The organism is Geotalea toluenoxydans JCM 15764, from assembly GCF_001311985.1.
Classification (GTDB): domain Bacteria; phylum Desulfobacterota; class Desulfuromonadia; order Geobacterales; family Geobacteraceae; genus Geotalea; species Geotalea toluenoxydans.
The window spans coordinates 112,488-159,689 of sequence record NZ_BBCJ01000007.1 but is presented as its reverse complement, the minus strand read 5'-3'; the positions used below and the strand labels follow the sequence as shown (position 1 = coordinate 159,689).

38 protein-coding genes and 12 pseudogenes (1 of these 50 cut by a window edge) are annotated in these 47,202 nt (G+C 50.4%); 9 read left to right on the top strand and 41 right to left on the bottom strand.

All coding sequences use genetic code 11. From position 1 onward, the window contains the following. Positions 1–42 precede the first annotated feature (42 nt). Entirely contained in the window at positions 43–540 is a 498-nt protein-coding gene (locus tag JCM15764_RS06365; RefSeq protein ID WP_054693734.1) for a bifunctional nuclease family protein, read from the bottom strand. A 43-nt stretch (positions 541–583) separates the two neighbouring features. Further along, entirely contained in the window at positions 584–1,906 is a 1,323-nt protein-coding gene (miaB, locus tag JCM15764_RS06360; protein WP_054693731.1) for a tRNA (N6-isopentenyl adenosine(37)-C2)-methylthiotransferase MiaB, read from the bottom strand. Positions 1,907–2,208: 302 nt separating this feature from the next. Between miaB and JCM15764_RS06355 the strand changes: the two are divergent. The 4 genes and pseudogenes from JCM15764_RS06355 to rpsT all read left to right on the top strand — a co-directional run bounded on the left by JCM15764_RS06355 (position 2,209) and on the right by rpsT (position 6,037). Further along, positions 2,209–3,679, top strand: a pseudogene (locus tag JCM15764_RS06355) (DUF3373 domain-containing protein). A 119-nt stretch (positions 3,680–3,798) separates the two neighbouring features. After that, entirely contained in the window at positions 3,799–4,125 is a 327-nt protein-coding gene (locus tag JCM15764_RS06350; RefSeq protein ID WP_054693728.1) for a hypothetical protein, read from the top strand. Positions 4,126–4,307: 182 nt separating this feature from the next. Then, positions 4,308–5,620, top strand: a pseudogene (locus tag JCM15764_RS06345) (cytochrome C). Positions 5,621–5,773: 153 nt separating this feature from the next. After that, on the top strand, positions 5,774–6,037 hold the full coding sequence (gene rpsT / locus JCM15764_RS06340; protein ID WP_054693725.1) for a 30S ribosomal protein S20: 264 nt from the start codon (positions 5,774–5,776) through the stop codon (positions 6,035–6,037). A 75-nt stretch (positions 6,038–6,112) separates the two neighbouring features. Here rpsT and holA read toward each other — a convergent pair whose 3' ends face one another. The 25 genes and pseudogenes from holA to rnc all read right to left on the bottom strand — a co-directional run bounded on the left by holA (position 6,113) and on the right by rnc (position 29,724). Then, a complete protein-coding gene (holA, locus tag JCM15764_RS06335) occupies positions 6,113–6,988 on the bottom strand; it encodes a DNA polymerase III subunit delta (RefSeq protein WP_279384307.1) in 876 nt (291 codons plus the stop codon). Positions 6,989–7,113: 125 nt separating this feature from the next. Beyond that, positions 7,114–7,626 (bottom strand): LptE family protein, encoded by a 513-nt coding sequence (locus tag JCM15764_RS06330; RefSeq protein WP_054693723.1) that lies wholly within the window; start codon positions 7,624–7,626, stop codon positions 7,114–7,116. Positions 7,627–7,636: 10 nt separating this feature from the next. Then, positions 7,637–10,103 (bottom strand): annotated as a pseudogene (gene leuS / locus JCM15764_RS26215) (leucine--tRNA ligase). 138 nt (positions 10,104–10,241) lie between these two features. Beyond that, a complete protein-coding gene (locus tag JCM15764_RS22120; protein ID WP_243688484.1) occupies positions 10,242–11,594 on the bottom strand; it encodes a cytochrome c3 family protein in 1,353 nt (450 codons plus the stop codon). Further along, entirely contained in the window at positions 11,507–12,397 is an 891-nt protein-coding gene (locus tag JCM15764_RS22115; RefSeq protein WP_243688475.1) for a cytochrome c3 family protein, read from the bottom strand. The genes JCM15764_RS22120 and JCM15764_RS22115 overlap by 88 nt, the downstream gene beginning before the upstream one ends. 53 nt (positions 12,398–12,450) lie before the next feature. Next, complete coding sequence (locus tag JCM15764_RS06315; protein WP_012647252.1) at positions 12,451–12,828, bottom strand: response regulator; 378 nt, start codon at positions 12,826–12,828, stop codon at positions 12,451–12,453. A gap of 100 nt (positions 12,829–12,928) precedes the next feature. Continuing rightward, positions 12,929–13,750, bottom strand: coding sequence for a GAF domain-containing protein (locus JCM15764_RS06310; protein WP_012647251.1), 822 nt, complete (start codon positions 13,748–13,750; stop codon positions 12,929–12,931). 27 nt (positions 13,751–13,777) lie between these two features. Next, positions 13,778–14,839 (bottom strand): protein-glutamate methylesterase/protein-glutamine glutaminase, encoded by a 1,062-nt coding sequence (locus tag JCM15764_RS06305; protein ID WP_054693719.1) that lies wholly within the window; start codon positions 14,837–14,839, stop codon positions 13,778–13,780. Further along, positions 14,836–15,711 carry a CheR family methyltransferase gene (locus tag JCM15764_RS06300; RefSeq protein WP_054693716.1) on the bottom strand — a complete coding sequence of 292 codons (876 nt, stop codon included), beginning with the start codon at positions 15,709–15,711 and terminating at the stop codon, positions 14,836–14,838. Before JCM15764_RS06300 ends, JCM15764_RS06305 begins: the two co-directional genes overlap by 4 nt. Further along, positions 15,711–16,115, bottom strand: a complete 405-nt coding sequence (locus JCM15764_RS22110; protein ID WP_243688474.1) for a HEAT repeat domain-containing protein — start codon at positions 16,113–16,115, stop codon at positions 15,711–15,713. The genes JCM15764_RS06300 and JCM15764_RS22110 overlap by 1 nt, the downstream gene beginning before the upstream one ends. Next, complete coding sequence (locus JCM15764_RS06295; protein WP_243688473.1) at positions 16,109–17,722, bottom strand: HEAT repeat domain-containing protein; 1,614 nt, start codon at positions 17,720–17,722, stop codon at positions 16,109–16,111. Before JCM15764_RS06295 ends, JCM15764_RS22110 begins: the two co-directional genes overlap by 7 nt. A gap of 31 nt (positions 17,723–17,753) precedes the next feature. After that, complete coding sequence (locus JCM15764_RS06290) at positions 17,754–18,620, bottom strand: response regulator (protein ID WP_243688472.1); 867 nt, start codon at positions 18,618–18,620, stop codon at positions 17,754–17,756. Positions 18,621–18,655: 35 nt separating this feature from the next. Continuing rightward, positions 18,656–18,727 carry a zinc-ribbon domain-containing protein gene (locus tag JCM15764_RS22105; RefSeq protein WP_243688483.1) on the bottom strand — a complete coding sequence of 24 codons (72 nt, stop codon included), beginning with the start codon at positions 18,725–18,727 and terminating at the stop codon, positions 18,656–18,658. A gap of 52 nt (positions 18,728–18,779) precedes the next feature. After that, complete coding sequence (locus tag JCM15764_RS06285; RefSeq protein WP_054693710.1) at positions 18,780–19,235, bottom strand: chemotaxis protein CheW; 456 nt, start codon at positions 19,233–19,235, stop codon at positions 18,780–18,782. A 45-nt stretch (positions 19,236–19,280) separates the two neighbouring features. Continuing rightward, on the bottom strand, positions 19,281–19,655 hold the full coding sequence (locus JCM15764_RS06280; protein ID WP_054693707.1) for a response regulator transcription factor: 375 nt from the start codon (positions 19,653–19,655) through the stop codon (positions 19,281–19,283). 16 nt (positions 19,656–19,671) lie between these two features. After that, positions 19,672–20,044, bottom strand: a pseudogene (locus tag JCM15764_RS22100) (chemotaxis protein CheW). 573 nt (positions 20,045–20,617) lie between these two features. Continuing rightward, positions 20,618–21,418, bottom strand: coding sequence for an ExeA family protein (locus JCM15764_RS06270; RefSeq protein ID WP_054693704.1), 801 nt, complete (start codon positions 21,416–21,418; stop codon positions 20,618–20,620). Next, positions 21,418–23,460 (bottom strand): annotated as a pseudogene (locus tag JCM15764_RS06265) (chemotaxis protein CheA). The gene JCM15764_RS06270 and the pseudogene JCM15764_RS06265 overlap by 1 nt, the downstream one beginning before the upstream one ends. A gap of 43 nt (positions 23,461–23,503) precedes the next feature. Beyond that, positions 23,504–23,869 carry a response regulator gene (locus JCM15764_RS06260; RefSeq protein WP_012647241.1) on the bottom strand — a complete coding sequence of 122 codons (366 nt, stop codon included), beginning with the start codon at positions 23,867–23,869 and terminating at the stop codon, positions 23,504–23,506. Further along, on the bottom strand, positions 23,866–24,045 hold the full coding sequence (locus JCM15764_RS22095; protein WP_243688471.1) for a GAF domain-containing protein: 180 nt from the start codon (positions 24,043–24,045) through the stop codon (positions 23,866–23,868). Before JCM15764_RS22095 ends, JCM15764_RS06260 begins: the two co-directional genes overlap by 4 nt. Beyond that, positions 24,026–25,582 carry a response regulator gene (locus JCM15764_RS06255; RefSeq protein ID WP_243688470.1) on the bottom strand — a complete coding sequence of 519 codons (1,557 nt, stop codon included), beginning with the start codon at positions 25,580–25,582 and terminating at the stop codon, positions 24,026–24,028. Before JCM15764_RS06255 ends, JCM15764_RS22095 begins: the two co-directional genes overlap by 20 nt. A 77-nt stretch (positions 25,583–25,659) precedes the next feature. After that, positions 25,660–26,984: pseudogene (gene der, locus JCM15764_RS06250) on the bottom strand (ribosome biogenesis GTPase Der). After that, complete coding sequence (gene era / locus JCM15764_RS06245) at positions 26,981–27,874, bottom strand: GTPase Era (RefSeq protein WP_012647238.1); 894 nt, start codon at positions 27,872–27,874, stop codon at positions 26,981–26,983. The pseudogene der and the gene era overlap by 4 nt, the downstream one beginning before the upstream one ends. A 57-nt stretch (positions 27,875–27,931) precedes the next feature. Then, positions 27,932–29,008, bottom strand: a complete 1,077-nt coding sequence (locus JCM15764_RS06240) for an elongator complex protein 3 (RefSeq protein ID WP_054693701.1) — start codon at positions 29,006–29,008, stop codon at positions 27,932–27,934. Next, a pseudogene (rnc, locus tag JCM15764_RS06235) lies at positions 29,009–29,724 on the bottom strand (ribonuclease III). It lies immediately after the preceding gene. A gap of 158 nt (positions 29,725–29,882) precedes the next feature. Between rnc and tmk the strand changes: the two are divergent. The 4 genes and pseudogenes from tmk to metG all read left to right on the top strand — a co-directional run bounded on the left by tmk (position 29,883) and on the right by metG (position 34,030). Then, a pseudogene (gene tmk / locus JCM15764_RS06230) lies at positions 29,883–30,526 on the top strand (dTMP kinase). 3 nt (positions 30,527–30,529) lie between these two features. Next, positions 30,530–31,492, top strand: coding sequence for a DNA polymerase III subunit delta' (gene holB / locus JCM15764_RS06225; RefSeq protein WP_054693698.1), 963 nt, complete (start codon positions 30,530–30,532; stop codon positions 31,490–31,492). Between the two features lie 62 nt (positions 31,493–31,554). Continuing rightward, positions 31,555–32,505, top strand: coding sequence for a PSP1 domain-containing protein (locus JCM15764_RS06220; RefSeq protein WP_012647233.1), 951 nt, complete (start codon positions 31,555–31,557; stop codon positions 32,503–32,505). Further along, positions 32,502–34,030 (top strand): annotated as a pseudogene (gene metG, locus JCM15764_RS06215) (methionine--tRNA ligase). The gene JCM15764_RS06220 and the pseudogene metG overlap by 4 nt, the downstream one beginning before the upstream one ends. Before the next feature lie 32 nt (positions 34,031–34,062). Here the strand turns inward: metG and JCM15764_RS06210 are convergent. Beyond that, complete coding sequence (locus JCM15764_RS06210) at positions 34,063–34,659, bottom strand: YdcF family protein (protein WP_054693695.1); 597 nt, start codon at positions 34,657–34,659, stop codon at positions 34,063–34,065. A 99-nt stretch (positions 34,660–34,758) separates the two neighbouring features. Between JCM15764_RS06210 and rpmB the strand changes: the two genes are divergently transcribed. Further along, on the top strand, positions 34,759–34,950 hold the full coding sequence (gene rpmB, locus JCM15764_RS06205; protein ID WP_054693692.1) for a 50S ribosomal protein L28: 192 nt from the start codon (positions 34,759–34,761) through the stop codon (positions 34,948–34,950). A gap of 248 nt (positions 34,951–35,198) precedes the next feature. Here rpmB and JCM15764_RS06200 read toward each other — a convergent pair. The 13 genes and pseudogenes from JCM15764_RS06200 to JCM15764_RS06145 form a co-directional block, all read right to left on the bottom strand. Further along, positions 35,199–35,581: pseudogene (locus JCM15764_RS06200) on the bottom strand (RidA family protein). Positions 35,582–35,711: 130 nt separating this feature from the next. Then, positions 35,712–37,862 carry a RelA/SpoT family protein gene (locus JCM15764_RS06195; RefSeq protein ID WP_054693688.1) on the bottom strand — a complete coding sequence of 717 codons (2,151 nt, stop codon included), beginning with the start codon at positions 37,860–37,862 and terminating at the stop codon, positions 35,712–35,714. 164 nt (positions 37,863–38,026) lie between these two features. Continuing rightward, positions 38,027–38,236: a DNA-directed RNA polymerase subunit omega gene (gene rpoZ, locus JCM15764_RS06190; RefSeq protein WP_054693686.1), complete on the bottom strand. Its 210-nt coding sequence runs from the start codon at positions 38,234–38,236 to the stop codon at positions 38,027–38,029. Positions 38,237–38,394: 158 nt separating this feature from the next. Continuing rightward, on the bottom strand, positions 38,395–39,003 hold the full coding sequence (gene gmk, locus JCM15764_RS06185) for a guanylate kinase (protein ID WP_054693757.1): 609 nt from the start codon (positions 39,001–39,003) through the stop codon (positions 38,395–38,397). Between the two features lie 67 nt (positions 39,004–39,070). After that, positions 39,071–39,970 (bottom strand): YicC/YloC family endoribonuclease, encoded by a 900-nt coding sequence (locus JCM15764_RS06180; protein WP_439645264.1) that lies wholly within the window; start codon positions 39,968–39,970, stop codon positions 39,071–39,073. A gap of 73 nt (positions 39,971–40,043) precedes the next feature. Then, a complete protein-coding gene (locus tag JCM15764_RS06175) occupies positions 40,044–40,319 on the bottom strand; it encodes a type II toxin-antitoxin system RelE/ParE family toxin (protein ID WP_054693683.1) in 276 nt (91 codons plus the stop codon). Continuing rightward, positions 40,316–40,576 carry a hypothetical protein gene (locus tag JCM15764_RS06170; protein WP_054693679.1) on the bottom strand — a complete coding sequence of 87 codons (261 nt, stop codon included), beginning with the start codon at positions 40,574–40,576 and terminating at the stop codon, positions 40,316–40,318. The genes JCM15764_RS06175 and JCM15764_RS06170 overlap by 4 nt, the downstream gene beginning before the upstream one ends. A gap of 162 nt (positions 40,577–40,738) precedes the next feature. Then, positions 40,739–42,399 (bottom strand): annotated as a pseudogene (locus JCM15764_RS06165) (capsule assembly Wzi family protein). A gap of 37 nt (positions 42,400–42,436) precedes the next feature. Then, a complete protein-coding gene (locus tag JCM15764_RS22090) occupies positions 42,437–42,709 on the bottom strand; it encodes a hypothetical protein (protein ID WP_243688486.1) in 273 nt (90 codons plus the stop codon). Positions 42,710–42,718: 9 nt separating this feature from the next. After that, positions 42,719–44,070: pseudogene (locus tag JCM15764_RS06160) on the bottom strand (polysaccharide biosynthesis protein); the annotation flags it as partial. A 371-nt stretch (positions 44,071–44,441) separates the two neighbouring features. After that, positions 44,442–45,074 (bottom strand): sugar transferase, encoded by a 633-nt coding sequence (locus JCM15764_RS06155; RefSeq protein WP_243688469.1) that lies wholly within the window; start codon positions 45,072–45,074, stop codon positions 44,442–44,444. Positions 45,075–45,080: 6 nt separating this feature from the next. Continuing rightward, the gene (locus JCM15764_RS06150) at positions 45,081–46,583 is read right to left on the bottom strand and encodes a sulfatase-like hydrolase/transferase (RefSeq protein ID WP_054693676.1); all 1,503 of its coding nucleotides are present in this window, start codon (positions 46,581–46,583) and stop codon (positions 45,081–45,083) included. Positions 46,584–46,841: 258 nt separating this feature from the next. Then, positions 46,842–47,202 carry the final stretch of a class I SAM-dependent methyltransferase gene (locus JCM15764_RS06145; protein WP_243688468.1) on the bottom strand. 758 nt of this gene lie beyond the right edge of the window, so 361 of the gene's 1,119 nt are visible here — the last part of the coding sequence; its start codon lies off the right edge, out of view — the gene reads right to left on this strand; it ends in the stop codon at positions 46,842–46,844.

The following is a 47,202-nucleotide window of genomic DNA, read 5'->3' as shown; positions in this document are numbered from 1 at the left end:
CCGACCGCCGACCGCCGACCGCCGACCACCGACCGCTTCTCCCTACATGGGATATTTTCCCAATGTGGCGGGGTCAAGCTTTTCCAGGAAATCGACGAAGCGTCGGGCGTCATTTCCCCCTGAGAACTTCCCTTCCTTCAGATCAAGCAGCGGCGCTTCCCTGACCACATCTTCGTGGACCATAACCGGAATCTTATATTTCAGTGCAGTCAGCAACGCTTCCGTCACCCTGACTTCAACCCGGATTTTCTTTCTTTTGCCGCTGAACTTGACACATGCGTTGAAAACACCGTCACGAAGGCTTTCGACGGCGATCGATTCTATTTTCAGTTCAAGCTGCTGCATCAGCGCGGTCAACAGATCTCCACTCCCGGCACGGATCAGGTCCCGGTTGATCAGTTCAAGGGCAACGGGGACCGATTCCTGCTGGCCTATCCAGATCGGAAGGGAATTTTCCCCTGCATCGTCCTTGAGAATTATTACCGGCATCTGGGCAATGGCGTCCAATGCAAATCCGTATATTTTCATTTTATAGTACATGCGTCTCCTTGGCACATCTTTGACCGATTTCGGCCCATTAAATTCAGTTGCACAATTCACCCTGCAGCGAGTTCTGCTCTCCCCTGGTAATCGTTACCTTTACCATTTGTCCTACAAGGGCAGGATTTGCCGTAATATTGACAATCCGGTTGCCCGAGATCCGCCCGTAGATTTGCCCTCCCCGCCGGCTTTCTCCCTCCACGAGCACCTCCTGCACACTTCCCTCAAAACTTCTGTTGTTCTCCAGGGTAATCTTTCGCTGCATTGCCAGCAGCCGGTCGAGCCGCATCTGTTTTTCCTTCTGGCTGATATGGTCGGAATATCCTGCCGCCTTGGTTTCCGGTCTTTTCGAATAGATAAAGGAAAAAACATCGGTATAGCGAACCTCCTCCAAAAGAGACAGGGTTTCCTGGAAGTCGGTCTCTGTTTCACCGGGGAATCCGACGATAATGTCACCGGTAATCTGGATGCCCGGAGATACGGCTTTGAGCTGTCCGATCAGCGACAGATATTCTTCGCGGCTATAGCCCCTGTTCATGGCCGAAAGGACGGCATTACTGCCTGCCTGGGCAGGGAGATGAACGTGTTTACATAATTTGGGCATTTCGCCAAAGCAGTCAATGAGCTGCCGTGAGAAATCCTTGGGATGTGATGTGGTGAAGCGTAGCCGTTCAATGCCTGGAATTTCGGAGACTTGACGCAGCAGGGTGACGAAATCCAGCTCCCCATTGCTTTTCAGACCATAGGAATTGACGTTCTGACCCAGAAGGGTTACTTCCTTGACCCCTTTAGCGGCCAACTGGGAGATTTCTTCGAGAATATCGGCTGATCGGCGGCTTATTTCCCGGCCTCGCACATAGGGGACGATGCAGTAGGAACAAAAATTATCACATCCCTGCATCACGGTGACAAAACGTGAAACGCCATTGGTGCTGTTATCTACAGGAAAGAGATCAAGGCGTGAGTCATTGTCGATGAAATCCGTCTCTGACTGACGCTCCCCCTTTTCGGCGGAAAGGACCAGCTCCGGCAGCAGATGCAGGTTGTGGGTACCGAAGACAAAATCCAGATGAGGAATATTCAACAGCAGCCGTTCCCCTTCCTGCTGGGCGACACAACCGCCGACGCCAATCAGTATTTTTGGCCTCTTCCGCTTTAGCCCCTTGTACTGGACAAGGTGGTTATAAACCTTCTCTTCCGCCCGTGCCCTTACACTGCAGGTATTGAGGATAATCAGATCAGCCAGGGAAGAATCATTGGTGGGGCGATAACCTATATCTTTCAGCAAGCCTGCAATTTTTTCCGAATCACTGACATTCATCTGGCAGCCGAATGTTTGCAGGTAAAGCAGTTTTTCTTTAATCACGTTAATCCTTTAGCGCCTGATTTGCCGTTGATATTACGCAACTATCCGCTAAGTCGTCAATCTATTTTCCCGTACATGTCTTTCAACAGGATGGCGTAGCATTAAACCACTTGCAAAATAGGCATTGCCGTACCACAAACATATAACATTTTGAATATAAAGAAGTATCTATGGTTGGGCTTGGGAATTGCATCTGTGAAATTACATATATGGTTAAATGAATTTTAAGCTAAAGTTAATCGAAAGTCTGCCGATGAGGTCATATAAGGTCTCGCCGGATAAAAAAAAGTAAAGGAGAAAACATGAAACCCATTTTGAAGAAAACCTTGCTAAGCTCGTTGCTGTTGGCATTTACCCTGCCGATGCCTGCAATGGGGGCAGACCAGGACCTGCAGCAGAAGTTGGACGCCCTGTCCAAGGAAGTCGAAGCACTGAAGCAGCAGACGAAGAAAACCGATGAGAAATCCATTGGCCGCTGGCTTACCATCGGGGGGGATTACCGCTTTCGGATCGATTCGTTACGGGGAGAAGTTCCCAGCTACTACCAGTTCATGGGCCCTGCTGCCATGCCGGTACTGATGCCTGAATACAAACCCAAGAACGATGCGCTTATGACCAACCGTTTCGGACTCAATCTGAAGGCAAAGGCCACCAAAGATGTTACCGTCACCACCCGTCTGCTCATGTACAAGACATCAGGCAACCAGACCGCCGATGCAACCAATGCCGGTTTTTTCGCCGATCGTAGCCAGATTCTCGACGGCACCATCGGTCATGTCCCCAGCGACAACACCCTGCGCGTCGACCAGGTCTTCGCCACCTGGAGCAATATTGCCGACCAGCCGATATGGTTCTCCGTCGGACGTCGGCCCTCAACCGCCGGGTCCCCTACCCATGTTCGGCAAAACAGCGAAAGACCGGGTAATGGCGGCGTTCCGGGGCTGCTTGTCGATTATGCCTTTGACGGCATGACCCTGGGTTATGCTCCCGACATTGATGGCCTCTCTGGTGCTTACGCAAAGCTATGCTACGGCCGCGGCTTCGAAGCCGGGTACAGCAGCCAGAACAACCTCCGCGACACGGACATGATGGGCATTCAGATCGTGCCGATTGACACCGACCCACTTCGGCTTGATTTCCAGTGGAACCGCGGTTTCAACATCTTCGATAATCCCAACAATGTCGGTAATGAGCTGGGTGATATCGACTGGTACGGCCTTGGCGCCCTCAGCACTCTCAAGAGCGTCGGCCCAGGCAGCCTTACCCTGTTCGCCAGCACCGGCATGAGCATCACCCATCCCAACGGCAATCACGCATTGCTTGCAGGTGCAGGCTCACCCGATTCCGGCGCAGGACTGCTTATAAACGGCGCCGATGTGAAGGATAACACCGGCTACTCCGCCTACGTCGGTCTCCGCTATGATCTGCCTACCGGCACCAAGCTCGGCGCTGAATACAACTATGGTTCCAAGTACTGGATGCCTTTCGATCCGGCAGCTGATGATATGTGGACCAGCAAGTTGGGTACCCGCGGCAATGTCTATGAAGCCTATATAATTCAGGAACTGAAGCTGCAACCAATATCTTCATACCTGAGCAAGGTCTTCTTCCGGCTCGGCTATCAGTACTATGATTTCGAATACACCGGCAGCAACAACTGTGGGTGCTCCGGTTAAAATTGCAGATCTGACCGCCAGCCCCATGAATGCGCAGATGTTTGCACCTCTGAAGTCTGCTCAGAATATCTATGCTACCTTTGAGGTTAAATTTTAAATCTTGTCATGTGGAAAAGAGCGAGGGGTTGCCCCCTCGCTTTCTCACGAAGTAAAGTTTTTCGGCCTGGCGCCGGATATAAAACAGAACGAAAGTTCAACGTAAAAAGGAGCAACAAAATGAAAAAGCTGGTTTCACTAATGATCTTGTTCGCCATCTTCGGCATTACCTGCCTGTCTTTCACCTCTACAGCCAGCGCCGAAGAAATCAAGATGGTCGGTGTCATCACAAAGATCGACATAGCGGGCAAGGACGCCAAAACAGCCACTGCCACGTTAAAGGACAACAAGAGTGGCGACCTGATTGAAATCACAGTAAATGATGACCTTACCCTGGATAAATTCAAAGATCACCGCATTGTGGATGGTGATGAGATCCGCTGCAAATATGAGGTTGTCAACGGCAAAAATGTCAGCAAGCTTTTCAGGAAAACTGCAGGATGCTGACTTGATCAACAACTGATTTTCTCTTGAAATCGCTGTAGTTACCAGATTGCAGCGTTTTTCTTTATAACAGAAATTGTAATATCAATATATATGATATATATATCAACATATGTTTATAAGGAGTCAGTCATGAAAAAATTTTTGCGACGGTTCTATGCCTGTTGCTCGGCGTGGTTCAAGTCATGGCCGCGGATCATCCAGGCAAAGAAAGTATTGAGAAAAACGGCTATAAGGGTCCTGAAACCTGCGAAGAATGCCATCCCGGTACAACCAAAGGCTTCCTTCAATCGGTACATTGGAAACATGCTTCAAAGGTAAACAATGTTGAAGGGCTTGACCCGAAAAAAGAGTACGGCATGAAAAACCGCATCTACACCATGTGCAACGGCAACGATATCGTCAACAACCTCAAGGAAATTCCCAAAAGTCCTGAAACGGGAAAAACAAAATTCACCGGCTGTAATACCTGCCATCCTGGCAATCATCTGAGTGACGTGGGAAGCACCGGCGCAGATGCTGAAGGCGCCATAGACTGCCTGGTATGCCATTCGACCGATTACGATTTCCGCCAGAGAAAGCCCTTCAAGAATGAAAAAGGCGAAGTCGTCATGGGGCAGGACAGGAGCACCAAGGCAGCCCTCGCCATCGGCAAGCCGACGGTGAAGAACTGCATGGTTTGTCATGAAGCTGCAGGCGGTGGAGTCCTGGTAAAAAGAGGCTTTGCATTTAACAAGGAAACAGATGCCCATGCGGCAAAGGGAATGGTCTGCGTCGACTGCCATAAAACAAAAAACCACAAAATCCCCACCGGCTACGATCCAAACAATTGGGCCAACGACGGTGTGCGCGTATCCTGCGCGGACACTGCCTGCCATGGTAACAGCCCACACAAGGATGCAGCTCTGAATAGACACACGGCCCGCATCGCCTGCCAGACCTGCCATATTCCAGAACAGGGGGTGCTTTCGCCAAGGATTTCACCAAGTGGGAACAGGGATCGGACAAATTTTACGAGCCGACTACCCTGAGGAAGGAGGCCAATGAGACGGTACCGGTTTATGCCTGGTACAACAAAACCGTGAAGAATACCCCGACCTTTATCGGGCCGAAGGGCAGCCGAAAAGACAAGAACAGCAAGATTTATCCTTTCAAAATATTCCAGGGCAAGGCATTCTTCGATAAGAAGACAGGGCAGCTGCTTTCCATGGATTTCGCCCCCCCGATGGCAACTGGTGATACTCTGGCAGGAGTAGCCTCGGCAGCAAAGACTCTCGGCATCAAGAACTACACCCCAGTTCCTGGCTGGCAGACCATTTACTTCGGCAGCAATCATCTGGTGACAAAAGGCAAGGCCCTTTTCTGTGCCAACTGCCACGCGCCCAATGGAGTCCTGAATTTCAAGGACCTGGGCTACACGGACAAGGAAATTTTAAGACTGACCAGTCCTGAAATTTACCTGGAAAACGTACTGAAAAAGCAGAAGGAAGACTGGTAGAGGAAGGCTCTTAAATTTCGGGGGCGGTCGTAAGGCCGCCTCTTTTTTTACGCCTTATACTAAGATATTCTTCTTGACACAATCCTGGAGCAAGTGCTATAAATCTAACTTTCGAAAATTTAAACGGCTTTTTTAAATAAATGGAGGTGCAGTTTGGCAAATCACAAGTCAGCCCTTAAGAGAATCAAGCAAACAGAAAAAAGAACAGAAAGAAATCGTCATATCCGTTCAACCCTGCGGACTTTCATAAAGCGTGTTCGTGAAGCAGTAGCAGCAAAAGACGCCAACCTTGCCAAAGAAGCGCTGGCTGCAGCAATCCCCGTGATCGACGGAGCCGCATCCAAAGGGGTCATACACTCCTCCAATGCCTCACGCAGCGTCTCACGCCTTACCAAACTGGTTAATACCCTGAGCTAAACGAATCATAGACAGCTGTTAAAAGGGATCCCAAGCAGGGATCCCTTTTTTAATATCAGCACCTGCCCTACCCGGTTACTTTCCGCACACCTCCATGGTGAACCGCTCCAGCAAAGCTGCCGGTTTCCCGCCACTTGTTTTCAACGCCGAATCCAGTTCAAGCAGACGTTCAAAAATAACCTTCAGTTCAGCGGTCCGGTAGTTTCGCGCCTGATCCATGACCTTTTTCAGAAAATAAGGGTTTATGCCGGCAGACTTGCCGATTTCGGCGCTGGACACTCTGCGATCCATCAGCTCACGCACTCGCCAGAGCTGCCTGAAATGACGTGCCAGCATGGCCAGAAGCATCAGGGGTGCCTCCCCATCACGCAGGATAGTGTAAAGGGTACGCATGGCTTTGGTCGGATCTTTTTCGCCGACCGCATCTGCCAGTTCGAACACCGTGTCCACCTTGGTGTCCGAGACCACAGCTTTTATGTCATCCATGAGAATGCTGTCTCTGCCGCCACAATAGGTAACCACTTTCTCAATCTGCGACGCCAGTTCCTGGAGGTTGTTCCCCACCATATAAGCCAAAAGATCGGCTGCTGCCGGATCGATGCGCTTGCCACAAGCCTTTATCTCTTCACGGATAAATGCCCCCAGCTGATTTTCGTAGGGGCGCTTGAATTCCACCAGACCGTCAGACTTCTTTATTTCCACAAAGAATTTTTTGCGCTGATCTATTTTTTCTCCCTGAAAAATCAGACAGGTGGTGGGGGAAGGATTCTGCAGGTAGGTCAGTAGCACATCAAGGGCGGCGGCTGAAAGGTCCTGACTTTTCTTGACCAGAATGGCGCGCCGGTTGGCGAACATTGGCAGGGTCTGGGCAGCACTGAAGATCTCCTCCCCCTTGCACTCGTTGCCGTAAAAAATATTGAAATTGAAATCGCGGAAATCGGCGGAAACGATCCTGTCAAGCAGTCGTTTTACACCCTTTTCTATCAGATAGGCTCGTCGCCGTAAAGATAGTAAAAGGGAGCGATGCTCCCTTTATCCACCGACCGGGTAAATTCATCAGGTTTCATACTTTGGACCTAGAAATCTTCCTGCATCTTTTCATGCAGCTGTTCCGCCAGGCGAATGCATATTTCGGCCATGGCAGCAGTCTCACTATTTTGCTGCAAGGAAATGTCAGCTTGGGCGGGATAATCCTGACTTTCGGCAACCTCACCTCTCCAGACGATTTTGCCCGTCTGTCGCTCGACAAGGCTCGCAGCAAGTTTTACCGTCGCCCGATACCCTGCAATGCGGTCGGCTGCCGTGTAGGAAACCGGAGCAACAGCGTAGGAAAGCACGGCACCGCTCAGTACAAGACGGGCAGTTGCCTCATTCACGGAGTTGCCGCCGCTGTGCCGGGCAAACTCGTCAATGATACTCCGGGTCGCCACCGTTTCAAGACCGGCCCGATAGCTCTTGTTGGCAAAGATCCTGATATGAACTCCGTCCAGCCCATCATTAGAACTACCGATCCCCCCAAGATGGTGGTACCCGCATCCGGAAAGAATTCCTGTCACATACAGCAGAATGAAAAATGCTGATTTTCGCAAAAGTCCGCCTTTATCCGACAACGATGTTAACCAGCTTGCCGGGAACGTAGACAACCTTTTTGATATTCATGCCATCAATGAGCTGTCTGATTTTTTCGTCGGCAAGGGCAGCTCCTTTTATTTCTTCATCGGTCGCGCTTGCGGCTACGGTTACCTTGCCGCGGAGCTTGCCGTTGACCTGAACCACCACCAGCAGCTCTTCATCAACTGCAGCGGCAGCATCAAAGGCAGGCCAGGCGGCCTCATTGAGATTATCTTCATGGCCGAGGCTCTCCACAGTTCCTCGGCAAAATGAGGTACAAATGGCGCCAACAGCAATACCACCGATTCAACGGCCTCTTTCAGCACCGGCACGTTGCGGGGCTGGTTTTTGGGCTCAAATGCCTGAATGGCGTTGACCATCTCCATTACGGCAGCGATGGCCGTGTTGAAATGGAATCGGTCCTCGATATCATCGGAAACCTTGCGGATGGTCTTATGCACCAGACGGCGCAAGGTTTTACCCTCGTCTGTAAGGGCTGCAGCATCGAGAGGACCTGTGGCGCGTATCAATGGCAGGCATTCGTAGACAAGTTTCCATACCCGGTTCAGGAACCGATAACTGCCGTCGACTCCCTGATCGCTCCAGTCGAGATCTTTTTCGGGGGGGGCGGCAAATAACGAGAAAAGCCGTGCCGTATCAGCCCGTATTTTTCTATGAGCATTGGGATCGACAACATTGCCTTTGGATTTGCTCATCTTCGAGCCATCCTTGATGACCATGCCCTGGGTCAACAGGTTGGTGAACGGCTCGTTGATGTCGCAGTATCCCAGGTCGCGCAGGACCTTGGTAAAAGCGGGCATAGAGCAGATGCATGACCGCATGTTCAATGCCGCCGATATACTGGTCAACGGACATCCAGTATTCGGTCTTTCCCTTGTTGAGAGGACCAGAGGCAAAATCCGGACAGCAGTAGCGGAGGAAATACCATGAAGATTCCACAAAGGTATCCATGGTATCGGTCTCGCGACGCGCATCCTTGCCGCACATGGGGCAAGTGGTTTTGATGAAGGAGTCGATCTTGGCCAGCGGGTTGCCACCTTCTCCGGTGAATGTTGCATCCATGGGAAGTACAACCGGCAAGTCCTTTGCGGGCACGGGTACTGCGCCACAATCATCGCAGTAAATAACTGGAATCGGGTTTCCCCAGTAGCGCTGCCTGGAAATGCCCCAATCTCGCAGGCGGAAGTTGACGGTCTTTTTACCCAGTCCTTCCTGTTCCAGAAAATCGGCGATCTGCTCCTTGGCCACGGTGCTGTTCAGGCCGTCGAAGCGGCCCGAATTGACCATGATCCCTTCGGCGGTATAGGCCTCGGTCATGGTGGCGGCATCAAGTGATCCACCCTCAGGCTGGATCACCACTTCCATGGCGATAGCATATTTGCGGGCAAATTCAAGTCGCGTTGATCATGGGTCGCACAGCCATAACCGCGCCGGTGCCGTAATCGGTCAGGACAAAGTTTGCCAGGTAGATCGGCATGCGCCGGTTGGTGACCGGATTGATACAGTAGGAACCGGTAAAGACACCTTCCTTTTCGAAGTCTTCGGCCGTGCGCTTGATTTTGTCGGTTTTTTTCACTTTGTCCAAAAAGGCATTGACAGCAGCCATATTTTCAGCCGTTGTCAGCTGAAGGGCCAGTGGATGCTCAGGCGCCAGCGACATGAAGGTGGCGCCGAAAAGAGTATCCTGGCGGGTAGTAAAAACCTTGATGGCATCATTTCTGCCTTCTATGGAAAAGTCAATCTCGCAGCCGGTGCTCCTGCCGATCCAGTTGCGCTGCATGGTCAACACCCGCTCCGGCCAGCCCGGCAGCTTGTAGGTATCTTCTAGGAGCTCCTCTGCGTAGTCTGTGATCCTGAATGACCACTGCTCCAGCTCCTTTTGCTCCACCAAGCTGTCGCATCGCCAGCAGCTGCCGTCCTCAACCTGCTCATTGGCAAGCACAGTCTCGCATTTGGGGCACCAATTGACTGAGGATATCTTCTTGTAGGCAAGTCCCTTCTCAAGCATCTGCAGGAAGATCAGCTGCTCCCATTTATAGTATTCCACATTGCAGGTAGCCAGTTCCCTGTCCCAGTCGTAGGAAAACCCCATTTTTTTCAGCTGGCCACGCATGTAGTCGATGTTTTCATAGGTCCACTTGGCAGGGTGACTTTTATGCTGAATGGCCGCATTTTCGGCCGGCATGCCGAAGGCATCCCATCCCATGGGATGAAGAACATTGAATCCTTTCATCCTCTTGAAGCGGGCAATGACATCACCAATGGAATAGTTGCGCACATGTCCCATATGAATACGGCCTGACGGATAAGGAAACATCTCCAACAGGTAATATTTAGCCTTCCCGTCAACCTTTTCAGCCTTGAAGCTTTTATTATCGTTCCAAAGCTTCTGCCACTTCTCTTCAACCCTTGCGGGAACGTATTTCTCTTCCACTACAACCTCCTGCCCGTACCCGGGACAAAATTTTGCCACGGAAACGCAGCACCCATCATCTTTTCCCGCAACCCTGCTCTCACGGAAAATAAGACAGGCGCCTGCCTCCATGGCCAGTTTTGATTATTGGTTCTTGACTTAAAATTGAGGGGCACTACCCTCCTGGAATGAAGGGATATCGCCGGTTCTCCCGCCGTGGCATCTGCCGCAACTGGCAGCATCCTTGACGCTGAAGGCCATGGCTGCACCATGACAAGCGCCGCAAGATTTCCCCTCTTCCATATCCTTCATCTTCAAAGGCTTGCGTCCGACACCTGCCAGAATAATCCCATTGTGGCAATCGCCGCAATTGTACCCTTTGGAAAGATGCAGTTTATGACTGAACAAGACGCTGCCGGTCTTTTCCGGCAGCTCGTATTTAACTGCCTTGGTAACATTATGACATTTATTGCAACTGCCGGTAACGGTAAAGGCCGTGCTGGAATCGTGACAGGCGCCGCATGATTTCCCTTTTTCCATTTCAGGCATGCTGACTCGCCTGTTGCCCTTGCCCGGAATAAAGAGCTTGGTGTGGCAGTCATTACACGGATACAGGCCCAGATGGAACTTGTGACTGAACGATGCGCCTGATTCCTTGAACTGGATCTCCTTTACCGGGTGGCACTTCTGGCAAGCGTCCTTGACCGAAAAGGCCGTTTTCGAGTCATGGCAGCTGCCGCAGGACTTACCCTGCTCCATATCGCCCATGGTATATCGCTTGGCAGAAGCACCGGTAGTAAAAATGCCGTTATGGCAATCGGCACACTTGTACATGCCGATATGGAATGCGTGGCTGAAGTAGGTTACCCCGGTTGCCGGCACATTGAAAGCGATTTCCATGGTGGATTTATGGCACTTATCGCAATCTCCCTTGACGGAGAAACCGGTATTCCCTTCATGGCAGGCCCCGCAAGATTGCCCCTTTTCCATATCCGCCATGGACCGCCGCTTGTTGTCAGGTCCGGCAACAAACAATTTGCTATGGCAGTCGGCGCATTTGTACATATCCAGATGCTTTGTGTGGCTGAAACGGGCATCGTCGGTAAAGGTAATGTCTTTGACCGGATGGCATTTCCCGCAGTTGGCCGAGGCAGTAAAAGCACTCTTCCCGTCATGGCAAGCCCCGCATGATTTGCCTTTTTCCATCTCTGCCATGGTGAAGCTTTTACGTGACACCCCGGTGGCAAAAACCTGGTTATGGCAGTCGTCGCATTTATACATGCCCAGATGTATTTCATGACTGAAAGCAACTGAACCTATGTCCGGTATGTCGAAGGTTATATCTTTTGTGCTTTTATGACACCTGCCGCAGTTGGCGTTGACGGTAAATGCCACATCTCCCTCATGGCAGGCGCCGCATGATTTCAGCTTGGCCATGTCCGCCATGGTATACCGCTTGCTGCCGGCGCCGCCGACAAATAAACCGCTATGACAGTCGTTGCAGCGATAGATACCCAGATGGAACTTGTGGCTGAAAAGTGCGTCAGTCGCCTTGAACGGGATGTCCTTTGTGGCCGTATGGCATTTGCCGCAATCCCCTTTGACGCTGAAAGCGGTACTGCTTCATGACAGCCGCCGCAGGAGTTTCCCTGTTCCATGTCACGCATGGAATGGCGCTTGCTTTCAGGACCGGCAACAAAAAGTTTGCTGTGGCAATCGGCGCATTTGTACATTTCCAGATGGAATTTGTGGCTGAAAAGGGCATCGGCAGTAAAGGCAATATCCTTAACTGCATGGCATTTGGTGCAATTCTCCTTGACGGTGAAGGCAGTATTCCCATCGTGGCAGGCACCGCACGACGCCCCTTGCTCCATCTGGCGCATGGAAATATGCGGGTTGCCTGGCGCCGGCTTGAAAAGCTTGTTGTGGCAATCGCCACAACCATACATGCCGAGATGGAAGTTGTGACTGAAAACGATGGTGCCGAACTGGGGGATCTGAATCGGTACTTCCTTGACCAAATGGCATTTGACGCACTCATTAAGACCGAATGCCTTGGTTTTGTTGTGACAGACACCGCAGGATTTCCCCTGCTCCATCTCGGCCATTGTCACCGGCGGCGCATCTGTTGTTATGGGAAATATGGATTTATGACAAACGGTGCAGTTGCTGCCCAGCTTTTTCAAGTGAAGATCGTGATCAAAAATTACCTTGCCGGCATTCTCAGTCTTGAAAGTAACCATCTGAAAATCCATGGCAAAGAGAAGCACGGGAATAAAAAGCAGGAATGGCAACGGCAGCAGAAAGCGTTTCACTAATTGACCTCTGGGTTGCTTATTTGACATCGGAGGAAGTTCAACCGCTGGCTCTATACTATTTTCAGCAGCCTTTTGGCAACATCCAGTATGTTGTTGGGTTGTATCGGCTTGGTAATGTAGGCATTGGCGCCAAGGGCCAGTGCCCGTTCCCGGTCCTCTTGCGCTCCCTCCGTAGTGATGACGACAATGGGCGTTGCCTTGTAATTGGAATCGGTCCGTACCAGACTCACCAGCTTGAGACCGTCCATTATCGGCATGTTAATATCCGTGAAGATCAGGTCGAATTTCTCCGCAGAGAGCTTTTTCAAACCATCGACCCCATCGTTGGCCTCAACTATTCTCACGACTCTCAATCTTTTGAGAGCAAAAGATATAAGTTGCCTCATGGTTGGGGAGTCTTCAACGATCAAAATATTATATGGCGGCATAGCACTCTCCTCCTGCTTATTCCATTTGTCACTGGATGATCTGAACTGGCAGCATCATCAAGTCCGACTGTACCTGCTGGAAGGTTGAAATTTATTGCTGTCATTTGGTCAGAAGATCTATAAATCCCTGGATTGTCGAAAGCTTTCTTTCGGAATCGCTATAAAGTCTCGAACTGAATATCGCTGTCGCAGCATGTCCGGCAAGCAGGGTAAAGAGCTCGTAATCCACTGCTGCGAAGCTGGACTTCTGCATGAGCAGCTTGTAAATGACCAGAACACCGATTACGTGTTCCTTTATTTTAAGCGGGATACACACCATCGGATTTTCCAGATCCTGCACATAACCGTTTACATCCTCGACAAAATGATTCTCCCCGGTCTTGGCCACCTCGCCAATAACACCCCGGCCCAATTTCACATGGGGTATATTTTCTCGCTGGATACCTTCACAGGCCACGGCTTGTATTTCATTGGTCTTTTCATCAAGGAGCATGATTGAAAATTCTTCGGCGCCGATGAGGTTGATGATTATCTCGGTAATTATCTGCAGAACCTCTTTGAAATCCAGGGTGGAATGGAGTTGATAGCTGGCAATATAAAGATTCGCCAGGTTGTTGTTCTCCTCTTCTATTTCAATATATCTTGCAGCGAAGTTCTGATTTTCCGCTTCTACCTGTTTAATACGGTTGAGTATTTCTTCTTTTTCACGTTCCAGCTCATCAATCCGCTGTGATAACTTGCTATGATCATCGGTCGAGGATACCCCATCCTTGTTGGGCAATGACTCCTCCAGCTCAAGGATCCGGTAGCGAAGCCTTTCATTCTCACGCATCAAGTCCTGGGTGAATTCTGCCCCCTTTTTGAAGACCTGCAGGAATTCTTCCGCTCTGCCGTGCATGCCCTTATCATCTTCCCTTGACATATGTCACCTCTGACTTTTTGGTTGTTTCTATCTACGCTGAATTCCGCAATAGGATAAAATTTCGCATGACATTTTATCGATGGTGGTGATCCTGTCCACAAGACCTGTTGCTATGGCCTCTCTGGGCATCCCGAAAACCACCGCCGATTCGTCGGATTCCGCAAAAACACCGCCCCCAGCAGCTTTGGCCGCCCTGACGCCGCGGCTCCCGTCATTGCCCATCCCCGTCAGCACCACTGCAAGCATCCTTGAACCATAGATCTTGGCACAGGAAGCAAACATGGCATCCACAGAAGGTACATATTTGTCTTCAGGCAACGGGTCGACCACCCGTGCAATGACCACTCCATCCAACCTGTTGAATATCAGGTTCCGGCCACCCGGAGCGATAAGGACGCGACCTGGGCTTACGGTGTCACCGTCTTTGGCTTCTTTGATCTCAAAGCCGGATGTTCTGTTCAATCTTTCCGCAAAAGCCTTGGTAAAACCGGGTGGCATGTGCTGCGAAACCACTATGGCCACAGGCAGAGGCGTGTCAAAAGCGGAAAATATACTCTGCAGTGCTGGCGGACCGCCGGTAGAAGCTCCGATAGCGACGATGTCTATCTGTGATTTTTTAGTCGGAGCTATGGATAGGGGTCTCTTCGCTGCATCCTGACTGAAAAGAGCTTCCCTCCGCTTGATGCCGGCCATGTTGAGGTTGAAGACGCTTCGAACCTTCTTCTGCAGGTCATCCTGTATCTTGAGGAGCTCATCGGAAATGGTTCGGGTCGGTTTAGCTATGAAATCGACAGCTCCCAATTCCAGCGCCTTGAAAACCTTTTCATCGTCACTTCCGGCACTGATGACGATCACCGGAGTCGGGCAGCTGTTCATGATGATTCGCAACGTGGTGAAGCCGTCCATCTTCGGCATCTCAAGGTCCAGGGTAACCAGATCGGGGGTGAGGTCTATCACCCGCCTGATTCCCTCCTCGCCGTTGACTGCATAGCCTACCACCTCGACCTCGGGAATTTCCTCAAGCATCTTTGTTATGGTGCGTCTATTGTATGCAGAATCATCTATGACAACGATTCTAACTTTCTTCATGCAAAAACTCCAGTTCCGGCAGTTGGTGGCTTCTGGTACACCATATCGTTTTTCAGGTGCTTCAGGGCAAAGGCAGTGGAAATGTTCATCAAGGATTCGGAATGACCTAAAAGCAGGTAGCCTCCGTCCCGGAGGACCTTATAAAAAGATTCGACAACCTTTTTCTTGGCAATCTGGTCAAAATAAATGATGACGTTACGGCAGAAGATGACATCCATTTTGCCCAGGAGAGCCAGACGATTTTGGTCAAAGAGATTGAGGTGGCTGATGGTAACCAGTTCCCTGACTTCGTCGTTGATCTTGCAAAGACCATCCTGTTCCTGGAAAAAGCGGTTGATATATGTTTCATCGGTTGAACGGAAAGAGGTTTTGCCGTAGGTAGCTTTTCTCGCCTGATGCAAGACTCTCTGGCTGATATCGGTACCAACAATCTCCACACGCCAGTCCTTGAGAACCCCCAGTTCAAGCAAAAGCATGGCAATGGTGTATGGTTCTTCCCCCGTGGAACAGCCGGCACTCCAGATCCGCAAGGAGCGATCCCCTTTTTTCTCTTTCGCGGCCATCAGTTCAGGGACAATTTCACTGGTAAAGGCCTTGAGCTGAAAAGCCTCGCGGAAAAAGTAGGTTTCATTGGTAGTCAGAACATCCATGATATCTGACAATTCCTGATCCCTGTTCCTGTCGTATTTCAATAGATGATAGTAATCCCTGAACTCTTTGATCTGATGCTGTGACAATCTGCGGCCCAGCCGTTTTTCAAGAAGATACTTGGAATCGTTATCAAAATAGAGACCACAGTGGGTATAGATAAGGTCCCGTATCAGGCGGAACTCTTCATCGGTCATTTGTACTTCAGGGTCTGAATAGAACATTAAAGAACCCGATCCATCAACTCAATGATCTGTCCCTTGACCAATTCATCGGTCTCCGTTTGAAGAGCCTGTCGCAGATAAGGAAACGACTTTTCTCCCAACCGTGAAACCATGGCTTTTATGAAGGTGCTTCTCACATCCCAGTGGGAGTGGTTTAAAAGCTTATCGCGGTGCGTATGCACCCATGCATCGTTTTCCCGGGTTAATATGCCGATTGCAGCCTTAACCACCTCTTCATCGGAATTGTCCAGAGCTTTCTCAACAAGCGCCCTTGCCGTCTCCCCTCCGATCTTTGCTACAGCATCCAGTGCAGTTATAAGCACAAGCCCATCGGCGCGCTCGAACAGCTGGACTATGGCAGGCAACGTTGCCTCGTTTTTCAGATTGCCCAGGCTTTTCAACACCGCACACTGAACCCAGGATCATCATCCTGCAAAGCCAGCAGCAATGGTCCGACGACTTCCTCACTTCCCACATCCCCCAAAGCTCCGGCTGCAGCTATACGGACATCAGGATCCTCATCGACCAGAGCCATGACCAGATGACCGGCACTGGCAACTGATTTAAGGCTGGCCAGTGAACTTACTGCAGCCTTCCGCACCGTTGCATCCTCATCCTTAACCAGAAGCGAAAGCCTCTCCGTATCAGCCAGGGCTGTGCAGAGCACGGCCGCATTGCGTCTCTTTTCAGCCAGGTCCGAAGAAGCCAGCTTGCCGGCAATCCTTGCCACTGAGATTCTGTCTGTTTCGGCTAGCCTGTAGAGAGCTTCTATGGCCCCGTTTCTGACTTCCGTTTCGTTATCTTCAAGAAGATGGGCCACCTCATTAACAAAAACAGTGAGACCGGTCTTTCCGGCAGCTTTGACCGAAGCAAGCCGCAGCTGAGGATTCAGGTCCAGCATCCCTTCCGTCAGAAGCGATACCGATTCCTTGCAGCCAAGTTCACCACAGAGATAGACAATGAAACAACGCTGATCGTCTTCTGCAGAGGGAAAAACTTCAAGCAGCGAAGCTGCTGCTGCGTTCCCAATCTTTCTCAATGCTTGCAGACACAGCCTTCTGAGCCTGTCATCATTGCAACCTAAAAGAAGAGGTTTGGCCGCCCTTGCATCGCCGATGACACCGAGAAGAATGGCAAAAGCCTCTTTCAAGCTGTTTTCTGCATTATTGAAGGAGTCGATCAGATCATCCACATGGGATGTCCCCTTCAGCTGCTCCAGTTTATTATCCATTATCTCTTCACCAGACGAAGAAGAGAGGCGCTTCCTCAGGGCGACAAGACCAGTTGCGGCAGCTTCGCGAGCCTTTTTCTGCCTGTCCTTCAATCCTTCAACCAGAAGCGGAATTGCATCCAGATCGCCTATGGCACCAAGACAGTCATAGACAGCTTTTTTGAGGAGGTTGTCGTTGGCAAGGGGAGCAATGGCAGACACAGGGACCGGCTGACCGATCTTGCCCACAGCTTCGAGAATCGTGAATTTGAGCAGCACATCACTCTTTGCCAAGGCCTCAAGAAGCTCAGGCAAGGCGCGCACATCCTGGATTTTCCCAAGATTTTCGGCAGCGGCAGCACGGGCATTGGCATCCGGATCGTCCAAAGCATTGATCAGTGCAGGGACGAAAGCAGGATCACCGATATTGCCCATGATGTCGATGATGAATTTACGCACATCATGGTCTTCGTCGGCAATATGAAGACACAGGACCTTGGAAGCCTTTTTACCCAGTTTTTCCAGTGATTCCACGGCTGAATTGCGTAACCCGGCATTATCCTGGGACCTGAGCATGTTGACAAGTTCTTCCTGAAGATTGCCGGCGTTTTCTCCTTCTGCGGCCACCACAATTATGTCTACAGCCTCTTTGCGGACCCGCCAGCTGGTATCCCCCAGGGCTAGAAAAAGGCTATCCAGTGTCTGATCGAGGGGATAATCCCTAAATCCGACCACTGCCAGCCTCCTTTTCTCTTCGTCGGCCGAATGAAGCGCCTCGATCAGAATCTGCAGTCTATCCACTACGCTCTCCATTGTGACGATAAAGCATGCTTCACAGTTTCAGTTCCTGCTTCTTCTTTGCAATCAGTTCCTCAAAGGCGGTGTCAAGAAATGAAGTATTTTTCCTGATCTCTTCGGGAACCCGACGCTCATAAAGAGCCCGGCCTTCACGGATGTCATCTTCCAACAAGGAGTAAAAGGAGCCGTTTTTGACCCCTTCTTCTACCTTTGCCTGATTATAGAGAATGATGTCGGAGACAATTATCCGGGCCAGTCGCTTGGCCTTCTCATGGGCTTCTGAAGATACTGCGGCAGCAGGCGGCGCAGTAGGCGGTACAGTCTCCTGTTCTTCAGCAGCCTGCATTTGCCTGCGTGCATCCAGCTGTGCGTCTATTTCCTTCTGGTCCAAATGCTGCGGCGTAACCATGCTTTCGCTGACTGTGACGGATTCATCTCCTCGGGGCTTTTCCAAAGGCTTTTGATCCGTCACATAGCGGTAGATCATGGAGACAAGAGAATCGGGTATATGATGCTTCTCGATGTAATCATCTGCACCATACAGGGAAATCGGTGATCTTTTATAGCGTGTTTTATCGTAAATAGCGGCAATAAGAATGATTTTCACTGCAGAAAGAGCAGGATCCTTTCTGATCCTCTCACACACCTCGAACCCGTACATGGAGGGAAGCGCCACATCCAGCAATATCACATCGGGGCGCACACGCTGCACAGCCTCGAAAGCTTCCTTGCCGTCATTGAAGGTTAAGACCGTAAACGGCTCAGGTTCCAGAATTTTTGCCACTGCCCCACAGAAAGAGGCGCTTTCGTTCGCAATGATGATCTTTATATTTCGGGCAGCCGGAGTCGCTGCCGCTGGTGGCGCTGGAGCAGGCACTGGAGTCTCGACCTTCCTGGTCACACTGAAGATCGTCCGGCATTTGCTGCATCTAAGCTTTATTCCCTGTGGCCGATCTTCGAGTCGTCGAAACTGAATTTTGTCTTGCAACTGGGACAAATGATAAGCATGTCAGCCTTTCCCTCACCGGTAAATCTCAACCTTCACCATGCATAGAGCCAATCAGCCTAGCTCGGAAGCCTCTCTGGCAGTAAATATTGTGTCGATGTTCAACAGCATGATCAGTGCCTCCTGGAACAGGCAGACTCCAAGGAGGTACTGGGCGCCAATACCCCCTGCTATCTGTGGCGGAGGTTTTATGTCTCTGGCAGGCACGGTGATGACTTCGGTAACGTTATCAACGACAAAACCAAGTAGTTGCTTTGCCACTCTCACAATCAGCAGCCTTACCGCGCTGTCGATTTCGCGGACCGGCAGATCGAACCTTTTACGCAGGTCAATGACCGGAATAACGGAACCACGCAGATTTATGATCCCTTCCACATAGGGGGGGGCCTTGGGCAGGCTGGTCAGCTTCTGAGGTTTGATGATTTCCCTGATACGCATGATATCCACTGCGTAAATGTTGTCATCAAGGGTAAAGCAGGCGACTTGAATATCACTATTATCGGAGTGCATCGCTGTTCCTTCTTCAATCCAGTTGGTTTTGAGTCGTGCGAGGCTTTAATGGCCGCTGATGAGGCCTTCAATTACCTCTATGACTTTTGCCGACTTGAAGGGTTTGGTTATATATGCTTCAGCTCCGGCCTGTTTTCCCCGCTCCACGTCATTATTGCTTTTCTTCGCTGTGAGCATGACGACTGGGATGCTGCTGGTTTCAGGGTTTTCCTTGATATGCCGGCAGACTTCGAAACCGTCCATCTCCGGGAGCATGACATCCAGCACCACCAGATCAGGGCGATTGACCTTAACCTCTTCGAGAGCTGCTTTACCGTCCATTACGCCGACGACTGAATAGCCTTTGGATGAAAGAAGGATGCTCTCCAATTTCAGCAGACTCTCTTCGTCTTCAACAATAAGAATCTTTTTACTGTACATGTTCTTCCCCCGTCTGTCAGTAAAGGGTAATATCCAGGATCTTGTCCATGTTGAGCAAAATCAGCATTCTGCCATGATAACGACCTATACCGCTGACGAAATCACGATCTATTCCCTCAAGAACCGTTGGTGGAGGCTCCAGCAACCTGTCTTCAATACGTACGACCTGAACGACCTCATCCACAAGTATCCCGCAATAACCGTCGTCGCCGTTTTTGACGACAATTATCCGCTCCTTACCGGTAGAACCATCTCTGGAAAGGCCCAGCCTGGCGTTCATATCAAAAATGGGGATAATGATTCCCCGCAGAAAGTACCCCCGAGACGAAAGCTGGTACACGCGGAACTTCGGTGACCTCGCGCGGCTTGATGATCTCCTTGATTTCCATGATGTTCAGTGCATACTCCTCGGAAGCAACTTTGAAACACAGTAACTCCTGGGAATTTGCGGCATCGCTCTCCTGATTTGTTGCGGGGCCGATAAATGCATCCTCATCATGGCCGGCGCTGGAACGTCCTTCAAGCATGACCCTTATGGGATCGAAGCCGGAAGAGGCCGCTTTTTCTTCTATAACCGGCGCCGAAACAGTCTTCGGCGCCTGTGGCGAAGGTGGCGACATATCCTTACCCGGAATGCCCGGGGCGTCAAGCATCACCTCCATCTGCTCAGGAAAGATATCCTCAGGAGAAAGGGGGCCTGCGTCCATTACAGCAGACCGGTCGCCTTTGCCTGAAACTTGGTCTGCTGCGGCAATAGGCCCGTCAGTCTCAAAAGACTCACCGTCTTCAAAGTATGCTTCGGCATCATAAAGCGGGTCGTTGTATGCTTCAGGATAATCATCTTCTCCATCAAGGGAATCAGCAGTTTCATGTGTCAATTCGGCCAATGCCGCCTGTAGGGCTTCCTTTTCCTGCTGCGCTTTTTTTCTTATATCGGCTAAGTTCATAGTTGGCCCTGCTGATCAGATAATTATTTCATTCTTTATATCTTCGATGACAGATGCATCGATCCATGCCAGATCCTTGGCGAAACCGGTAAGAAGGGCGTTGGTTGCCAACGTATTTATTTTTCTTGGTACGCCACCTGTCAGCTCATAAATCCGCTGTACCGCATCCGGAGCGAAAAGTCCGACGCCTCCGCCAGCCACCGTCATTCTGAAATCGAGATATTCCTGGGTTTCCTCCAGGGTCAAAGGCAGCAGATGATAGGTCATGGCAACCCGCTGCCGGAATGGTTCAAAAAGCGGCACCGAGACAATCCTGCGGAGCTCCGGTTGTCCCATGATGATGATGCTGAGAAGATTCTGGTCATCCAATTGGAAATTGGTCAAAAGCCGTATCTCGTCGAATATTTCCCTATCTGGGATCAGTTGCGCCTCATCGACAACGACAACCAGGCAGCGGCCGTTCTCGTGGAGATCGTAAAGTGCCTGGGTGATTTCCCCAAGAAGAAAATCTTTGGCCGTAGAGGGTTTCTCCACCCCCAGGTTCGCTGCAATGACCCGCAAAAATTCAATAGCAGCCAACCTTGGATTAAAAATGAAGCAGAAGTGGTATACATCCCCCATTGTGTCCATGAGGGCACGGGAAATGGTGGTCTTCCCACACCCGATCTCTCCGGTCAGAATGGCAATCTCACGCTCTTCAAGAACATATTGGAGCCGGGCCAGCGCCTCACGATGACCAACGCTCATATAAAGAAACCGTGGATCAGGCGTTTTGCTGAAAGGCTTTTCACGGAATCCGTAAAATGTCTTGTACATTAAGCCCCGCTCCTGACCGCCTCGTTGATTATACCTCCCACATCGAGTACCAGGATGGTTCGCTGGTCCCCAAGGTCGGCAGCACCGGAAATACCCTTGAAATTTTTAAATGTTTCACCGATAGACTTAATGACAATATCCTGCTGCCCCATCAGATCATCGACCACTATGCCCAGTCGCTTCTCGGCGGCGCGACCACCACCACATAGAAATTTTCCCCCTGGTCGATTTGTGACTGGGTTTCGAAGAACCTGCCCAGACGAAGCAGGGGCAGGGTTGTTTCCCGCAACTGGATGACTTCCTTCTTTTCCACAGTCCGCACATCCTTCCTTTCCACCATTATGGTTTCCAGGACTGATGTAATGGGAAGAGCATAGATTCGGCCGACGGAAGAGATTATGAGTGCTTGATAATGGCAAGTGTGATGGGCAGGGTTATGATGATACTGCTACCTTTGCCGGGAACGCTTTCAACATCCACCATGCCGGATAGGGCGGCGATGTTTGTCCTGACCACATCCATGCCGACGCCGCGCCCTGAAATCTCACTCACCTCGTCACTTGTGGAGAAGCCGGGAAGGAATATCAGATCCAGCGCCTCTCTGTCATGGACCGACTCCATGCTCGGTATCAACCCCTTGTCGAAAGCCTTGCGCCTTACTTTATCGACATCTATCCCGCCACCGTCGTCCTCAACCTCGATAACGACATGGTTCCCTTTCTGGTAGGAGGAAAGCTTGATGATGCCTTTTTCGTCCTTCCCTGCCCTGATCCGTTCACTTGGGGTCTCAATACCGTGGTCGATGGCATTGCGGATAATGTGCATCATCGGGTCGGAAATATCTTCTATGATAAGTTTATCCAGCTCCGTATCGGCGCCGAACAACCTCAGTTCCACCTTTTTGCCCTGTTCACGGGAAATTTTCCGCACAATGCGTGCCATCTTCTCAAAAAGCTGACCCACAGGAATCATGCGGATTTCCATGACTCCCTTCTGCAGTTCGGTCAGCTTTCTCTCCAATCCCTTGGCAGCCTTGGTCAGATTTATGGCAGGGGCCGAATAGCCTTCCAGTCGCATGCGGTCAGCTATCTGACTGATCGTGGAGTGGGAAAGCACCAGCTCTCCAACGATGTTCATCAATTCATCGAGTTTGCTGATATCCACCCTGACGGTACGACTCATACTCTTAGCCGTCAAAGAAGCTTCCTGAGGCAGGACAGATGACTCTTTTTCGGCTTCAGCTTCTTCTACTACTTTTGCTTTTGCTTTTGCTGCTGTAACCGCAGGCTGCTTACTTCCCAATTGATTTACGGTGATATTGTCCCGGTCAATAAGCAGGCTAATTTCTGCAGTACCCTTTTCCGATCCGAAGAGGATCTCGAAGTTTATGGAGGAATCAAGACCACCACCGGCGCTCGGCAGGGTGCTGATCACTTCTCCGGCACCCTTGAGGATTTCGGTAAGTTCTCCCAGATCCTGATCAAATGTGGAGAGACTGAATGACGCTGGATGGAGAAGATATTCTTGTTCTTTTTCACGTTCTCCAGCAGACGATGTTCTTCATATTCAGTCAGGGAGCTGAGTACTCGCTCTGAAAGTCCCAGCTTGGCCAGAGGAGATGCACCCTCATCCTTCTGCACCAAAGCGACACAGGCATTGATACGGGATATGGTCTGAGATATGTCCGTCTTCCCCGAATCGGCAGATCCCGCACCTCTCACCAGCGAACCCAGGATTTCCATGGAATCGAAAAGAACGCTGATGGTATTCTGGTTCAAGGGGATCTTCCCAAGTCGAAGGGAGTCAAGGAGGTTCTCCATGTTGTGGGAAAGGTCAGCGATGTCGGTAAAGCCGAACATGCCGGCAAGCCCTTTAAGTGAATGGGCGCCACGGAAGATGGAATTGACCACGTCCGGATTGAAGTCGCCACTGTCTGCGCAGTCGCTGAGAGAGACCAGATCGAGGCTTAACTGGTCGATAATTTCTTCTGCTTCTGCAAGAAAATCCTTGGCAGCTTTGTCTATACTAGTATCTGCGGCCATAAACTCTCACCCTATTGATTTTGACTCCCTGTCTGACCGAAAATTAACCAAGATATCTGCCGATGAGTTCCTGCAGCTTGACAGGATCGAAGGGTTTTACAAGGTATTCATTGGCACCAAGGGCGAGTCCCTTCTCAAGATCCTTGTCACTGCTCTCCGTCGATATGATGAAAAGAGGGATATCCTGATAGTTGGGGTTGTTCCTCACATAGCTTATCAATTCAAGACCATTAATATCAGGCATGTTTATATCGGTTATGATGAGGTGAACCTGTTCGCGGGGCAACAGACGAAGAGCTTCGAACCCGCTGGCTGCTTCGACGATTTCGTATCTGTCCATGGAATCTATTGTTGAGATCAGCAATGAGCGCATGGTATTAGAGTCTTCTGCTATCAATATCTTTTTCACAGCTCCTCCCGGCTTTTATCCTTTAATCTGCGCTGCAAAAGGGCCTTTTCCATCGCCAGACCTGCCTGGGAAAGGAAGATTTCCAGAGAATCCGTATCCCCTATCGGCTTGGCATCAGGGATATTGTCACCATAGAGAACGGCTACCACTTTACCTTCACTGACTATAGGACCCATGAAGAATTCCGTCGGCGCCCCTCCCCCCAACTGCCCGACAAAATATCTGGTCCATTTTCCCGAGTCGCTGAACCTTTACCGGCAACTGCCCATCGATAACTTCACTGAACAGTGAATGTTCCCCTCTGGGAATACGCATGTTCCTTATTTTCGCATCGGCATTTCCTTCGCTGTCGCTTATGCCGAATTGCCCGAGTCCGGCAACCTCGTCTTTTTTGACGATAAGTATGACGGCGCGGTTCATGAATTCCGAGGCAAAGCGGAGCACCAGCAGGATTATCCCCCCCCCAAGTGATGGGTTATTGAGTTCATCCAGCATGCCCCTCAGTAAAGTTATACCCGTGCTCTGTTCAACCGGCTGTGTCCGAACCGGGGTGTCATCCCCCATCTCGAGCCGCAGTTCATCGCCGATATTGATCTTGTCTGTGGGAACGGCTTGACCTCCACAGGATTCAACCCTCATCAGTTCGCAAAGGAACGTATCACCGAAGGACTGAACCATGGCAGCATCGCCGATCTCAGTCTTTCTAGGCTTCAGCATCACGGGAAAGCCCATTCCTTTAACCTTTCGCTCCGCATCGCTGTTATGATAGTCAGTCAATACCAGCACTGGAAGCGAAGCAAAATTGTTGCCGATCAACTCAAGAAGCTCAAGCCCCCCGAGGATGCCGGAACCGTCCATCCTGGGCATGATCAGGTCAACAACAACAGCAGGATCCCGACCCTCCCGGCAGAAGCTGTCAAGTTTTATCAGCGCATCCTCGCTCTTTTCACAGGAGAAAACCTCATAACCATCGCTTTCGAGGATGGAAGATATGGCATTCCGTGTATCCCCGTCATCGTCGACGATCAAGACCAGCCGCTTTTTAACCTGAGTAGACAGACCGGGCGAAGGTTCCGGCACAGAGGCCTGTTCCGGCTCTCTCCCAGGCGAATGCAGGAGATCGAAAGCCATATCCACATTATCTTCGGCATGGACCGAGGCCTCTTCGGCCACATGATCATCCAGTGATTCACCACGATGCCGTTTTTCATCGATGATCCTGGATCCTTCCATTGCAAGGAATTGGGGATTCAGCCCCTGTTCCAGCATAAACTGCAAGGGATCCATCTTTGTTTTATCGACGGCTTCAGCAGTGTCCTGAAGCTCAAAATCAAAGTTACCTTCCGCCCAGGCAAAGAGAGAGTAAATGACGGACTCAATTTGTTCACGGACCACATCTTCGATGGCATCCGGATTGACATTGAATTGTTTGACCAGGATTGTTCCGAGAAGCTCGCCCCCCCCCTCATCCTTCTGGATATTGAGGGCCTGCTTTAGGATAGCGAGATCGATGATCCCCTTCTGGATCAATACCTCGCCAAGATTTTGCTGATTTGAACTTGAGTTTGCACGGATGACCTGTCCGCTACGGAAAATGATCCTTGCCTCTCTCCCTCGACTGTGAAGAGCGAGAACTCCGGATTTCCGACTCAGGCTGACTATCTGCAGTATCTCGCCAAGACCGAGATCTTCCAAGTTTCCGACAAGACTCATAGAAATATAACTCAGTTATAGGGTTCAGTAACAGGGGTTCATATTAAACCATACATGTATCTAAAGTAAAGCACGATTTACCCCCTTTTCCGCCCTTCCCTCCCCTTGAAAAGCAGGCGCATCGGGGTGCCGGTAAAACCGAAGGCGTCCCTGAACCGGTTTATAATGTATCGCTCATAGGAAAAGTGCACACCATCGGGGCGATTGGTAAAAATGACAATGGAAGGAGGCTTGGTTCCCACCTGGGTGGCAAAATAGAATTTCACCATGCGCCCCTGATACAGCGGCGCATGGTGTTCCTCAACGGCCTTGCTGAAAACTCTGTTCAGGTCGGAAGTGCTGATACGTTTGGCAAACTGCTCCATGACCGAATCCACTTCTGTCATGATCTTGCCCAGCCGCTGTCCGGTTTTTGCCGAAACAAAAACAATGGGGGCAAAGGGGAGGTACTTGAATTCCATGCGTATTTTTTCGACAAATATACCCATGGAGGCATTGTCTTTGGAGATGGCATCCCATTTATTGACGACGAAGATGCAGCCTCGTCCTGCTTCAAAGGCATAGCCGGCGATCTTCGTGTCCTGCTCGGTAACCCCTTCCTCGGCATCTATGACGATCAAGACCACGTCCGCCCGTTCTATGCTGCGCAGGGAGTCGACCACGCTGTATTTCTCGATCTTTTCGGTGGTTTTCCCCTTGCGTCTAATACCTGCTGTGTCTATCAACAGATAGCGTTTTTTGTTGCAGTTGAAGTAGGTGTCGATGGAATCCCTGGTGGTGCCCGGGGTTGGATTTGCCACCACCCGCTCAACCCCCAGCAGGCGGTTGACCAATGTGGATTTCCCCACATTCGGCCGACCGATGACGGCGATCCTGGTCACCTCCTCGTCGACTGCGGGGCAGTTTTGTTCGGCAGGGCGGCAATCACTTCTTCCATCAGATCATTGACGCCACGATTGTGCTCAGCGGATATGGTAAATATCTGCTCGATGCCCAGGCTGTAGAAATCTCCCGCCGCATTTTCCTGACGGTCGCCGTCGATCTTGTTGACGACGTAGAAAACCGGCTTGTTGACGCGGCGAAGCATTTCGACTACTTCCACATCGGCCGGCGTCAAGCCGTCCCTGCCATCCATGACAAAAAGGATCAGGTCAGCCTCGTCCATGGCCAACTGCGACTGCTCGCGCATCTGCTGCAACAGCCTGTCGCTGGTTTCCGGCTCGAATCCGCCGGTATCGATGAGAATGAACGGCACATCAAAGCGGTTCACGTCTGCATAATTTCGGTCACGGGTAACTCCCGGCATGTCGTCGACCATCGCCTTGCGGCGCCCGACAAGACGGTTGAAGAGGGTCGATTTACCCACATTGGGCCGCCCTACTATAGCTATCAAAGGTTTCATTCGTAACCAAACTCCTTCAGCATCTGCTTGTTTTCGCTCCATTCCCGGCTTACCCTGACGAACAGCTCCAGAAATATCCGGGTATCGAGCAACTCCTCTATCTCCCGTCGGGCCTGCATGCCGATCTTCTTCAACATTTCACCCTTCCTGCCTATGATGATGCCCTTTTGCGAGTCCCTCTCGACGTTGATGACTGCAGAAATCAATATCAGACCGTCATCACGCTCCTTGAAGCTCTCGACAACCACCGCCACCGAATAGGGAACCTCATCGTGGGTCAGACGAAAAACCTTCTCCCTGACTATTTCCGCAACGACAAAACGCTCCGGCACGTCGGTCAGTATGTCATCGGGAAAGTAAGGCGGCCCCTCCGGAAGCAGGTCGCGAACAACCTGAACCAGCCGGCCCGTGTTGTCTCCAGTCAGGGCTGAGACTGGGATCACCTCGCGAAACGGGTAGAGTCCTGAATAGGCTGCCATCTTCTCCAGCAGGGACTCCTTTGCCACCAGGTCAACCTTGTTGATGACAAGCACGACAGGAGCTTCGGCGCTGGCCAACGCACCAAGGATCGTCTCCTCCTGGTTGGCCGGTTTTGTGTCCGCCTCCACCAGGAAAAGGATCACATCCACCTCCTTGATGGAGGAAAGGGCCACATCTACCATGTATTTGTTCAACCTGGACTTGGCGCGATGGATGCCAGGAGTATCGATGAACACTATCTGGCAACCGGGCAAGTTGTGAATGCCCTGGATTCGATTCCTCGTTGTCTGCGGCTTATCGGAGGTTATGACGATCTTGTCACCGAGAATTTTGTTGAGAAGCGTTGATTTTCCCACATTCGGCCTGCCGATAATGGATACAAAGCCTGAATGGAACTGCTGTTCGGTCAAACGGACCTCCTGGGTGTCTTTTTGAAAATTTTTTTACCTATATGGGTATACGGGATTTCAGGACCTAATGAAAGTAAGAAATTGCCCTGGATCCAGATCATCAAGCAGATGCCCCCGCAGCTTCTTCCCGTCGGCCTCGACAATAACTTCGAACACCGAAAGAGCGGATTCGCCCTGGATTGACAATACCTTGATCCCGTGCTTTTGCTCCAAGCGTTCCACATTCGACCTTTTATGGCCGATAACGTTGGATATCCAGCCTGATGCACAGGCTATCCGCACAGGAGTACCAATTCCGAAACCTTTCACCAGCCCGGAAAGAAGCTGGAAACAAAGCTCTGACTCGACCAGGTAACGGAATGCCGGGTGATAGGGGCCGGCAAGTACGGTGCCCGCGGCATCAAGCTCGACAGTGGGCTGCAGCCCCATGCGAATTACCGGCAGACGGGCTTGCAAGGCACGGTGGAGCATTGCCATGCAGAGACAAATCCCAGTCTCCATGGTCAGCGGCTCGTAAAGTCCCTGTTCAAACAGGGACGCCAAAGGAGTATCTTTGATGACGAGAGTCGGATAGATACGGAGACAGGATGGCTCCAAAGCGATCACCCGTTCCAGGGAAGCCATGGCCTTTGCCGGTGAATCCCCAGGAAGCCCCGGCATCAGCTGGGCTCCCCATAGAAGGCCTGCTTGCCGCAGAACACTGGCCGCCCGCTCCACATGGGCAGCGGCATGGCCTCGGCCAGACATCTCCAGAACCTCATCCGCCATGGACTGGATTCCCAGCTCCACGACCCGGACCCCCATCCCGCGAAGAAATTGGGCAGTTTCCACATCCACGCAGTCCGGTCGCGTCGATATGCGTATGGATTCAACCTCTCCGGAGACTAAAAGCGGCTGAAGGGGCTGGAGAAGCCCTTCCTGGACAGCACGGGGCAAGGCGGTAAATGTCCCGCCAAAGTATGCAACCTGCACAGGACGACATCCACCTGAAAGTCTGTAAGCGGCAACCTTGGCCAAAATCTCCGTTTGGCCAGGCATTTGGCCTTTCGTCCCGGCAATTTCCATCTGGTTGCAGAAAACACATTGATGGGGGCAGCCAAGGTGGGAAATGAAAAAAGGTACGGTTACGGTCATTTAAGGTCGTGAGCCTTTTTTCAGAGAGGCAATCCCTTGCTCTGCAGCGGCTTGTTCAGCCTCCTTCTTGCTCTTCGCTAACCCCTCTCCCATGAGTCTTCGCCGATAAAAACCGCTACCGAAAAAATCCGCTGATGGTCGGGTCCGGATACTCCCTGCAACAAATAACGGGGAGCAAGACTGCGCAACCGATGGGCCAGTTCCTGGAATTCCGTTTTGAAATCCCTGCCCGAGGTTCTTATATTCCCCTTTTCCATAAAGGAGGCAAAATGGCTTTTAATTATTGCCGCCGCAGGTTCAATGCCGCCATCAAGATAGACTGCCGCCAAGAGAGCTTCATAGGCATCGGCCAAAAGAGACGGTTTAGAGCGTCCGCCACTTCGCTCTTCGCCGCGACCAAGTTTTAAATGGGCACCCAAGTCGATTGCCCTGGCAAGTATGGCCAAAGAGGCTTCGTCAACCAGTGAAGCCCTTAGTTTAGTCAACTCCCCTTCCCTGCTGTCCTGAAAGCGGCTGAAAAGCTCGTGGCTCAGGACCAGACCGACTACTGCATCACCTAAAAACTCAAGACGCTGATTATCCTGTCTCACCTTGCCGCCGCTTTCGTTGACAAAGGATGGATGGGTCAAAGCCTCGACCAGCAGGGATTTATCTGTAAAATCATAGTTGATTAGCTTTTCAAGACCGGCAATTGACTTGGTTGTTTCTTCAGACATATTTACCTTCAGTTTCACCAGAATTAAAAGGGAAGGTTCACTATAAACAAATGACCTTTCTCTTTCAATAGATATGCCATTTTAACGTGATTTTGTCTTGATTAATTCCACCTCGTCCCATATAATTTAACGATTTTTGACCATATGGAGTGCTTGTCATGGGCTGTTTTATCACATTTGAAGGCATTGAAGGGTGCGGCAAGACCACCCAGATCAAACTTCTTGAACAGCACCTGACAGAAAAGGGCTTCAAAGTCCTTCTGACACGGGAACCCGGCGGCTGCCCCATCGCCGATCAGATCAGGGCGATTCTCCTTGATGCTGCGAACAGTGCCATGACACCCTCAGCCGAGCTCCTGCTTTACGCGGCGGCACGATCCCAACATGTGGAAGAGGTCATCAAGCCGGCACTGGCCGACGACTGCATAGTCCTCTGCGACAGGTTCACCGATGCCACCGTCGCCTACCAGGGATACGGCCGAGGCCTCGATCTTGATTCCATAGGGTATCTGAACCAGCTGGCCACATCAGGACTCAAGCCCCAGCTGACCATACTGCTGGACTGCCCGGTCGAAGTGGGTCTGAAACGGGCACTGGCCAGGATCAGCGGCATCACCACAGCGCTCGCGAGGAACGTTTTGAACTTGAGTCGGCACTATTCCACCAAAAGGTGCGGGATGGATACCTGAAACTGGCCGAGAACGAAAAGGAACGTTTTTGCATCGTTGACGGCGGCACCAATGTGGATGAAACACGAGTTGCCGTCACCACTGCCGTTATCGGCAGGCTAAACGGGAACTAGCAGATGTCTTTTGCCGATATCCTGGGTCAGGACACCCCGATCAGTGTTCTCAAGCGTTCCCTGGCAACTGGCAGGCTTGCCCATGCTTATCTTTTCGAAGGTGTGGAAGGATGCGGAAAAAAGGCAACCGCCCTTGCCCTCATAGAAGCCGTTTTCTGCGGCAAGGATGATGGCTGCGGCCATTGCCCCTCCTGCCGGAAAATTCGTTCGATGCAACACCCGGATATGCACCTGATTGAGCCGGAGGGGGCCTTCATCAAGATCGACCAGATCAGAAGCTTGCAGAAAGAGCTTGCATACCGGCCGTTTGAAGCACCGAAAAAAGCATGCATTATCGACGGCGCAGAGCATCTCAATCAGGCGGCAGGCAACGCTCTGCTCAAGACCTTGGAGGAACCGTCAGGCAATGCCCTGATCATCCTGGTGACATCCCGGCCGTCCGTAGTGCTGCCGACCATTCTGTCCCGCTGCCAGCGGCTCGTTTTTCACGGACTTCCGGAGGAAACGATAACGTCATACCTGGTCAGTAAGGGTATCGAAAACGAGTCGGCACATCTTTCTGCGTCATTGGCCGGGGGCAGCATCAACAATGCCTTGGAAATAAGTAAAGGAGAAATTCTTTCGGAAAGGAAGCAGCTCCTGACAAGGCTCTTCGGGCTATCTCTGACAGATATCGCCCCACTTTTCCTGGCTGCCGAAGAGCTTGCTGCAGAGAAAGAAAAAGCCATCGAGGTCCTTGAAGTGCTGACGTCATTCCTGCGAGACATGCTTCTGCATAGCGCAGGCGACACAGATATGGTCAACACCGATCTTTTACCGCTTCTGGAAGAGCAGGGAAGAACGCTTTCCAGAGTCAGGATCATGGAAAAAATCGAGCAGGTTGCTTCAACAAGAACTGCCTTGCTGCGCAATGTCAATACACGCCTGGCCCTGGAAGTTCTGTTCATGGGGCTGGCAGAGCGCTAGTAAGACGGTAGACTACCCCAATTTATCAGAAAAGGGGACATCCATCCCCGGAGGAATATATATTGATCAAGATTGTGAAGATACAGTTCAACCCCGCCGGCAAGCTTTACGACTTCAATGCCAATAACATTGAACTGAAGGCCGGCGACAAGGTAATAGTCGAAACGGAACGGGGCAAAAGCATCGGCTCGGTGGTTGTTGCCCCCCGTGAATTTCCTGAAGAACACCTGCATGAGGGGCTGAAAAACATCCTCAGGAAAGCCGACGCGGCCGATCTGGCAACAATAGCGACAAATGCAGCCAAGGAAAAGGAAGCCCACCGCTTCTGTCTGGAAAAAATCAAGGAACGCGGCATGGAAATGAAGCTGGTGCGCGTCGAATATCTCTTCGACGGCAGCAAGGCCATCTTCTATTTCACAGCCGACGGCAGGGTAGATTTCCGGGAACTGGTGAAGGATCTTGCCCACGCTTTTCACACCCGCATTGAAATGCGCCAGATAGGGGTGCGCGACGAATCGAAAATGGTTGGGGGAATCGGCATCTGCGGCAGAGAGCTCTGCTGTTCTTCATACCTTCGTGAATTCGAGCCGGTCTCGGTGAAAATGGCCAAGGAGCAGAACCTGGCCCTTAATCCCACCAAGATCTCCGGCCAGTGCGGAAGGCTTCTCTGCTGCCTCTCATACGAATTCGACACCTACTGTTCCCTGAGAAAATGCCTGCCAAAGTGCGGCAAGCAGATCAAGTGCGGTTCAGTGGAAGGGGAAGTGGTAAAATTGAATGTGCTGCAGGGTACGGTTACGGTGAAGTCGGAAAGCGACGGACTGGTAACCATCAAAGGGGATGACATAAAACCGGAGCACATATCGGACCGGCAGAAGAAGCCGCAGAAACCCGAAGCGGAAGAGCAGGTCAAGGCGGATGCAAGGCCTGCGTCAACCGGAAGCCAAGGAAACAAAAGCCGCAAGGACCGCCGGACCAGAAATACCGATAAGCCCAAGAAGGAGAGACAATGAGCCGCGCCTTTTATGTTACCACGCCCATTTATTATGTTAATGACGTTCCCCACATCGGGCACGCCTATACGACACTGGCAGCGGATGTCCTTGCTCGCTACAGGCGCCTGAAGGGCTATGAGTCTTCTTCCTCACCGGCACCGATGAACATGGCCAAAAGGTGGAAAAGGCAGCCAACGCAGCAGGCGAGACGCCCCAGGAACTGGCAGACCGGGTTATGAAGCGCTTCCAGGCACTATGGGAAAAGCTGGATATCTCATACACCGACTTCATCCGCACCACCCAGGAGCGCCACAAAAAAGGGGTTTCGAAGATATTCAAAGATGTCATGGAGAAGGGGGACATTTACCTGGGGGAGTACGAAGACTGGTACTGCACGCCGTGTGAGACATTCTGGACCGAGACCCAGCTTATCGACTACAAGTGCCCCGATTGCAATCGCCCCACGGAAAAACTCAAGGAAGAATCCTACTTCTTCAGGATGAGCAAGTATCAGGAGCAGCTCCTGGCCCACATAGAGGCCAATCCCGAATTCATCCAACCCAAATCGCGGCGCAACGAGATCATCTCCTTCGTCAAGGAAGGGTTGAGAGACCTTTCCGTCTCCCGCACCACCTTCAGCTGGGGCATTCCCGTCCCCGGCAACGACAAGCACATCATCTACGTCTGGTTCGATGCCCTGGCCAACTACATCACGGCATTGGGTTATCCTGAAGAATCGGGCAACTTCGATAAATTCTGGCCGGTGGACGCCCATCTTATCGGCAAGGACATCCTTCGCTTCCATGCCGTCTACTGGCCCACATTTCTCATGGCGGCCGGGCTTCCTCTGCCGAAAAAGGTCTTTGCCCACGGCTGGTGGACCATCGAAGGGCAGAAGATGAGCAAAAGCCTGCAAAATGTGGTTGAGCCCAACATGTTGGTGGAAAAATACGGTGTGGATGCCGTCAGGTACTTCCTGCTGCGCGAGGTCCCCTTCGGCCTGGACGGCGACTTCTCCCATTCGGCACTGGTGCACCGCATCAATTCCGACCTGGCCAACGATCTTGGCAATCTGCTCAATCGCTCTACGGCCATGCTCAACAAGTATTTCGGCGGAATCGTACAGGCACCGGCCGATCTCACCGATATGGATCTGGCGTACCAGGAGAAAACAAGGGAAATGGTGCGTCAGGTGGATATGCACCTGGAAGAACTGGCTTTCAGCAAGGCATTGCAAGCCATATGGGAAGTTGTCTCAGCCGGCAACAAGTATATTGACGAGACCGCCCCATGGACCCTGGCCAAGGATCCGGCCCAGAAGGAAAGGCTGGCAACGGTCATGTACTGCCTGCTGGAGTCCCAGCGCATCGTCTATCAACTTATCTCCGCATTCATGCCCCAGACAGCGGTCAAAGCCCTCTCCTACCTGGGCGTTACCGATGCACCGAATGAAAATGGCCTGCAGTGGGGCGGACTGGAATCGGGAACACAGGTTACCAAAGCCGAAGCATTATTCCCCAGGATAGAAGAAAAATCAGAATAGGGTAAACTTAGGGAACAACCCCATAGTCGGCCCTATTTGACGGCAGACTGCAGCTCGGTCGGGGCAAAGAGGAAGAAAACCCTAAAAAGGCAATACTTGTAGAACTCGCTGAAGAGCAGCCGGAAACTGCCGCTGTGATTCCACCATTCCTCCTTCAGGTTTTTCGTATCCACCGGATGGGGATAGATGGCGATGTCTTTCGGCAGGACGTGGCGGAAAATGAGAGTGGCCCGCTTCATGTGATAGCGCGATGTGATGAGTTCGATGGAATCGATATTTCGCCGTACTATCATTTCCCTGGCATAGAGTGCATTTTCGAGGGTGTTGCGGGATACTTTCTCCAGATAAACCCCTTCCCCGCTTCGCTCCCCCTTCCGCTCCCGGAAAAGATCGCTTTTGCGCACCGAAGGATCGACACCGATCAGAAAAAGCCAGCGGGCATGGTTTTCCCGGTATAAGCGGCTGCCTTCTTCGATACGTCCCCTTCCCCCGGCAAGAACGACAATGGCATCGCAGTTCAGATCCCGCTGCCGTTGGGAAAAAGTTTTATAGGTAAAATCAACAAACAGCACGACAATTACCAGCATAACTATGACAAATAAAGAGAATATGCCACGCAAAAAGGCCATTTTCATAATCCTTTAAAGTAACTACGCAAAATTAACTTGCATCACGACCGTGTTTTTGCTATAAGTAGCAGCTTCAGTAAATTCGGAGGGTACAGAGATATGTCCAAAGTATGTGAAATATGCGGTAAAGGTCCGAGCTTCGGTAACAACGTCAGCCACGCCAATAACAAAACCAGCAGAACCTGGTACCCCAACCTGCAGAAGATAAAAACCGTTAAAAACGGTACCGTTCGCAGCATTAAGGTCTGCACCCGCTGCATCCGCTCAGGCCACGTAACGAAGGCGCTCTAAAAACTGTTCGAGGTTCTAGGTTCGAGGTTACAATCTTAAGCTAAGCCGCCGCGAGTATTCGCTGGCGGCTTTTTTTCGTAGGTTTAAAGCGGTGAAACAAGTGACAGGTGACATTAAAGCAGTGACAAGTGACTTGTGACAAAAGACACCGGACCTCGTCACCCGTCACCGCCTCAAGTCACCCATCACCGCCTCAAGTCACCCATCACCGCCTCAAGTCACCAGTCACCGCCTCAAGTCACCAGTCACTAATCACCGAAAGCAACAACTTCTATCTCAACCTTTACCCCCCGGGGCAACCCTTTCACCTCCACAGTGGAACGGGCCGGCGGGTCCACTGGGAATCTCCTGCCGTAAATCTCATTGACAGCCGCAAAATCTGCCAAGTCCGTAAGAAAGATGGTTGTTTTCACCACGGCGGTAAAATCGACACCGACCGCTGCCAGCATGGCGCCGATGTTCTCCATGACCTGCTCCGCCTGCTCGGCACAAGTGGCGCCCCGTATCTCTCCCGTCACAGGATCAAGAGGAATCTGCCCGGAAAAAAAGATAAAGCCACCAGCTTTGACACCTTGGGAGTAGGTCCGATAGCTTTTGGCGCCTTTTCTGTCGCGATTATTTGTTTTTTCATATATCCCCCTTGAAGACAGTTAAAAACAGTGACAGGTGACAAGTGACAAAAGACAGTGGACCTAGTCACCCTTCACCCTTCACCCTTCACCCTTCACCCTTCACCCTTCACCCTTCACCAATCACCGTCTCTAAGACTTGAGCCGGTCCACCTTGATCACGCCCTTCACCTTCATGACGCTGTTGAAGACCCTGTTCAGATGATCCAGATCGGTTACATCCACTTCGAACGTATTGATGCCCCTCTTATCGACGGTGCTCTGGATGGATGCACTAACGATGTTTGCTTCGCAGTTGGTGATGGCGGTGGTGATGTTGGCCAGGATTCCTTTTTCGTCGTGACAGGCAATCCGCATCTTGACCGGCAAGGCCGTTTTCTTGCCCTTGTTCCAAGCCACGTCGATACGTCGCTGGGGATCGCTATCCAGGGCAAATGGACAGTCGGCGGTATGCACCGTGACTCCACGCCCCCTGGTAATGAAGCCGACAATATCGTCGCCAGGCAGGGGATTGCAGCATTTGCCGAAACGAACCAGGACATCGTCCACACCGCTGATCTGTATGGCACTGGAAGATTTACCCTTGAGTTTCTGGATGACCTTGCCGACGCGGGTTTCCTTGCGGTCCTGGGCCTCTTCGAATTTCTCGGCCGGAAAAAGCTTGCCCAGGATCTGCTGGCATGACAGCTTGCCATAGCCAACCGCTGCCATCAGGTCGTCTTCGCCGACGAAACCGAATTCGCCAACCACCCGTTTCAGCTCGCCTGTTTTCTGCACCTTTGAAAAGTTCTGGGAATAGCGGCGGAACTCCTTTTCACAGATTTCCCGGCCAAGGGTTATGCTGCGCAACCGCTCTTCGGTCTTGATCCAGGCACGGATCTTGTTCCTTGCCCGGGAACTTCTCACTATTTTCAGCCAGTCCTTGCTGGGTGTATGGTGGGGTGAAGTGATGACCTCAACTATGTCGCCATTCTTCAGCTCATATTTCAACGGCACGAGCTTGCCGTTAACCTTGGCGCCCACACAGCGATGACCGACGTCCGTATGGACGCTATAGGCAAAGTCTATGGGCGTGGATCCCTTGGGGTAACCTTTCACGTCCCCCTTGGGCGTGAAGACATAGACCTCTTCGGGAAAAAGTTCGACCTTCACGGTGTCCATGAATTCCCGTGAATCATCCAGTTCCTGCTGCCATTCCAACAACTGACGCAACCAAGTGAAGCGCTTTACCTCTTTTTCATCATAACCTTTGCCTTCTTTGTATTTCCAGTGCGCGGCAATGCCCGCTTCTGCTACCCGATGCATCTCCGAAGTGCGGATCTGCACCTCCATCCTCTCGCCAAAGGGGCCTATCACCGTTGTATGAAGGGATTGGTACATGTTCCCCTTCGGCATGGCGATGTAATCTTTAAAGCGACCAGGAATAGGCTTCCAGGTGGAATGAATGATGCCGAGGACTTCATAGCATTCCCTGATATCCTCGACCATGACGCGGATGGCAATAAGGTCATAAATCTCGTCTATATCCACACTGCGGCTCTGCATCTTCCGGTAGATGGAGTACAGGTGTTTGCTCCTGCCGGATACCTCTCCCTTTATCCCATGGTCAGCAAGCTTGGCCTTGATGATCTGCATCACCTCATCCACGTAGGTCTCGCGCTCTTTCTTCTTCTTGGTCACCTTGGATGCAAGATCGTAATAGATCTGCGGGTCAAGGTAACGGAAGGAAAGGTCCTCCAGCTCGCTTTTCACCCAGGAGATCCCCAATCGATTGGCTATGGGCGCATAGATATCCAGCGTCTCCTTGGCAATGCTCCGCTGTTTCGGTTCCGGCTGGTACTGAAGAGTCCGCATGTTGTGCAAGCGGTCGGCCAGCTTGACCAGGATAACCCTGATATCGTTGGCCATGGCCAAGAGCATCTTGCGGAAGTTTTCAGCCTGGCTCTCCTCCTTGGTCTTGAAATGAATCTTGCCGATCTTCGTAACACCGTCAACCAGTCGGGCGACTTCGGCGCCGAACATCTCCTCCAGCTCCTCCAGAGTGGTAAGGGTATCCTCGACCGTGTCATGGAGAAGACCGGTAACCACGGTCGGCACGTCAAGCTTCAACTCGGCCAGGATCCCCGCTACTTCCATGGGATGCACAAGATAAGGCTCACCCGAAAGCCTGGTCTGGCCCTGGTGAACCTTGGCACAGAAGACATAAGCCTTTCGCACCAGCTCCAGATCGCAGGAAGGGTTGTAGGAGGAAACCTTTTCCAGTATGTCGTTCAGCCTGATCATGTAAAACCCGCAAGTGCAGTGAGGGGTGAGGGGTGAAGCGTGACAAAGAAGATGTGACGTGTAATATGTGACACCGTCACCAGTCACCAGATTTATCGTTACCGTCTTTTAAAGACAAAAAAGGGCGGAAGCTTAATGTTCCCCCCTTTTCCAGCCTTTCGAAATTAGCGGCTTTTGCGGCTGGTAATCTCGAAATTCACCTTGCCGGCGGCAATCTCACGGAGTGAAACCACCACATTTTTGTTGCCGGCCCGGTTGTCTATAAGGGGCTTTGCACCCTTGAAAAGCTGCTTCACCCTTTTCGACGCCAGCATCACCAACAGGAAGCGATTATCGACCTTTTCCAGACAATCCTCAACGGTAACTCGTGCCATTTATTTACTCCTTTAACAGATGTTCTATGTTCTATGTTCTAGGTTCTAGGTTCTAGGTTCTAGGTGCGAGGTGCGAGGTGCGAGGTGCGAGGTTCGAAGTTCGAAGTTCGAAGTTAAAACCTCACCAATCACCAATCACTAACCACCAATCACCGCCTCTATATTTCAAACAACTCAGAAACCCCTGTTAGTACGCGGTTCGTCTTACACTGCTCGGCAATCAGCACTGACTTCAGCTCTTCGACCGCCTTGGGAAAAACATCGTTGATGATGATGTAATCATACCAGCGCGATTCTTTAATTTCGCCTGCAGCAGCCTCGATACGGCGATCAATGACCTCAGGGGCATCAGAACTGCGGCAGTCAAGCCGGCGGCGCAGCTCCTGGTAACTGGGGGGCAGAACAAACAGATATACTGCACCATTATATCTTTTTTTCAGCTGATGTGCACCCTGGCAGTCTATATCCAGTATGACATCTATCCCCTTGGTCTTATACTCTTCAAGGGTTTTGAGGGCGGTACCGTAAAAATTGCCATGAACCTCGGCCCATTCGGCAAATTCGTCCGCTGCCACCATTCGTTTGAATTCATCAAGGGATATAAAAAAATAATCCCGGCCATGTACCTCGCCGGGCCTTGCAGGACGCGTAGTGTAGCTGACAGAATGCCGCAAGTTCGGGAAAATGTCAATTACTTCCTTGCACAGCGTGGTCTTCCCCGCCCCCGAGGGAGCCGAAATAACAAACAAAATACCTTCACGTTTCATGGTCGCTTCCCTCACCATTCACCATTCACCATTCACCATTCACCATTCACCATTCACCATTCACCATTCACCATTCACCATTCACCGTTTCACTCGATGTTCTGCACCTGTTCGCGGATTTTTTCAAGTTCGGCCTTGAGCTCGACCACACAGGCGGCGATTTCCCCATCGTTGGCCTTTGAGCGATAGTGTTCACCTCCCGGTTGATCTCCTGCAGTAGAAAGTCCAGCTTGCGACCCACCGGTTCATTGAGGGCAATGGTTTCGTCAAATTGCTGCAGATGGCTGTTGAAGCGAACCAATTCTTCGGTAATGTCGCAACGGTCAGCCATGATGGCTATTTCCTGGGCCAGACGCTCCTCAGTCACGGTACTGTCGCCGGAAAGCTGGGCCACACGCTCTTTGAGCCTGACGGCATAATCGGCAACCATCTGAGGCGAACGCCCGGCAATACGCGCAATAAGAGCAGAGAGGAAAGTCCGCCTTTTTTGCAGATCATCCAGCAGGGCCTCACCTTCCCGGCTGCGCATTGCATCCAGATTACTTGCAGCAGACTCGACAGCGGCTAGAAGTTCGGTCGGAACAGACTCAGGAACAGCAGCAATTTCACCCGCGCCAATTACATCTCTTTGGCCGGTAATAAGAGCGAGCGGCACCTCTTCCTTCAAGCCGATGGCATCCCTGATACTGGAAAAAGCCTGATAATACCCCTTGGCCAGCTCCAGGTTGACAACGGGCATGGCGCCGCCGGCAGCAGTCTCCTCACGCTGAATGAAGACTTCGATCTTTCCCCGCTTCAGCTTTTGGGCAACCGCCTTTTTCACCTCATTCTCGAAGGGCACGTACAGACGGGGCAACTTGACGAATATCTCCCCGTAGCGGTGATTGACCGACCGTATTTCCACCGTCAGCTTTCCCGTTTGTGAATCTGCCTCAGCTTTGCCGTAGCCGGTCATGCTTTTGATCATTGTATCTCCGTGTGAAACTGGTTCTATGTTCTATGTTCGAGGTTAAAAACCCTTCACCCCTCACCTTTCACTATCAGTAAACCTCATCATGGCTGCCGATGCTCACCGGAACGATCTTCCCATCTTCCATTATGAATTCGATGGTTATACGATAGCTGATGTTGATTGATACCGAATGCAGTTCCTGCAGTGGTCCGCCAAGGCGATGCAGGCGCAGTGACGGATGAAACGGGTTGAGCTCCAGCAGCTTCAGGGTCTTTTCATACTGGGATAGGATTTCAGGGTGACGCTTGATGAACTTTGCGGCTCGTTTGAGATAGCTGTGGGTATAGATGATGCGGAAGCTCATTTTGCAGCATTCCTGATGCGCTCCATATGCTCATCCACACTCTCCTCGACAAATTCCCCTGCAGCGAGTTGCTGACGTGTTTCATAAAGAGCGGCTTCCAGTTCGCAGACCCGCAGCCGGTTGTATTCCTCCATCTCCATGACCACATAACGTTCCTGTCCACGTACCGAAATAATTGCCTCAGCACTGTTTTCAAGGGCCTTCTCAATGGAGGTCACCCCCCTGGTTTTCAGTTCGTTTGCCGCAATGTTTTTCATCCCCGCACCTCTAACATCAACACTATCTATCGCATGATAAACAATACTATTGATGATACGGTCTGTCAACCAGCCGGTGACAAGTGATAAGTGACAGGAAACGGGTGGCGGTTGACGGGTTTAAAGGCGTTAGTATTCACCAATCACCAATAACCAGTTTGTTCAGTACCGATAGGTCATTTCCGCAATAAACAGCTGATTGGTTCTTTTCGCCCCTGCCATAAGATCGAAGTTGCTTATCCGCTCATACCCATAGGTCAGCTCTGCATCTAGCTCCCCGTAAACCGGCAATCGCCAGTGAATCCGGCCGGCATTTTTTCGCTCAACTGCTTGCAATGTGCCGTTGACATCAAAATTACCTGAGCTATCGACCTTCACTCTCCCCAGATTTCCACGCTGTGTAAAAATATACTCCAGGGCCAGATTATTGCGTACAGAAAACCAGTGGCTGTAGCGGGCAAAGAAATCCTGTGTGGCGCCTCCCTGAGAATGTCCTATAGGCATTCCTCTGTAAATGTAACCCGCGGGAAAGGTGCCGTTGGTATAGAGAATCTGGTTGCCCTGGAAAAACTCGAAGCGGAAATCATTCCTGCCATCATCCGTCAGGCGGGGAATATAGAGTCCGGCCACATAGCTCTCAACTATAGGCCAGAATGAAGCGGTATCCTCGCCTGAAAACTCCCCGTATAATTCCGTGTTGCGCAGCCATGGCATGCGATAGCGAAGCTCGAAACCAGCCAGCCCATTGGAATTGTCGGCACTGGTGCCACCAATCAACCCACGTAACATATCGCCGGTTCCGCTCTTAACGCCAGCCCCCCCCACTTGCCGGCCAAGATTGAAGCCGATCTCCACATTGTTCGTCGGCTTTGAGATCAGCTTTAAAGCATAGAACCAGGCTGGCGCTCGACACCGCCTGTATAGGTTTTGTTGAATCGTGATGCGATCAAGGCGTACTTGAGATCACCAAGCCACGAAAGCCAGCTGATCCGGACCGGCTCTGGGCTGGAAAGTTACCAAGGTAAATTTTCTGCATTGTTGGTGAGGGTAATAGCGCCGCGGTAGCCCTGGCCGAGCCAGTTTTCGTCCTTACCCAGCTCGAGCTCAATGCCGCCGCCTCCAAGCTTGACGTAACCGCGATTCATCCTGATCCGATTATCATCCCCGATGAGAATGGACGGTTCAATGAGACCGGTCACCTTATCACTCAGATAGGCTTCGGCAGCCCAACGAAGTTCGGCATTGTTGCCGTCACGGTAAATAACGCCGTTGTTGTTTTCAAGAAGCGGCGTCCCCTCGGCCCCATGCTGCTGCACTAGCGAAGGATACGGGTTAACGGGACGCAGACCTGATCCCAGGCCGAAGACGCCATCATCGCCGGGATCATGGACCGGTCGCTCATAGCTGCGCGGGATGCCGTTCAGGTAGACGTAACGGAAACGAAGGGAGGAGACCAGATTGTAATCCACAAGAGCTGGTTTTTGATCCGGACTCCTTCGAAGCGATACTTCACGGGGGATTAGTTCATTGATCCGCGCAATCAGTTCCCTGGCAAAAGGCTGCTTTTCGGCATCGGCATCGGCATCGGCCAGGTTCTTTTCTGCTTCCAGCAGAAGTCTTGCCGCCTCTGCCTTTGAGAAGGGGCGGATACCTTTGACATCACTTTTAATCAGACCAAAGCCGGCAAGCTTTTCCAGATAGGAATAAACGGGACTGTCGAGAGGAATGTTCGAGGATGAAAGAGCCCAGCAGCTAGTGGAGTTTATGAGTAAAAAGAATGTGAGAACAATCGTTGGAAAAGGTTTTCTAAAGGTTTGTATCATCTAAATACCATGAATTCAGCTACTGCCGCAGAGACTGTTAATTCTCATTTATCGCTGATTGCTGAGTAACAAAAAGGTCGTGACGAAGGCGCTGGAAAACCGCGGGAGCAGGCCCATCAAACACGTAGCGGGGGGTGAATTCAGGGACCAATTGTTTCAGAGAAAACATAAGGGTGGTTAAATCTCCATGTTCAGCTGCTTTAAATAACGTTTCCATTTCTTGGGTAATGATATTCATGTCTGATTCAACAGCAGACAGTACTCGTATCTTTTTATGCTTGGTCGGCTTGACCCCTTCACCTTCTATCAATAGCTCTTCGAAGAGTTTTTCCCCGGGGCGTAAGCCGTAAAGACAATATCGATATCCTGATAGGGAACCAAACCGGAGAGCTTGATCAATTCTTCAGCCAGATCAAGAATACGCACCGGCTCTCCCATGTCCAGCACAAAGATATCACCGCCATTGCCGATACAGCCAGCCTGCAGAACCAGTTGGCTCGCCTCGGGGATGGTCATGAAATATCTGATAACTTCCCTATCGGTAACGGTAACCGGTCCGCCTTTTTTGATCTGCTCTTTGAACAGGGGGATTACGCTGCCATTGCTGCCGAGGACGTTGCCGAAGCGTACCGTGGTGAATTTGGTTTTGCTTTTGACAGCCAACGCCTGGACATAAATTTCAGCAGCCCTTTTGCTTGCCCCCATGATATTGGTGGGATTGACAGCCTTATCGGTGGAAATCATGACGAAGTTCTTGACGCTGTGTTTGCGTGCCGCATCGGCAAGCACTTTGGTGCCGCGGATGTTGTTATTCACTGCTTCGACAGGATTATATTCCATCATCGGCACGTGCTTGTATGCTGCCGCATGGAATACTACCTCCGGCTCGAATTCGTCGAAGATGCTTTCCACCCGTTCCACATTTTTCACGTCGCCGATTACCGGCACCACTCTGAGCTCGGGAAATGTCTCCGTCAGCTCCTTTTCGATGTAATAGAGAGGCGTTTCTGCATTATCAAACAATAGTATTTTTGATGGCTTGAATTTCGCCACCTGCCGACAGATTTCACTACCGATACTGCCCGCAGCGCCAGTAACGATGACCCTCTTGTCAGTCAAATAACCACGGATTGCCGCCTGATCAAGTACCACTGATTCACGACCCAGCAGGTCCTCGATCTCAACATCTTTAATTTGATGCACGGATATGTTGCCGTCCACTATGTCGGTAATGCTAGGCAATGTCTTGAATTTTATGCATGATTTTTCACAGCAGCCAATGACAGTGCGCATGGTATCGCGACTTGCTGAAGGTATAGCAAAAATCACCTCTTCGATCTGGTGTTTTCTCACCAATGCCCTGAGCCGTTCGATCCTGCCCAGCACAGGGACTCCATTGAGTTTCAGTCCCTGCTTTCCAGCATCATCATCTATGAAACCGATTACTTGATACGGGGAGTTCTCTTGTTTCCAAATCTCCTTCGAGAGAAGGCTTCCTGCCTCGCCTGCACCTATTATCAATGTCCTATGCCCGTTCTTGATCTTGGGCATTATATGTACCTCCCGGTACACCCTCCAGACAAGGCGGCTGGCAGCTACCAACGAGAAGAGCACAAACCAGTCGAGAACATAGACAGACCGTGGTAAACCAGAAGCGTTCTTGATGAGCATGAGGACAAACGCTGAAATAACAGTGGAAAAGGTAACCACTTTGAAGATTTGGATGGCGTCCTGCAGGGAGCATACCGCCAGATATTCCGATACATGCCTGAAGCCACAAACACTAGAGGCTTAACGATCATGATGACGCAGAGACCGTTCAGGATAATGTCTCGCTCTGAAGCAGGAATCTGGAAGTCGAAGCGCAAGAGAAATGAAATGACAAATGCCGCCAGAATCAGGCAAACGTCCAAAAGAAAGACCAGGATCCTTCTAGCAGAAAACATTATCTCCTCCTGGAGCTAATAACAATTGCATAAACAAGGCTAGTCAAGGGTTAACATAATAGCATTAACCGAGCAAAATGCAAGAAACACTCGACATCAGTGCTGAACACCATCACTGCGCAATACTTTGAAGAAAGTCATGAGCATAATTTCTAAGTCCAGCAAGAAAGACCGATGCCTCAGATAATACTCGTCATATTGGACCTTAACTGGGATTGGCAGTTCATCACGACCGTTTATTTGAGCCCAGCCAGTCAAACCTGGTTTCAATATGTGGATTCCCTTTTCAGTGCGTAACTGAATCAGGTCCTGCTGGTTATACAATGCAGGTCTGGGTCCGACGAAACTCATGTCACCCCTAACAATGCTCCATAGTTGCGGCAACTCATCCAAGCTTGATTTACGAAGAAACTTGCCGATAGAAGTCAGGTAGCGGTCGGGGTCACTTAGCAAATGTGTAGCAATTGCTGGGGTGTCAGTGCGCATGGTGCGGAACTTGGGCATCTTGAATATGGCATTATTCTTACCGACCCGATCTGACCAGTAAAGGATAGGGCCGGGAGAGCTACACTTCACCAGCAAAGCAACAAGCAGCATGGGCATGATAAAAAAAAGCAACACTACGAAAGAAAACATAAAATCAAATACTCTCTTCATAAATATATCCGTATTTTTGCCAATAGCAATAACGTTGACAGTGCCACCTCTCGGGCCTGAAGCTACTCCCATTTTTATTCATTTTCCTGGGTTGGCATTGATTTTGATAGTGGAATTTTTCTTCATAATTTCATTCAGGATTCCCTCAGTATGTACGGGACCAAAAAGATCATTTTTTATCTGTTGAAAAGGTTTCTTGATTATTAAAGGTATATGATTTTCCTTACCAGGAAACATACTGCGATTATTGTGATCTGAGAGAACTATGACTTCAGAAGATTCAAAAATAGTGTTTTTTTCCATTTTTCTTATTAGCTCACCAAGTGTATAATCAGCAAATTCAACTGCTTTCGTATAATTTTCAGCACTTTGAAGGAAGGGTTCTTTATTGTCAAAGTAACCATTACGATCAAAGACAAGCGGTACATGCGTACTGTAAATATGTGTGAACAGAAAAAAGGGATTTTTTTCATCAAGGGCTGCCATCGAAAATTTAAATACTTTGATGGTTTGTTCTTTTTGCCATTGAGAAACTACTATATTTTTTATGAAACCCTGAGGTGACTGGCGTGGCCAAATAATCAGATTTGTCATGATCGGACTTAATAAAGAAAAATGTGTTTCTACACCTGCGTAATTATAGATACTAAATGAGTGCCCCCTATTAAGGTATCTATCAAACATTTCGCAATAGGGAAGATAGGAGCCAAATAAGAATGTTTTATAGCCGCTCTTTTTCGCAATAGAAAATAAATTTTCAGAAAGGATATCTAAATATTCTTTCTTATTTTCTTTTGAGATTTTGTAAATTTGCCTATATCCCATTAGCACGTTATCGAAACTCTTACCTGTTAATAAGCCAGGGATTGCTGTCAAAGTTTGTTTACCCGGTGATAGCGCATTATGGTAATTATCGGAAATTGAGGATAAGCGGTGAAAGTTTGTATATCTGGAAGATACTGAAGCATTTTTATAGAGATACTCGTAAGATAATGAATCGAAAAGTATAATTATAAGATTATGGTCTGGTGTGTGTGTTTTTTTATCACAAAGATTAGGAGTGTTAATATCAATTTTTGTGTTAACATCCCATATGCTCCACAGAGTCCAACCAGCAAGCAAATTCAGTGGAGAAAGAATAAGTATTAGTATGATGATGACATGCGTCATTTTGCTCGTGTACCGAGCTGCCAACACCAAAAAAACAGCGCCGCAAAAAGTAACTATTATCTCTACTAGCAATTGATTCTTGTGTGCATATTCTCCCAAAATTACAAGTGCGTTTTTATAGTCAACTTGCTGTAAAAAATGAATGAAGAAAGAAATAAAAGGAACGATAAATATGCAAAAGAGAAGGGCAAAGCGAAGCCTGACACCGGGAATCTTGTCAATAAGCAATAGCGCTACAGTGAGGATCACAGTGAACAGGACTATTACAGAAATTAGTTCAAGACTATTTTGGACTCTCCACTGAAGAATAATAATATTATCGTGAAGCGTTGCAATCAGCGGGTGGAAAAAAAGAACGCTCAGTGTCAGGGCAAGCCAGCTATTGAAAAGAATTTTGTACCTAGCAAACATTTAGTTTTTCCATTAAATACAACGTTCGTTCCGTGTCTGTTATCTTTTCACGTTTAAGAATTAAAAAATATGTTTGAAAAGAAGCTTCAAAATGATCCTGAGAATAATGTGTGAAGATGTCCTTTCGAGTGCAAAGAAGTCTTTGTACCTGAGAATCATTCTTGGGAATAAATTCAATAATCAAATAGTGGCACAACTGGCTCAAAAAGAAGGCGATGTGGCTGAAAGGTAAATTGTTGGAGATTGCAAGGTGATGAATCAATGCCAAAGCAAGAACAGTATCAGACGGCCCCCTTTCAACCAATGAAAGTCGTTCTTTGTGTGCCCAGCCATTGCAGGGGTGGGATTAGCGAGATCAAGACATAGCGGCAATATTTTTGTTTCCTTATTTTCTCGCATCTGCAAGTAATTTTTTTCAACTGCCGCGGGATCAAGATCAAAAGCTATGGTGTGAATATCTTTATGCATTGCGATACGACTGAATGCTCCGGTATTGGCACCAAGGTCCCAGACTGTGCGTGGTTTGCTTTCGACAAGATAATAGTCCACCAACTGCTGCTTGTGCTGCATTGCTTTTTGTGAGTAATTAGTATCATTATAATATTCGCTCCATTCTGAT

Coding starts and splice junctions, on each gene's coding strand:
- JCM15764_RS06180 (WP_439645264.1), bottom strand. CDS start 39,970: ATGATCAAAAGCATGACCGGCTACGGCAAAGCTGAGGCAGATTCACAA.
- JCM15764_RS06270 (WP_054693704.1), bottom strand. CDS start 21,418: ATGTACAAGACATTTTACGGATTCCGTGAAAAGCCTTTCAGCAAAACG.
- gmk (WP_054693757.1), bottom strand. CDS start 39,003: ATGAAACGTGAAGGTATTTTGTTTGTTATTTCGGCTCCCTCGGGGGCG.
- JCM15764_RS06315 (WP_012647252.1), bottom strand. CDS start 12,828: ATGCCGCCATATAATATTTTGATCGTTGAAGACTCCCCAACCATGAGG.
- JCM15764_RS22095 (WP_243688471.1), bottom strand. CDS start 24,045: ATGGGTCCTATAGTCAGTGAAGGTAAAGTGGTAGCCGTTCTCTATGGT.
- rpmB (WP_054693692.1), top strand. CDS start 34,759: ATGTCCAAAGTATGTGAAATATGCGGTAAAGGTCCGAGCTTCGGTAAC.
- JCM15764_RS06310 (WP_012647251.1), bottom strand. CDS start 13,750: ATGTCAAGGGAAGATGATAAGGGCATGCACGGCAGAGCGGAAGAATTC.
- JCM15764_RS06175 (WP_054693683.1), bottom strand. CDS start 40,319: ATGAGCTTCCGCATCATCTATACCCACAGCTATCTCAAACGAGCCGCA.
- JCM15764_RS06170 (WP_054693679.1), bottom strand. CDS start 40,576: ATGAAAAACATTGCGGCAAACGAACTGAAAACCAGGGGGGTGACCTCC.
- JCM15764_RS06285 (WP_054693710.1), bottom strand. CDS start 19,235: ATGCACTCCGATAATAGTGATATTCAAGTCGCCTGCTTTACCCTTGAT.
- rpoZ (WP_054693686.1), bottom strand. CDS start 38,236: ATGGCACGAGTTACCGTTGAGGATTGTCTGGAAAAGGTCGATAATCGC.
- JCM15764_RS06255 (WP_243688470.1), bottom strand. CDS start 25,582: ATGAGTCTTGTCGGAAACTTGGAAGATCTCGGTCTTGGCGAGATACTG.
- JCM15764_RS06300 (WP_054693716.1), bottom strand. CDS start 15,711: ATGTTCTATTCAGACCCTGAAGTACAAATGACCGATGAAGAGTTCCGC.
- holB (WP_054693698.1), top strand. CDS start 30,530: ATGTCTTTTGCCGATATCCTGGGTCAGGACACCCCGATCAGTGTTCTC.
- JCM15764_RS06280 (WP_054693707.1), bottom strand. CDS start 19,655: ATGTACAGTAAAAAGATTCTTATTGTTGAAGACGAAGAGAGTCTGCTG.
- JCM15764_RS06195 (WP_054693688.1), bottom strand. CDS start 37,862: ATGATCAGGCTGAACGACATACTGGAAAAGGTTTCCTCCTACAACCCT.
- JCM15764_RS06210 (WP_054693695.1), bottom strand. CDS start 34,659: ATGGCCTTTTTGCGTGGCATATTCTCTTTATTTGTCATAGTTATGCTG.
- JCM15764_RS06240 (WP_054693701.1), bottom strand. CDS start 29,008: ATGACCGTAACCGTACCTTTTTTCATTTCCCACCTTGGCTGCCCCCAT.
- JCM15764_RS06350 (WP_054693728.1), top strand. CDS start 3,799: ATGAAAAAGCTGGTTTCACTAATGATCTTGTTCGCCATCTTCGGCATT.
- JCM15764_RS06155 (WP_243688469.1), bottom strand. CDS start 45,074: ATGGGAGTAGCTTCAGGCCCGAGAGGTGGCACTGTCAACGTTATTGCT.
- JCM15764_RS06150 (WP_054693676.1), bottom strand. CDS start 46,583: ATGTTTGCTAGGTACAAAATTCTTTTCAATAGCTGGCTTGCCCTGACA.
- JCM15764_RS06305 (WP_054693719.1), bottom strand. CDS start 14,839: ATGAAGAAAGTTAGAATCGTTGTCATAGATGATTCTGCATACAATAGA.
- JCM15764_RS06365 (WP_054693734.1), bottom strand. CDS start 540: ATGTACTATAAAATGAAAATATACGGATTTGCATTGGACGCCATTGCC.